The 57671-nt window shown below is 46.2% G+C and carries 51 protein-coding genes (2 of these 51 cut by a window edge); 17 read left to right on the forward strand and 34 right to left on the reverse strand.

The annotated features are described in order from the left end of the window. Positions 1-104: the 3' portion of a RidA family protein gene (locus FGT79_RS21675; RefSeq protein WP_138754933.1), read on the forward strand. It extends 283 nt beyond the left edge of the window; the window shows 104 of its 387 coding nt (coding positions 284-387); its start codon lies beyond the left edge, outside the window; it ends in the stop codon at positions 102-104. 529 nt (positions 105-633) lie between these two features. Here FGT79_RS21675 and FGT79_RS21680 read toward each other — a convergent pair. Further along, the gene (locus FGT79_RS21680; protein WP_138754934.1) at positions 634-822 is read right to left on the reverse strand and encodes a DUF4177 domain-containing protein; all 189 of its coding nucleotides are present in this window, start codon (positions 820-822) and stop codon (positions 634-636) included. A gap of 217 nt (positions 823-1039) precedes the next feature. Between FGT79_RS21680 and FGT79_RS21685 the strand changes: the two genes are divergently transcribed. Continuing rightward, positions 1040-1495, forward strand: a complete 456-nt coding sequence (locus FGT79_RS21685; protein WP_138754935.1) for a hypothetical protein — start codon at positions 1040-1042, stop codon at positions 1493-1495. On the opposite strand, the gene FGT79_RS32625 is transcribed toward FGT79_RS21685, so the two are convergent. The 4 genes from FGT79_RS32625 to FGT79_RS21705 all read right to left on the reverse strand — a co-directional run bounded on the left by FGT79_RS32625 (position 1492) and on the right by FGT79_RS21705 (position 3759). Then, positions 1492-1593 (reverse strand): DUF4275 family protein, encoded by a 102-nt coding sequence (locus tag FGT79_RS32625; protein ID WP_138754936.1) that lies wholly within the window; start codon positions 1591-1593, stop codon positions 1492-1494. The genes FGT79_RS21685 and FGT79_RS32625 overlap by 4 nt on opposite strands. A 10-nt stretch (positions 1594-1603) precedes the next feature. After that, the gene (locus FGT79_RS21695) at positions 1604-2380 is read right to left on the reverse strand and encodes a hypothetical protein (RefSeq protein ID WP_138754937.1); all 777 of its coding nucleotides are present in this window, start codon (positions 2378-2380) and stop codon (positions 1604-1606) included. Positions 2381-2481: 101 nt separating this feature from the next. After that, on the reverse strand, positions 2482-2712 hold the full coding sequence (locus tag FGT79_RS21700) for a hypothetical protein (RefSeq protein ID WP_138754938.1): 231 nt from the start codon (positions 2710-2712) through the stop codon (positions 2482-2484). Positions 2713-3393: 681 nt separating this feature from the next. Further along, positions 3394-3759 (reverse strand): c-type cytochrome, encoded by a 366-nt coding sequence (locus FGT79_RS21705; protein WP_138754939.1) that lies wholly within the window; start codon positions 3757-3759, stop codon positions 3394-3396. 179 nt (positions 3760-3938) lie between these two features. Between FGT79_RS21705 and tatC the strand changes: the two genes are divergently transcribed. Both tatC and FGT79_RS21715 read left to right on the forward strand, forming a co-directional pair. Then, positions 3939-4670 (forward strand): twin-arginine translocase subunit TatC, encoded by a 732-nt coding sequence (gene tatC / locus FGT79_RS21710; RefSeq protein WP_138754940.1) that lies wholly within the window; start codon positions 3939-3941, stop codon positions 4668-4670. 20 nt (positions 4671-4690) lie between these two features. Then, positions 4691-4894 (forward strand): twin-arginine translocase TatA/TatE family subunit, encoded by a 204-nt coding sequence (locus FGT79_RS21715; protein ID WP_138754941.1) that lies wholly within the window; start codon positions 4691-4693, stop codon positions 4892-4894. An 83-nt stretch (positions 4895-4977) separates the two neighbouring features. Here the strand turns inward: FGT79_RS21715 and FGT79_RS21720 are convergent, their stop codons facing one another. Both FGT79_RS21720 and FGT79_RS21725 read right to left on the reverse strand, forming a co-directional pair. After that, positions 4978-6693, reverse strand: a complete 1716-nt coding sequence (locus tag FGT79_RS21720) for a GMC family oxidoreductase (RefSeq protein WP_138754942.1) — start codon at positions 6691-6693, stop codon at positions 4978-4980. A 17-nt stretch (positions 6694-6710) separates the two neighbouring features. Further along, a complete protein-coding gene (locus FGT79_RS21725) occupies positions 6711-7490 on the reverse strand; it encodes a gluconate 2-dehydrogenase subunit 3 family protein (RefSeq protein ID WP_246096546.1) in 780 nt (259 codons plus the stop codon). A gap of 123 nt (positions 7491-7613) precedes the next feature. Here FGT79_RS21725 and FGT79_RS21730 point away from each other — a divergent pair, with 123 nt between their 5' ends. Then, complete coding sequence (locus FGT79_RS21730; RefSeq protein WP_138754944.1) at positions 7614-8315, forward strand: hypothetical protein; 702 nt, start codon at positions 7614-7616, stop codon at positions 8313-8315. A gap of 106 nt (positions 8316-8421) precedes the next feature. On the opposite strand, the gene FGT79_RS21735 is transcribed toward FGT79_RS21730, so the two are convergent. The 3 genes from FGT79_RS21735 to FGT79_RS21745 all read right to left on the reverse strand — a co-directional run bounded on the left by FGT79_RS21735 (position 8422) and on the right by FGT79_RS21745 (position 12160). Then, a complete protein-coding gene (locus FGT79_RS21735; protein WP_138754945.1) occupies positions 8422-10140 on the reverse strand; it encodes an ABC transporter ATP-binding protein in 1719 nt (572 codons plus the stop codon). A gap of 47 nt (positions 10141-10187) precedes the next feature. Continuing rightward, positions 10188-10679 (reverse strand): translation initiation factor IF-3, encoded by a 492-nt coding sequence (infC, locus tag FGT79_RS21740; RefSeq protein ID WP_138755063.1) that lies wholly within the window; start codon positions 10677-10679, stop codon positions 10188-10190. Positions 10680-10777: 98 nt separating this feature from the next. After that, positions 10778-12160, reverse strand: a complete 1383-nt coding sequence (locus FGT79_RS21745; RefSeq protein WP_138754946.1) for an MATE family efflux transporter — start codon at positions 12158-12160, stop codon at positions 10778-10780. Positions 12161-12321: 161 nt separating this feature from the next. Here FGT79_RS21745 and FGT79_RS21750 point away from each other — a divergent pair, with 161 nt between their 5' ends. Next, a complete protein-coding gene (locus tag FGT79_RS21750) occupies positions 12322-13206 on the forward strand; it encodes a helix-turn-helix transcriptional regulator (protein ID WP_138754947.1) in 885 nt (294 codons plus the stop codon). Positions 13207-13287: 81 nt separating this feature from the next. Here FGT79_RS21750 and FGT79_RS21755 read toward each other — a convergent pair whose 3' ends face one another. The 20 genes from FGT79_RS21755 to FGT79_RS21850 all read right to left on the reverse strand — a co-directional run bounded on the left by FGT79_RS21755 (position 13288) and on the right by FGT79_RS21850 (position 39715). Continuing rightward, positions 13288-14484 (reverse strand): acyltransferase family protein, encoded by a 1197-nt coding sequence (locus FGT79_RS21755; RefSeq protein ID WP_171056369.1) that lies wholly within the window; start codon positions 14482-14484, stop codon positions 13288-13290. Between the two features lie 115 nt (positions 14485-14599). Beyond that, on the reverse strand, positions 14600-15130 hold the full coding sequence (locus tag FGT79_RS21760; RefSeq protein ID WP_138754949.1) for a VanZ family protein: 531 nt from the start codon (positions 15128-15130) through the stop codon (positions 14600-14602). A gap of 154 nt (positions 15131-15284) precedes the next feature. Beyond that, complete coding sequence (locus FGT79_RS32630; protein ID WP_425465038.1) at positions 15285-15530, reverse strand: aspartyl-phosphate phosphatase Spo0E family protein; 246 nt, start codon at positions 15528-15530, stop codon at positions 15285-15287. A 481-nt stretch (positions 15531-16011) separates the two neighbouring features. Next, positions 16012-17694, reverse strand: coding sequence for an interleukin-like EMT inducer domain-containing protein (locus FGT79_RS21770; RefSeq protein WP_138754951.1), 1683 nt, complete (start codon positions 17692-17694; stop codon positions 16012-16014). Next, positions 17684-18622 carry an interleukin-like EMT inducer domain-containing protein gene (locus FGT79_RS21775; protein ID WP_138754952.1) on the reverse strand — a complete coding sequence of 313 codons (939 nt, stop codon included), beginning with the start codon at positions 18620-18622 and terminating at the stop codon, positions 17684-17686. The genes FGT79_RS21770 and FGT79_RS21775 overlap by 11 nt, the downstream gene beginning before the upstream one ends. Beyond that, positions 18619-21294: a sulfatase-like hydrolase/transferase gene (locus FGT79_RS21780; RefSeq protein WP_138754953.1), complete on the reverse strand. Its 2676-nt coding sequence runs from the start codon at positions 21292-21294 to the stop codon at positions 18619-18621. Before FGT79_RS21780 ends, FGT79_RS21775 begins: the two co-directional genes overlap by 4 nt. An 11-nt stretch (positions 21295-21305) precedes the next feature. Beyond that, positions 21306-24035: a glycosyltransferase gene (locus tag FGT79_RS21785; protein ID WP_138754954.1), complete on the reverse strand. Its 2730-nt coding sequence runs from the start codon at positions 24033-24035 to the stop codon at positions 21306-21308. A 25-nt stretch (positions 24036-24060) separates the two neighbouring features. Further along, positions 24061-24897 (reverse strand): hypothetical protein, encoded by an 837-nt coding sequence (locus tag FGT79_RS21790; RefSeq protein WP_138754955.1) that lies wholly within the window; start codon positions 24895-24897, stop codon positions 24061-24063. 18 nt (positions 24898-24915) lie between these two features. Further along, the gene (locus FGT79_RS21795; protein WP_138754956.1) at positions 24916-27855 is read right to left on the reverse strand and encodes a glycosyltransferase; all 2940 of its coding nucleotides are present in this window, start codon (positions 27853-27855) and stop codon (positions 24916-24918) included. A gap of 95 nt (positions 27856-27950) precedes the next feature. Then, a complete protein-coding gene (locus FGT79_RS21800) occupies positions 27951-28649 on the reverse strand; it encodes an S-layer homology domain-containing protein (RefSeq protein WP_246096557.1) in 699 nt (232 codons plus the stop codon). A gap of 449 nt (positions 28650-29098) precedes the next feature. After that, positions 29099-29884 carry a tyrosine-protein phosphatase gene (locus tag FGT79_RS21805; RefSeq protein WP_138754958.1) on the reverse strand — a complete coding sequence of 262 codons (786 nt, stop codon included), beginning with the start codon at positions 29882-29884 and terminating at the stop codon, positions 29099-29101. Between the two features lie 211 nt (positions 29885-30095). Continuing rightward, positions 30096-31073 carry a diaminopimelate dehydrogenase gene (locus tag FGT79_RS21810; protein ID WP_138754959.1) on the reverse strand — a complete coding sequence of 326 codons (978 nt, stop codon included), beginning with the start codon at positions 31071-31073 and terminating at the stop codon, positions 30096-30098. A 34-nt stretch (positions 31074-31107) separates the two neighbouring features. Beyond that, the gene (locus tag FGT79_RS21815; RefSeq protein ID WP_138754960.1) at positions 31108-32367 is read right to left on the reverse strand and encodes a Glu/Leu/Phe/Val family dehydrogenase; all 1260 of its coding nucleotides are present in this window, start codon (positions 32365-32367) and stop codon (positions 31108-31110) included. A 276-nt stretch (positions 32368-32643) separates the two neighbouring features. Then, positions 32644-33810, reverse strand: coding sequence for a mannitol-1-phosphate 5-dehydrogenase (locus FGT79_RS21820; protein ID WP_138754961.1), 1167 nt, complete (start codon positions 33808-33810; stop codon positions 32644-32646). A 90-nt stretch (positions 33811-33900) separates the two neighbouring features. Next, the gene (locus FGT79_RS21825; RefSeq protein WP_138754962.1) at positions 33901-34563 is read right to left on the reverse strand and encodes an HAD family hydrolase; all 663 of its coding nucleotides are present in this window, start codon (positions 34561-34563) and stop codon (positions 33901-33903) included. A 344-nt stretch (positions 34564-34907) separates the two neighbouring features. Beyond that, on the reverse strand, positions 34908-35846 hold the full coding sequence (locus FGT79_RS21830) for a DMT family transporter (protein ID WP_138754963.1): 939 nt from the start codon (positions 35844-35846) through the stop codon (positions 34908-34910). Between the two features lie 94 nt (positions 35847-35940). Then, entirely contained in the window at positions 35941-37014 is a 1074-nt protein-coding gene (locus FGT79_RS21835) for an ABC transporter substrate-binding protein (RefSeq protein ID WP_138754964.1), read from the reverse strand. Next, a complete protein-coding gene (locus FGT79_RS21840) occupies positions 37011-37814 on the reverse strand; it encodes an ABC transporter permease (RefSeq protein ID WP_138754965.1) in 804 nt (267 codons plus the stop codon). The genes FGT79_RS21835 and FGT79_RS21840 overlap by 4 nt, the downstream gene beginning before the upstream one ends. After that, complete coding sequence (locus FGT79_RS21845) at positions 37798-38616, reverse strand: ABC transporter permease (RefSeq protein ID WP_138754966.1); 819 nt, start codon at positions 38614-38616, stop codon at positions 37798-37800. Before FGT79_RS21845 ends, FGT79_RS21840 begins: the two co-directional genes overlap by 17 nt. Continuing rightward, positions 38606-39715 carry an ABC transporter ATP-binding protein gene (locus tag FGT79_RS21850; protein ID WP_138754967.1) on the reverse strand — a complete coding sequence of 370 codons (1110 nt, stop codon included), beginning with the start codon at positions 39713-39715 and terminating at the stop codon, positions 38606-38608. The genes FGT79_RS21845 and FGT79_RS21850 overlap by 11 nt, the downstream gene beginning before the upstream one ends. Before the next feature lie 202 nt (positions 39716-39917). Between FGT79_RS21850 and FGT79_RS21855 the strand changes: the two genes are divergently transcribed. From FGT79_RS21855 to FGT79_RS21880, 6 genes are all read left to right on the forward strand, one after another. Next, positions 39918-41354 carry a PTS mannitol transporter subunit IIBC gene (locus tag FGT79_RS21855; RefSeq protein WP_138754968.1) on the forward strand — a complete coding sequence of 479 codons (1437 nt, stop codon included), beginning with the start codon at positions 39918-39920 and terminating at the stop codon, positions 41352-41354. Positions 41355-41459: 105 nt separating this feature from the next. Further along, positions 41460-43490 carry a BglG family transcription antiterminator gene (locus FGT79_RS21860; RefSeq protein ID WP_281286004.1) on the forward strand — a complete coding sequence of 677 codons (2031 nt, stop codon included), beginning with the start codon at positions 41460-41462 and terminating at the stop codon, positions 43488-43490. A 2-nt stretch (positions 43491-43492) separates the two neighbouring features. After that, on the forward strand, positions 43493-43930 hold the full coding sequence (locus FGT79_RS21865) for a PTS mannitol transporter subunit IIA (protein WP_138754970.1): 438 nt from the start codon (positions 43493-43495) through the stop codon (positions 43928-43930). Further along, on the forward strand, positions 43927-45105 hold the full coding sequence (locus FGT79_RS21870; RefSeq protein ID WP_138754971.1) for a mannitol-1-phosphate 5-dehydrogenase: 1179 nt from the start codon (positions 43927-43929) through the stop codon (positions 45103-45105). The genes FGT79_RS21865 and FGT79_RS21870 overlap by 4 nt, the downstream gene beginning before the upstream one ends. Beyond that, positions 45102-46832, forward strand: a complete 1731-nt coding sequence (gene ptsP / locus FGT79_RS21875) for a phosphoenolpyruvate--protein phosphotransferase (protein ID WP_138754972.1) — start codon at positions 45102-45104, stop codon at positions 46830-46832. The genes FGT79_RS21870 and ptsP overlap by 4 nt, the downstream gene beginning before the upstream one ends. Continuing rightward, positions 46825-47085, forward strand: a complete 261-nt coding sequence (locus FGT79_RS21880) for an HPr family phosphocarrier protein (protein ID WP_138754973.1) — start codon at positions 46825-46827, stop codon at positions 47083-47085. The genes ptsP and FGT79_RS21880 overlap by 8 nt, the downstream gene beginning before the upstream one ends. Positions 47086-47358: 273 nt before the next feature. On the opposite strand, the gene FGT79_RS21885 is transcribed toward FGT79_RS21880, so the two are convergent. Further along, positions 47359-49602: a YhgE/Pip family protein gene (locus FGT79_RS21885; protein WP_138754974.1), complete on the reverse strand. Its 2244-nt coding sequence runs from the start codon at positions 49600-49602 to the stop codon at positions 47359-47361. A 76-nt stretch (positions 49603-49678) separates the two neighbouring features. Further along, positions 49679-50254, reverse strand: a complete 576-nt coding sequence (locus tag FGT79_RS21890) for a TetR/AcrR family transcriptional regulator (protein ID WP_138754975.1) — start codon at positions 50252-50254, stop codon at positions 49679-49681. Between the two features lie 359 nt (positions 50255-50613). Here FGT79_RS21890 and ytxJ point away from each other — a divergent pair, with 359 nt between their 5' ends. The 5 genes from ytxJ (at position 50614) to FGT79_RS21915 (ending at position 54703) form a co-directional block, all read left to right on the forward strand. Next, positions 50614-50952 (forward strand): bacillithiol system redox-active protein YtxJ, encoded by a 339-nt coding sequence (gene ytxJ, locus FGT79_RS21895; protein ID WP_138754976.1) that lies wholly within the window; start codon positions 50614-50616, stop codon positions 50950-50952. A gap of 90 nt (positions 50953-51042) precedes the next feature. Further along, positions 51043-51468: a GNAT family N-acetyltransferase gene (locus FGT79_RS21900; protein ID WP_138754977.1), complete on the forward strand. Its 426-nt coding sequence runs from the start codon at positions 51043-51045 to the stop codon at positions 51466-51468. 437 nt (positions 51469-51905) lie between these two features. After that, positions 51906-53153, forward strand: coding sequence for an S-layer homology domain-containing protein (locus tag FGT79_RS21905; protein ID WP_138754978.1), 1248 nt, complete (start codon positions 51906-51908; stop codon positions 53151-53153). Positions 53154-53309: 156 nt separating this feature from the next. After that, on the forward strand, positions 53310-53924 hold the full coding sequence (locus tag FGT79_RS21910) for a PH domain-containing protein (protein ID WP_138754979.1): 615 nt from the start codon (positions 53310-53312) through the stop codon (positions 53922-53924). A 110-nt stretch (positions 53925-54034) separates the two neighbouring features. Beyond that, a complete protein-coding gene (locus FGT79_RS21915; RefSeq protein ID WP_138754980.1) occupies positions 54035-54703 on the forward strand; it encodes a PDDEXK family nuclease in 669 nt (222 codons plus the stop codon). A gap of 529 nt (positions 54704-55232) precedes the next feature. Here FGT79_RS21915 and FGT79_RS21920 read toward each other — a convergent pair. Beyond that, a complete protein-coding gene (locus tag FGT79_RS21920; protein ID WP_138754981.1) occupies positions 55233-56474 on the reverse strand; it encodes a pyridoxal-phosphate-dependent aminotransferase family protein in 1242 nt (413 codons plus the stop codon). Next, positions 56474-57671 carry the 3' portion of an allantoate deiminase gene (gene allC, locus FGT79_RS21925; protein WP_138754982.1) on the reverse strand. Its footprint extends 89 nt past the window's final position, so only the last 1198 of its 1287 coding nucleotides appear in the window; its start codon lies off the right edge, out of view; the stop codon is at positions 56474-56476. Before allC ends, FGT79_RS21920 begins: the two co-directional genes overlap by 1 nt.

Below are 57671 nucleotides of genomic sequence, written 5' to 3' on the forward strand. Positions count from 1 at the left end.
TTACAGCTCCTTATCCAGCACGGATCACCGTATTCAGCGGACTTGGGCCGTATCTTATCGAAATCGAAGTTATGGCTTACGCACCTTCCAAGCGTGGAGAATAGTTGAACGGAATTGAGGAGAAAGCCTAGATAAAGGTAGGTTCAACCTCCAAAGAGAGAGCCTAAATGGGAGATAGGCCGAACCTCCACTTGTAACGGGCATGAGCGCAGCTTAGAGGCTGATAAACGAAAAGTTGGTTGGCTAATGGACAAAATGAATGCTTACAACCCTCTATCTGCTCATTTTATCGGCTAACCTTCTTCTAAGTAGCTATGATGTCCGTTAAAAGTACAAAATGCTCACTTTTACCGTCTAACCCTCCATTATGTCCGTTAGGGAACCTGTCCTTCCGACTAGCCAAACGAGCCAGCCTTTCACATATAAAGCTTGTACACCAGTCACAGAAATAACTCCTGCCAATGACAAGCTAATCTTAGATTTCAGACTAAGATCTCTTTATTAGCGGGAGCCATTCCTTCGATATCGGGATAGCTATATAAGTTCAACTCCTGTTTTTGGACTGGAATCCGCCGTGTGAATAGTTCTTCCGATCGCTGTTGTTTCTTTCTTTGAACTTATATAGCAAGCTTACTAAGCTTTCACTTCCCGCTCAAAAATAATTTCATAGTTGGCAGGCTTACCGTGACCGTTATAATGCGTCGGCAGCACCTGCACCAACCTCCAGCCCTCTGCCGCATGCTGGTCTATGGTATCCCGATGCGTGGCAGACGAGAAAAACCCGCCCAAATTCGTTTCTACGTACTTATATTCGTAGCTCACACTATTCACTCCCTCTCCGAAATGTAATCCTTCCGTTACGTATACTCCCTGCCGCTTCACTTCCTTGAGTGGTCTATTCCACTCTCAGCATTTCCTTACCACTTCCCTATATAAAAGATAAAAGTACTATAAAAGATAGAACTACTGCCCTCCCGAAGGCGTGCGTTATGATGGAAGAGCAAAAACCGTCAACACAGAATAGGGAGGACTGATCGTTGTGAAGCAAAAGCTGTTTTATATCTTAGTTGCTGTAACGAGCTACTTGGCAGGGGTGCTTGCCTATCTAAGTTGTCTAGGCAGTGTTTACAATGAATGGCTCGGCAACGATGCCAGCATGCTAGTTCACTGGACACTCCCCTCTTATCTCTTTCTAATTCTGCCCTTCTACACGATAACTTTCCGTTGGCGGAAGCCCGCCATCCTACTTCGCATCACTATGCTTGTTGGACTAAGCATGACAGCCTCTGTTTCTGTATGTTTCATGTCTGGCTTCGGCATATGGCGGATCAGAGATCTGTTCATACCTGAAGTTATGTTGTTCATGCTGTTATTCGCAAGCTCAGCTGCCGTTTTCACGATAGGTTCTCTGATCACGATCCGGAATAAAGAGTATTACCCCTTCATCCTTGCATCCACAATCATCTTCTTCATCCTCTATCGGATCATATTCTAACGGCAGAAATATGGTCCGCAGCAGCACTCATGGGTCTTCACATACGTCCACGCGAAGTGTTGATCCACAACGCAACCATTTTGCTCGTCTTCGAGCAATGATGCCGCTTCACTCTTTTATGTTATGACGATCATAGGGAGGGCTATCCCCTTCGCTGCTATAAAAAGTCATCGAATCACGCTCTACTTGATAAGAAAAATGCCGTGAGTTTATGATCTTCCCTTTCCTCCACGTTTCACTAAATGTAACGATGTAGCGGTTTTCATCCAGCGGGCCCGCACTGGTTTCCCTTACTACCCGGTAGCTGTCAATGGTTCCATGCCAGATTCCGATATGATCAGGAAAAACTTGAATGTCCGTCCCTCCCCCTTGAACAACAAATGCCACCGCCTCTTCCATTGTAAAAGACGGATCTGACGGAGCCTTTTCATAGAGCGCTGCCCAAGCTACCGCGTACAGTACCACAGGAAGCAACAGAATAAAAGCGACTCTCTTCTGTTTCAGCATCCTTGCTTCCAGCCACCAATCCAGCACTCCATATGCTAATGCGATAAGCATACCAATTAATAAGAATATCCAGCTTTTGATGACCACGCCCAATCCCATCCCCCAAAAAGCGTGTAGCCCTATTCCGAGCCAGACCTGCCTCGAAAACCATTTACAGCGAGCCCATTCGATTGCTAAAGATACCGCATTACCGTATATGAAAATAATAGCGCCTATATACATGTTGTAAAAATAGATATTATAGAAAATATCGTTCCAAACAAGATGCGAAGCTATCGAGTAGTCGCTCCGTGGCAAATCAGACAACGAAAAAAGAATAGAAGTCGAAGTCGTTACCACAAAGGTCGTCAGTAGTTTTCTTATCATTAAATCTGTCATGTCGCTTCCCACATTATCCCGCTCCATCCTTAGCCATTAATGGCTATGCATCCATCATAACGATGGCAGCGATTGAACAACAGTTCTAACTTTCATAGAACCTAATGCTTAGGCTCGCTGCGCTGCTTCTTTTGAGCCATTCGAATGAAGGAGCACAGATAAAGAAGGAGCACCACTCCAAACAGGCTCCAGATACTCGGAAATGCTGCAAGAGCCAAATAAATACCAAAAGGAAGTGACCATATAAGAGTAATCAACATAGGGAGCCTCCGCCATACGATAGCAGACACAAGCGCAAGATATGCCGGCAAAATCAGCATTAGCACGATCATAATATACGTCCCCGCATCCGGCTGCAATTAAGAATAAGGATTCTCGAGTAAAAACAGACTACCCATAACGATGCTGCCCACTGACGCACCTACACCTACCCATTCCACTTTCATGCGATTGCCCCTCTCTTCTATCGATCTGATATGCATATCCAAACATAAAAATTGTGCCAAAACTACAAATATGAATGCTAAATCGCACAAATTCTGTCATGTTTACTGCAGTAAGTTAAATGGAAGGGAATCGTATCGCTTAAAGATCTCCGTAGAACGGGTCTTCTTATCCTTCAGCCAAACGTAGCGATATGTAATGTGGTGATATTCGCAATGGTCGATTACCTTTATTTTCGCAAAATCCAGTGTTGTATTGCCATTCACAAGCACATGCACTATATGAATCCCGCCCAGCTTGTAATCAAGGATTGAGATAGAATACCTTTATACCTGCACCCATTCCGCCTCGCATTTCATTATGCATATAATTGTATTGATCATCGTTAATTTCATACTTATGATCACCCTCGGCTTCACTTGTAAGTACGAAAAAGGAGCAGCCGCAGCTGCTCCTCTCTCGAAATATAAGAATTTATACGTTTGTTCGCTTATAAAGGGCTTATATTTGACCGTCAAAGCGACTTCAGCGTCTTAAAGGAAGCCAAAGTCGTTTTTGCTTGTTCGTACTTATTTGTGTCCAGCCAGCCAATTGGCTAGTACAGCGATTTCTTCGTCCTTCAGCTGTCCTTTATAAGCAGGCATTCCGTTTCCGCCGTTGCTTATTTGAGCGGAGATCTGATCTACGGACAATTCTGCTCCGACATTCTGCAAGTTCGGGCCTACACCGCCGGCTAAGTCTACTGCATGGCAGCTCACACAGTTTTTCCCGTACAACGACTCCGCTTCAGCCGTGTTCACTGTAGTACTGCCATTGTTCTCTGCAGGCGTTTCGTCTTTTGCTCCATTATTCGTTTTATTACCGCCGCAAGCAGAAAGACTAATTAGCAGTATCAAAGCGATAAGGGTTAGAAAACTTTTGCTTCTATAGCTCATTATTTTTCCTCCTAGTATAGGGAGATTTATCATTAAGTTCCCCTAAATCCTGTGGCGTATGCAGAACAACCCAAACATTTTCATAAAAGGAAAGACCACGCATAACAGCAGGGCAAGTGGTTATCATAAAGAAATGTCATGGCAGATAAGAAAAAAAGGTTGTGCTGCGAGGTGATTCAGTGGATTTGCAAGGAGATCTGATTAACCATTTGACGGAGCTGCGAAAGCGGATAATTATCGTAATCGCTTGTTTTTTCGTTGCAATGAGCGGTGGTCTGTACGTTGCACCAACAATTCTACGTTACATTAAGTCTGGCTTGACAGCCAAATCCGTGGAATGGAATGTTTTCTCGTTCACGGACGGCCTGTTCATCTACTTGCGCTGCGCGTTCCTATTCGCGATTCTGTTCACGCTGCCTGTGCTGCTCTACCATACTTGGGCGTTCGTACGACCTGGATTGACGGAGACGGAAGCCAAAGGCACGCTCGCTTACGTACCCGTATCGTTTCTGCTGTTTCTAATCGGCGTATCATTCAGCTACTTTCTCGTGTTTCCGATGATGCTCGAATTCATGATTGAAATGAATCACAACGTAGGCGCTGTGGAGACGTATGGCATTGATCGCTACTTCTCCTTTCTATTCAGTGTCGTATTTCCGCTTGGCATCGCCTTCGAAATGCCGCTCGTGATCCTATTTCTAACTAAAATCGGGTTGCTTACACCGGAGCGGCTGAACGGTTCGCGCAAATACGCCTATGTCGGCCTGGCAGTCGTCGGAGCATCCATATCTCCGCCGGACTTTGTTTCCCACCTATCGGTAACTGTGCCGCTGCTTCTCCTTTTTGAGATCAGTGTACTTGTGACGAGGAGGTTTGCGAGGCGCGTTGCCACTGCCCCATCCCCTACTTGAATCTAAAAGGAGAAATTCAAATGTTAAACAATATTGGCGTTTCTGGGCTTGTCATTATTCTGCTGATCGCGCTTATCGTATTCGGGCCGGCTAAACTCCCGCTTCTCGGCCGGGCATTCGGCGACACACTGCGCGAATTCCGCAGCTCAACGCGCGGAATCGTAGACGATGAGCAAAGCCCGCCGCCTTCCGACAAGAAGGATGACCTACAGAAGCTGCTGTAAGCCATCCCCCATCAAGCCAAGAAGGCCGTTCCCTAAGCAATGGGAACGGCCTTCTTTCGTTTTGGAACAAAATGTGGCTCCACTCAAACCAGTAATCCGCCTTTTTCCCGATACTTAATAATCCCTTCAGCCGCTCGATAGGCCAGCGCACCAACTGTGTTCGTCGGATTGTAGCCTGCGTTCTGAGGGAATGAGCTCGCACCGACGACGAACACATTATCCGCATCCCACATTTGGCTATATGTATTAACCGCCGAGGTGTCTGGTTTCGTTCCCATAATGACGCCGCCTGTATTGTGTGTAGACTGATACGTCATAATCTCATACGGGCCCAGTTCCTTCAAATAGTCCACCTTATCCGCGCCCATCTCCTTCACAATCTTCGAGCATCGCTCAGATAGAAACTTCGCCAGCTCACGATCCTGATCCTCGAAGTCGAATGTGATGCGCAGCAGCGGATCGCCATAAACATCCTTATAGGTCGAATCCAAATCAAGAAAATGATGTTTAAACGACATGGAAGAGCCCTGTGCTCCTACTCCTATCGTTCGATTACTGTAATGCACTGACTTCGCCTTGAATTCCGAACCCCAGGCTGCTGTTCCGGATGGAATTGGATTGTTCTGTATCGGACGCGAGCCGGACTGGCCGATTGCAATTACGCCGCCATGAATGAAGTTCAGCTCAGAGTGATCAAAGTTGTCGCCATTAAAATCATCGATTGAAACTCCCAGCGCACCCGCACCTGCGAAGTTATTGAATTGCTTGTTATCGAAGAAACCGATGGCGCTGCCCTTCGCAACCTGGTACGCATAATTACGCCCAATAACACCCGTTCCCGAGACGGAATCGTAAGGCTTGCCCAGCTCAGACATTAACAGCAGCCGGACATTGTTGAACACATAGCTCGTTACGACGACGATATCTGCAGGCTGGATAATCTCTTCACCTGTCGTTACATCCGTATACATGACGCCGGTCGCTTTGCCGCCTTTATGTAAAATTCGCCTTACGTTGGAATGGGTCCTGATTTCGAACTTGCCTGTCTTATTGGCCACCGGAATAACCGTTACGACCGGATCAGCCTTAGCTCCGTATTCACAGCCAAAGCGTTCGCAATATCCGCAATACTGACAAGCGGCACGGGTAACGCCGTCGGGATTCGTATAATTCTCGGATAAGTTAGCGGAAGGCATCATATATGGGTTCAGCTTCAAACGCCCGGCTGCTTCGACAAACATTTGCATCGCAGGCGTTTTCTTCATAGGAGGGGTCGGGAAGGGACTGCTGCGTTTCCCGCCAAGCGGATTTACCTCCCCCGAAATGCCTGCCAACTTCTCGAACTTATCATAATACGGCTCGATTTCATCATACGTAATGCCCCAGTCCTGAATCGTCATCTCAGCCGGAATTTTGTTTTTGCCGTACTTCTCAATCGTCTTGCTGCGAATCTCGAAATCGTATGGCAGGAAGCGGTAGGTCTGTCCGTTCCAGTGAACACCCGCTCCGCCTAGCCCGTCGCCAATGAGAAAGGAGCCGTATTGCCGCATCGGAAGTGCACGGATTCTCTCTTTGCTGCGGAAGGTAATCGTCTCTTTCGACAAATCCTGCATTATTTCATAGCGCAAGCCATAACGAAGCTCATCATGCACCATGAAATAATCTTCGGTTTTGCGTTCCTTGCCTCTCTCAAGCCCTACGACATTTAAGCCCTTTTTCGTAAGCTCCGCGGCAACAATACCTCCCGCCCAGCCTACCCCTACGATGACAACATCCGTTTTCGGCAATGTTTTGGCCATAATATCCTCCCGATTCGCTAATGAGAAATCAAATGATCTTGCAGGCTGCTCGGCTCGAATTTCGTAAATTCTTTGTCAATAATTGTGAGATAGCTCATCTGGTTACCTGGATAATTGCGCATCCTCCAGCCGTTCATATCCATATTGCCCCCATATAGCGGATCGCTGTAGGCTCCCTCCAAGGTACTGCTCCGCAACAGCTTGAAGAAGCCGCTCGCAGAAATCGTCGTCAGCTTCACCTCGTCCGACTCGAAGCCTTTAAGCAATTCATCCTGCTGCTCGCCTGTTACTTCCACGAAGCTTTTCTCGAATTTCGTTATGCTGTAATTGTCCAGCTCGCGCAGCCCGATCTCGAAGATTTCCCTACGTTTGAGCCGGCCTTGATAGCCCTGCTCCTTCTCGCCCGTGAAGAAAGGAGGCGTCATGTAGTCTCTGCCGTTGAAGCCCCATTCACCAGCCAACTGATGATCGATAAAAAAGGCTACACCAAGCAGTTTCGCGCCAGGACCGCTTTCATCCTCAGGAAATATTCGCTCCGTGGCGCTTTCAACGATCCGAAATTGGTCTTGAGTCAAAAACATGAGCGCCCGATTATAGTTTTTCGGCGCCGTCGCCTGCTCCTCGTCCGTCTTTCCCGGTACCGTACCGGCAGTCGGCTTTCTTTTGATGAGGGAACCAAGCGCCCCTCCCACAACGATACCGCCTAGCGCATAACCGGTATTGACTAGAAACTTCCGCCGCGAATTGCCATCTACCGTACCTTTGCTTGGTTCTTTCCGTGTATCACTCCGATCCAATACTTGCGCCTCCTTAAGAAGATCATTTTTCTCTTTTATTATTTTCCAATAATCCATGAATATTCATGAGCTGGAAATGGTCATCCTAACTGCAAATAACGACTTATGGAGGATGATTCTTCGATGACCGCTCTCAGCAAATGGCATTTCCTGACCATCGCCGCCGCAGTTGCCGCTTCCCTTTCCGGCTGTGCCAGCGAACAACCGAACACCGCTCACCCCAATGCATTGTCGCAACAAGAAGCCCGCATGCTCCATGACTCTTCTATTATTCCGAGCGAGAGCGGACCAAAGCTGCATTCAACGAACGAGCATGGCAAAACGACAAACGGAATGGGCACGTCTGTATACAGCATGATCGGCAGTTCAAGTCTGCATGCGACTGGCTTCTCTGCTCATCTAGAGTCTCGGCTCAGTGGGATAGGTATCCCGGACGTGCGAGTCTTCGTCTTCGACGACACAGTCGTGCTCGCTACGGAGAAACTAACAGCCTCCGGGTCCAAATATGATGACGTTCAGCAGAAGGTGCTTAACCAGACTGAAGGACTGTCAGGCAAAGGTTACTCGCCAGATGACGGGCTCGGCGGTATGAGCGGAACAGACATAGGAAACTACGATAATCTATCTTTGGCTGCGAGTCATATCAAAACTTTCATGGGCGGAGATGTTAAGGTATTGACGGTGACGGGTGCGAGAGCAGTGAAAGCAATTGAGAAGATTCGGGGAGATGCTCTTGCCGAGAATATGTCTCCGGACAAGCTGGCCAGCGACATGCGCGAGCTGCTTAGGCTGGTGAAAGCGGATCGAAGCAACGCCAGGAAGTAGACGGTTTCTATGATGAAATAATAAACAAAACGGCTGCCGGAATGATATCCGCAGCCGTTTTGTTTATGGTGAATGCAGCTCGAAGGAAGCTTGCCCAGCCTCCTACTTACCTATTTCCGAACTGCGCATGGTGCAGACGGCTATAGATGCCGCCCGCCGAGACAAGCTCCTCATGGCGGCCCTGCTCGGTAATGCCCTGTTCTGTAACAACAACGATTCGATCGGCATTCTTGATCGTCGCAAGTCGATGTGCGATAACAAGCGTCGTACGTCCTACTGACAGCTCGGCAAGCGATTGCTGAATCGCGGCTTCCGTCTCTGTGTCGAGCGCTGATGTGGCTTCATCGAGAATGAGGATTGGCGGGTTCTTGAGGAACATTCGCGCAATCGCAAGGCGCTGCTTCTGTCCGCCAGACAGCTTCACTCCACGCTCCCCGACAACCGTATCCAGCCCATTCGGCTGAGCGTGGATAAATTCCTCAAGCTTCGCTCTGCGTGCAGCCTGCCAAATATCCTCGTCTGAAGCGCCCAGCTTGCCATAGGCAATATTCTCGCGGATCGTACCCGCAAACAAGAATACGTCCTGCTGAACAATTCCGATTTGCTTCCGCAGCGAATCCAGCTTCAAATCACGAATATCGTAGCCGTCAACGGAAATACTGCCTCCTTCGATCTCATAGAAGCGCGGCAGCAAGCTGCATAGCGTCGTTTTGCCCGCACCGGAAGGCCCGACAAAAGCAATCGTCTCCCCTGCGCGAATCGTGAGATCAATATTGCTCAGCACCTTTGCTTGTCCTTCATAACCAAACGTCACATTGCGATATTCGATATCCCCATTGAGTCGATTAACTTCCTTAGCATTCGGCTTATCTGCTACATCCGGCGCTGTCTCCAGCAATTGTACGTAACGCTTAAACCCGGCGATCCCCTTCGGATAGCTCTCTATGACAGCATTAATCTTCTCAATCGGTTTGAAGAAGATATTAGTCAGCAGCACGAAGCTGATGAATTCTCCATATTTCAGGTCCCCTTTAATAACGAACCATGTGCCTGCAATAAGCACGAATACCGATACAAGTCTCATCAGCATATACGTAATGGAAGAGTTCAGACCAATGATTTTGTAAGAGATAAGCTTGGCCTCACGGAAACGCAGATTGTTCACTTTAAACAGCTTCTTCTCATGACTTTCATTCGAGAAAGCTTGGACAACGCGAATACCGCCAACCGTGTCCTCTACGCGCGCGTTGAAATCAGCCATATCCGAGAACAGGCGATTCGCCGCTTTCGTCATCTTGCCATTGAACATGAGCACGAGCCAAATAATAATCGGCACAATGACAAAGGTTAGAATAGCCAGCTCCAGATTAATAAACGCCATAATACCGAAAGCACCCACTAGCGTCATCGCGGCAATGAACATATCCTCAGGTCCATGATGGGCAACCTCCCCAATTTCAAACAGATCATTCGTAAGCCGCGAGATCAGATGACCGGTCTTTGTATTGTCGAAGAAACGGAAAGACAGCTTCTGAACATGATCGAACAGCTTCTTCCTCATATCCGTTTCAATATTGATGCCGAGCATATGCCCCCAATAGGTAACGACATAAGATAATAGCGTGTTGATGACATATACAATGAGAAGAATCGCGCAGGCCGTAACAATCAAGCCCCAATTCTCATCTGGCAGCAGCGTATCTATGACATAGCTGACCGCTAGCGGGAAGCATAGCTCAAGCACAGCTAGCAATACCGCACAGCAGAAATCCAGCAGGAATAGCTTCTTGTATGGCTTATAATAGGCAAAAAATCGTAAAAGCATCGTAAACCCCTTTCTCCTCATCGAGAATAATTTTCAACAACATGCAGCTACAAAGGCAAAACCTGCACTGCAGCCTGCTTGCCGCTCACTTGAATGCCCGACTGCTTCTTCCCGTTCTCCGCGAGATCCTTTACCATACGCTCCAACAGCTCCTTAGCCTTGGGCCCTTCCTTGCTGCCTTGTAAGCGGACGACGAGCTGGACACCATTGCCAGAGCCGAGCAGCTTCGCCGCCTGCCGCAGCTTCGTATCATAATCATGCTCCTCGATATGCGGAGTTAAGCGAAGCTCCTTCACCTTGCTCGGTTGATCCTTCACCTTCTCGCCTCGCTTCTCCTGATCCGCTTGCTGCTTAGCCTGTCCCTTTGCTACAAGCTTACATGGCGGCGGGCTGCTCATCAGCGAGGTGCACACCAAGTCAACTTTCAGCTCCCGCGCCTTCGCGAGCGCCTCATCGCGCGTTACGATGCCAAGATCCTCGCCCCTCAGACCCGTCAATTTTACCTCTGAAGCACGTATTTTTTCATTCATGATGACCATAGCTGCCATACCGTATATCTCTCCTCCAACGTAAATATGGAAAAAAGCAGCTCTTACGCAAGAGCCGCCGTTTTCATTTCTTCTATTATACGCTTTTCTTAGGCTTTCAGCGCAGTTTGTTTACGAATAGCAACAGCTGCTTTCTCCTTCGACTCCGCCTTGTTAAGAAACTTCTTGCCTCTCCAGCGCAGCACGGCCAATATGCCGCGTACGTATTCATCAAGTATCATGCAGGCATAGATGCCGATAAGTCCAAATCCTAGATGGATGCCGACAAAATAGGATAGCGCCGTCGCGATCAGCCACATCGAGAAAATCGACGTCCACATAATATAACGAGTATCACCTACGGCATTAAGCGCATTGCTAACCGCCATATTGATCATTTTGCCCGGCTGCAGCAGCAGGTTCATCCCAAGCAGCGAGACCCCAAGCGCTACGATTTCCTTATTCTCCGTAAACAAGCCCAGCAATTGCTTCCCGAATAGGAAGATTAGGAAAGCATTGACTGTCACGACGCCGAGCCCGATCCACATCGCCCGGAAAGCAAGGCCGTAAGCCTCTTTCACTCTTCCTGCGCCGAATAGGTGGGCAATCTGGATTTGAACGGCAAGTGCAATCGAGTAGCCAAGCATGAAGCAGAACGATTCGAGCGTATTCATATAAGTTCGCGCCGCCAGCTCATTCGCGCCGAGTATCGCCAGGAAGGTGAAAATCAGCAGCTGCGTGAATACCCAGCAGGACATATTGACGCCGAGCGGCCACCCAATATGAAGGATGTTGCCGAACAGCTTGCGATTAAAGGTCTTAAGATCACGCAGGCTGATCGTCCGATCGAAGGAGCCGAGGAACATAATAAACAATACAATTGTAGCGAGTAAGCGGCAAAGCACGGTCGAGATCGCTACACCCATCAGGCCCCACTTAGGGAAACCAAACGCACCGAAGATGAACGCATAGTTAAAAAAGACATGCACCACATTCATCGCAATGGCCGTATACATTGGCCCCTTCGTATTGCCTGTATTCCGAATCGATGTGCTGAGCGCCGACATCAGAGCGATAAGCACCATCCCTCCGCCTACGATCGAGATATACGTTTTGGCGAGCGGAATCAAATGCTCCGGAAGCTGAAGCAAAGCTGCAATTTGCCCTGGAACTGCAATCAGGAGAACGCTCATAGCAAGTCCAATAACGGCACTCACGTTCACGGCCATAATCGCTATCGTACGTGCATCCTCGCTGTTGCGGGAGCCGATCTTCTGCGCAATCAGAATGCCTGCGCCGCTCGCCACCGTAATAAATAGCGTTGTAAGCGCCTGAAACAGCTGGTTCGAGAAGCCGACCACCGCAACTGCGTCGTCGCTGATGCGGCTAACCATCAGCGTATCTGCTGCTCCCAGTAGAAACTGTAGAAACAATTCGATGAATATGGGCCATGCCAGTATCCAGAGCGAAAATTTTTTGTCAGCTAAAGCCATTGTGTGTTCCCCCTGCACCGACTGCTTGCATGCAGCCGATTCCGTTGTGAATTGATCATTCGTCATTTCAAATTATAGATGCTATACTGAGCCTGATGTATCACGTTTACAACCGAAACTATAACGATTCCAACTTCGATAACGAGGGAGCAGACAAACCAATGCCCATTATTCATATGACGATCCCGCCGCTCCCGCATTATATCATCGGAGGATATACTGTCGCCCCTGCAGGCCGTAAGCATCCCAGCAGGCGCAACATTGAGGTGTTCGACCTGCTCGTTGTGACGCGAGGCTGCTTGTATATCGGAGAAGAGGAGCAGCATTACGAAGTAAGTAGCGGCCACGCGCTTATTCTGCGGCCTGATGCCTTCCATTACGCTACGCTCGCCTGCCAGGAACAGACCTCGTATTTCTGGGTTCATTTCCAGACAACCGGGCAATGGGGCATGTCGGACGAGGCAATGAGAGAGGAGAAGGTCGAGGGAACGAAAGACAGAATCCTTACATCAAGCTTTTATACGACACAAACCTTCACAAAGCAGCTCCCCCAATTCACGAAGCTGCTCCAGCCCACCAAGATGGAGAGCCTTCTGAGCCAGTTGGTGCAGCTTAATATGAATGATCATATCTCCAGCGTCAAATGGAAGCAGCAGCTTGCGTTCCAAGAGATCATCGAGCACCTGTCTGCTTCTATGGAAGCACAAGGCCCGACTCCCTCCGCCTTGTGCGCGGAGCAAGCCGCGTCCTATTTGCGCGAGCATTACCGCGATACGATTACCGCACAGGAGCTTGGGGAGAGCATTAACTTCCACCCCGTCTACATTGCCAGATGCATGCAGAAGGAATTCGGCTGTGCACCATTCGATTATTTGATGAGCTTCCGCATCGAACGATCCAAGCTGCTGCTGCTGCAAACCGATCTGCCAGTTGCGCGTATCGGGGAAGAGGTCGGTTTCAACAACGCCGCCTACTTCTCCTCCTGCTTCGCTAAGCACGAGAACATCTCGCCGCGCAAGTACCGTCAGCGCTTTTCACACGGCTAAGCGCATTCTCACATCCTTATGAAAAAGACTGCCGAGCTTCCCCGGCAGTCACCTTCCACCTATCACAGCTAACTATTGATTCTATGAAGAAGACATCACACCTTCTCCATGACCTGCCTTCCCAGCAATCTCGCCTGCTGCCGGCTTCTTGCCCCAGCCTGTAAGCCACTTCCCCAAACGAATAGAGGGAAGCTCTACCCAATAATAGCTCATTGCCCCTGCAGCGAACGAGGCTGCGAAAGCAATCATTACGATAAATGGCGTATCGAGCCTCCCATTCAATAGATGAACGAGCGATAGCAATACGATCATATGGTACAAATAGAGACTGTACGATATTTTGCCCAGAAACAAAAGCGGCTTGCGCCCAAGCTGATTCGACAGCCATATGGAGGACAGCGCTGCCACAATGAAGATAGAAGCGCCGATTGCTGTCATCCAGTCCCCTCGATGCGGCATGAACCAATCATGGAAGTCCTCGCCGTAGCCAATCCATTTGAATGAATAACAGCAGAGTGCGGCAACGAGCAGCAGCGACACTCCCCAGCCGTTCAAACGCATGAAAAAACCTCTTAGCGTTCCCTGATATTTGGCCAGCAGCGCGCCTACAATGAAGAAGGATGCATAATGCAGCGACACAACAAAGTTGGTCATATAACGAGTCTCGAAATTCTCGAGCAGCATTTCCGCTCCAAAAGAAAGAACAAGCGCAATCGGAAGACCAAGCCTCCAGCCGCCTTTGATAATGACAAACATAATGAAAGGGAATAATAATGAAATCCGCATCTCATGAACCAATGTCCATAGAATCGGATCATAACGCGTCGTATTGTAATTGCCAACAAAGAGCAAATGATGAGCAATAGAGGACCAGCTTGGCGGGTTCACCCATAAGTTATTATAGTAGCTCGTCAAATCTGTTAACTTGGAGACATAGACCACTTCCCGCAGTACGATGGCAATTAACAGCGCAATGACAAACGGAATGTATATGCGGCAGATCCTCTTAATCACATACTTTGTATACGTTTGCTGACGGTTGCTGAAAAACGGCAAGGAAAGCACAAAGCCGCTTAACAGAAAAAACATAATGACAGCCTCATGGCCGCCCCAAATTGCGTGCAATGGCGTGTACTTCAGTAGGTTCAGCGGATAATCAAGCAGGCCTAGCCCCGAGGTATTCTGCACGATTGGTGTAAACACCATTAAAAAATGGCCGATCATAACGGCTAATGCCGCCAAACCTCTAAGTGAATCTAATTGTTCATAGCGCTGCACGCTGCGACTCCCCCACATTTACCGAATCTTCATCTTAACAAAGACGATTATAAGGGATAGGGGTACGCTTTGTCCGCAACTATTTTTATAATGTCTATACTTTGGAAGGAGATTCTCACAGGCCCCTAGACCTTCCTGCTCTTCTCCAGAGCTTAATGACACCTGCTACGCATAAACAGCATATTAATCCCGCCAAACCGCCTGTAAAGTCAAGCATGACGTCTGTCGCATTGCCAGTTCTCTCGTTAGAACCCCGTTGATTCCACTCATCAAGTATAGGAATAGCTAAAGCTACTAAAAGAGTAAGAAGTATGGATATCCATATGCGTCCACGAGTCATCGCGCGTAAGAACATAAACATTATTGCCGAAAGCGTTGCGTACACGAACAAATGCGCACCTTTACGGAACAGAAACTCCAAAAACCGATACGGATCTACATGTGAATTGATAACACTCGTTTGGTAACGAATTGTCACATTCGGCAGCCATCTCATAAGCTGATGATAATTCAGATGCCCCCTCAAAAAGGGCTGTATATTTTGCTCAGTATACGATTGTGATGAGAAAACAAACAACATGACTAGCCAACCTGCCAATATAGTTCCCAAAAGCACAACTGGTGCCCATCTCATCGCTTTATCCAAATCGCTCGTACCCCTCTATGATACATGCTATTTTTATCTTAATAGAAAAGACATAGAAACAAAATGCATGGGTCGTGCTCAGACGGAGAAAGTAAAAAAGACTACCTATAAAAACAAGGTAACCTCCTCGTAGTTGCTAAAGCACTCTGCTTCCCTATCTTGACTGATGATGAGAATTCTCCACATAATCAATATATGCACAAACCTTCTCACTTCCACACTCTCTTCCATACCGCACACAATCATAGCAATTTAACATTCGGTCGAGCGCTTGGCTTGCTCCCAATACCTCATCAGATTGGTAGGATTGGCTCATTAACAGCTTATCCACCATCTCTTGCCGCAACATCTCAATTGTTTGTTCCAGCTCATTTCTTTGCTGAATATTAATTCTATTAATCCCTTCCTACTCCTCTCCGAGGAAACTCAGTAATGAAACCTGTTCAACATATACGAATAAGATTCATACACCTGATCTATTCGTTTCCATTATGCTTTTGCCCCGTGCAGATTACTAATTCACTAGCTAATTATTTATCAATCCAACGTTCGGATCTATTCTTTATACACAATTAGACTCGTTCATTCCGAATTAATTTGAATGAATTGTAGATCTTTACTCAAACACGTCATTAGTTGACCCGTATTGTATCTCCTGTATGTATCTGGATAGTTTGTACTGATAGTGTAATGTATATTTTAGTTCTACGGTAGGGGTATATTGGTTAAATGTAATAATTTTTTACAATTCATTAACAACTTTCATGACTATACTATTCAAAAACGAAAAAGACCAGCTAGCCTATCTCAAGGAAACGGCAGCTAATCTTCACAAATCAACCTATCATTCTGTTGCAATACACTCGTGTCTCTTTAACAAGTTATTTCAGTTCAACATCGAGTAAATCATTTATTTCCTCAATCGTGTGACATTGGAACAATTGCCTGCTAAGCGCTTTGAATTCACTTAAGTTAAGTTCATTGATTGTAATCTGTATTTCACGATCTGTTATACCGAACTTCTCATTCAGAAATTCATTCAGCATGATCTTTCTGGTTTCCAGTTCCTTTTCATAATATACATACTCTCTATCTACTTCATATTCAGATAATACATCTGTATAGAAACCATCATATTGACCCTCTATATACTCACTAACGGCATCCATTTCATTGACCGTATGAGCATATATAGAAGTACCTCGTTTTTTCATTGCAAATACAAGTGCTGGGCTATATCTTTCTTGAGACAACGCTAGAAAGTTTATATCCTTTTCCTTAACATATGAAATAACTTCACGATCTGTCGCATTCGTTTGATATAACGTATACATATACTGTGGGAAAGGAAAAATCTCATCAATGACGTCGTACATGGTTTCTGAATATAGTTGAGGTATCACGCGCATTAGAATCTGAAACCCAAACGGTGCAGCATTTGCCACCAAATTTTCAAACTGCTTTCTCACGATTTCATGATCCGAATACTTCGTATCGGTAATCAGATACGCATCCGGATGGGCGGTAAGAAATTCAAATAAGCCTTCTATCGTTAAAGGTGTGTATGCATTTAAAATTTTCAGATTCTGAAACTGTTCTTTCGTAGGTGGAAGAACATTCTCGAGTTCACTTGGGAGCTTCTGCTGTAATATATTATACATAGAAGGTTCCCAACTTTCGCGTGCAACTAACTCCCCGTCTGAAGTTAACGTTAAATCAGCTTCAAATATTCTATGTCCCCTATGAATATAACTCTGTTCAAAAACTTCCTTGCAGTTAGTAAAATTAATGCCCTGAATTCTTCCTCCGCCACGACTAATCACGCGATTTCTTTTCCGTTTCCTAGGAGGATCGGCTTGAAATAAGCTTCCTTCACCGAACAACGTTACAAATGTATCGAAATAGGTTGCACTCACATTCGAGTCTGATTGAAATACAACAACATTAAATCCGCGATGATTCAGACTCCGTTCCAGATTACCCAGTTTTATGCTACTATTGTTTGCTGCGAGCGCCCCACCACTTTTGGCAATGACGGCAATTTCGTCACAAGCCCCCTCCCAGTAAATATCATCGTTCGAACACTCTTCAAATAATACGTCATATTCGCCACCTTGATTTTTCTTTGCAACCCATAAATAGCTATACCTTAACTTTGTTTTGTTCATTTGAGAGATACCAAGCCGCTTTAAATCCAACTCAACATCTATACTAATTTGCTGACTTGCATCATCTTTGACTGAAATGATTACGTACGATTCTTCAATCACATTACTCAAAAAATCTACTATGGTCTTTCCTTTAACTGTCTTAACGCTATAACCATTATTTGAAAAATAAGGAATGTGGCTGCTCTCGTGAAAGTAAATGGATTGGTTGTTAAACTCCAATGCTATATCCTTGAACGATTTTATCCACACTCCATATTGACGAAACATGCTGGACACATAAGCCGCATAAACTTTCTCTACCTTATTTCGATCGTGTATACTTGGCATATCAGATTGAGGGATATAGACGCTTCCCTTATTCATCAGGGATAAATCAGCCATTTTATAATTCATTTTTCACCTCGATTGGGACTGCGCGATAAACGGTTCGATCATCATACATCGTAACAAATGTATCTACTCTATTAGCGGCTTCAACCCTTGAATCTACGACATCATACACGACCATATTCATACCGCGCAAATTCGAGGAATATTCTTTACCTTCTATTACAATGCTAGAATAATTGCCGCTGTCATACCCTTTGCTTATGATCTGGATATCCATTGGAAATTTGAAACCATTAATTGTATCATCTTTTTTATAATTTTTTAACAAGGGCTCATCTGACCATTCTTCAAAAAGACTTACGTAGACGTTGTCGTATTTTTTCCAAATGACATTAATATAACTATTTCGCAAGTGCTCCCTCGTTAATTCACGAATGCCAAAATCGCTGAGCCTTTCTTGCCACTTATGATTTAATGCCTGAGATCCATCATCCTTCACGGATAGAATGATAATCGAAAATGGACTTGCCTCATTAAACAAATCGATAAAGCTCTTGCTGTTTACTAGCTGAATATTGTAATTCCGATCCCATAATACAGGCATCATGCTGGGATCATCAAAATAAAGAGTCATAGGCTGATTCGTTTGGGCTTCGATATCTTTAATATCAATAATGGAAATATTGTTTTGTTTGCAGAGCTCTTCAATAATTGAAGCTCCCCCACCTTGGCCTGACCAAAGCGGATTGCTTAATATCCTTTGCATATTCTCTTCGTCCGAAGCTATGACTTCTTCCCATCTCGAAAAGGAATAGTTTACCTCAACAGGATCGTTTTCTGTTTCTTCCAATGCATCCTCAGAAATTCCTACCCATTCATCCATTTTTTCCACTGCTTTTAAGACAGGTAGAATATTCTTCATGCTTATCATTAAGAAAAACCAACAGCTCAATAAAATAGCTGCACCGGCTTGCAACCATAATACACTCACAGAATCACTCCCGGAATTGGAATTTCTTTGATAGCACGATACATGCCATTATCAATATATGTCGTTGAAAAAGTATCTGCAACAAATTGCTCTATTACGTTACCTTTTCGCATATCTATCACTGCAAAGTTGAGACCTCTTTCATTGGAACAACAAGGTACTTGATTAACAAATAGCTCAGCTTTGTTTCCTGATAAAGCGCCCTGGCTTCGTAACTTCACATCAACCGGAAGAGACACTCCATTTAGTATCGAATTTTTCTCCCAATGGTGATCAATTGAATGTTCTGAAGTCTTTTCGTATAACGACATAAACCCTTTATTTTTATAAATAAGATTCACATAGCTATGTCGATACTTCGTCCTATTCAATTTGTTAATTCCGTACTTGGACATCGTCTCCAGAAATGATTCGGTGAACTGGTGTGCTGCATCATCTTTTGCAACTGCTACGACTAGTACATGATCCGGCAGGCTCTGCAAATATGCTGGCAATGTAATTGGGTTGACTAACTCAATCTTATGTCCCTTTTTCCGTAAAACGTCGATATAAAATTTATCTTCAAAATATATCGGTTTATCATTTGCATCTAAATCCAGTATCGAGAAAAACCGAATGTTTTTCTTACGTTGGACACGATAATATTCCTCAAGCTTGCTGATACCGCTTAAATCATTAATGGCAACGTTCATATGCCCTTGATCTAAGGCTAGTGGAATCGGAAGTACGATCGAGTCATCATTTACTAGGCTTAATATCTGTTCAATATTGGTTGAGAATTGGGCTGAAACCACAATAGCCGTCTCTACATCATCAGCCTTTTCTTCAATGACTAATTTATCATTCGAGATTAAATATGCTGATCTACTAATTTGCTGTTTACTGAACTCATATGCTTTTTTATTTTCTCCGGATACAGGTAATACGATCGTCTCTTTATCTCTATCGAATATTGTGCTATTAACATATTCACCTGAATCAGAAGCATATAATAAAGTATGTGTTGTGGCAAAAGAACCGTTTGGAAATTGTACTAAAGGTATGATTCTATCTTTGTCAGCAGTAAAAAGGCTTGTACCCATTCCATAACTGATTTTGGGTAGTCCTAGCAAATGAAGAAGCGTCGGGCCTACATCCAATGTACTTCCAACAATATTTAAATCAGGTGACTCGATTGCCACATCATTATCTGTTGCAATAATAAAGGGTACCTGTGCCATTCGCATCCTGTTCGTTGATTTAAGCATATTGGATTGCTGAATGCCCAATTCATCATATAATGATGCTAGATGCTCCGGCGAAACTCCCTCATGGTCACCATAAAATGCGAAAACCGTATTTTCCATAAGTCCTTCTTGCTTTAAAGACTCATAAAAGAACTGCAATGCTCGATCGGTGTAGTTAACACTCTGATAATATAAAGAAAGAAATTCGGGCAAGTCCTTACTCAATTTCAACCCCCATAACCTCTCTTCCAATTTAAAAGGAAAATGAGAAGTTAAGCTGATCATAAATGAAAAAAATGGCTTTTTCATTTTTTTAATCTTTTCAACGGATTGTTCAAAGAAAGAAAAATCAGATAACCAAGAGGACGCTTTGTCTTGAAGCAAATAATCTTCTTCGGAGAAGAATCTTTCAAATCCGTGTGTATTCATCATCGTTCGTCGATTATAAAAATCGCCTTTGTAACCGTGGTAGGCCATAGACTCATAGCCATGTTTACGTAAAATTTTAGGTAAGCCATAAAATTTTTTATCATAATGCTTATAATTCACAACATCATTCTGCATAGCATACAAAGAATGCAGCGAAGCCAATTCCGCATCAGAGGTATGCCCTCTTGAGAATTGGCTGAAAATATCTGTGAAGGCTATATTTTCTCTAGCTAAGCGATTCATGAATGGGGTTACTTCCTGCCCCTCAACTTTATAATGCAGTAAAAATTGCTGAAAAGACTCCAATTGAATGAGAATCACATTCATGCCTTTGTATTTCCCAAACCAAGAATCTTCAATTAATCTATCCTCGTTTACTATTCCGTTGCTGGCATACTCTTTCTGAAAATCCTCTTGTATTTGTGCTTGCTCTAAACTTCTTCTTCTATCCATAATCCAAGTAAAGTAATAAGATACGAACATGCCAAACGTATGGATCGGCATTGATCCATTGGATAACCGGTTCATTTGCCTTATCGTTATCAATATCACCATGGCCAATACTACATTTAATGTCCACCACAATATAGATGGAGATGCCTTTTCACCATTTGTAACGATGAACGCAATTATCACTTCAGAAAAAGTGATGAGATAGTAAATGTCGCTCCATCTCACAAGCCTTCCAGCAGCTTGAAATAGCATAGACCCATTTGTCTTTGCTGTACCCTTCACAAATAAAAACTGCTTAACTTGAAAAGCAGCAACAATGTTCCCAAAATATCTAAAATGAATCATGTTAATAAAGTATGCAATCGTAACAAATAAAACCAAAATCATAGCAGGATAAATACTCCATCCTGCTATGATTTTAATAATAATTGACGTTAAACTCGAAACAATAATTTGTTCCAGCGATACCCATTTCAAGCCACGAACTTTATTTAGAGCCATATTCCATGTTAAATGCCATATAAATATGGCAAGGCATATCAGTAGCGCCGACAACAGTTTCAACCCTCTCCCTCTTAGTCAAAGCTCTTCTTCATAGGCTGAAAATATAATTCTGTCTCATTTGAAATCCACTGCAATCGCCCAAAGCTTGATTCGGAGCCTGCTACCTGCTCCCCTCTGACAAACACGGTTACTCCTTGTTTAAGATACTTAGCAATCTTCGGAATCCAATCCTCAATAGGAGTATCAGCCGTTACACATAACTCAATTTCAATCTGAGAACTTAGCTTACTCCCACTTCGACTATCATTTCCTTCTTTTTCAGTCAACATAGATAAAATATTTGATTTCCACTTGTCTTTCCAGTTTTTCTTATTGAATGCTTTAGAAACTTCATAAGCATTCTTAGCAAGTGTTTCGCTTAATTCTTTATTCTCTAAGCACTCAATAATGGCTTTTTGTAACGATTGGCTATCCGGATTGATAAGAAGGCCATTAAAGCGGTCTATAATAATATCGGTTAATCCACCAATTCTAGTAGCGATAATTGTATTTCCGGTTGCACATGCTTCTAAGCAAGATAGACTTGTACCTTCACTATATAAAGTCGGGATTAATACGATATCCGCTTCTTTATAAACAAGATGCATCTCGTCTGGATCGCGATGATAACAAAAGATACGATTCGGCCATTTTTCCATTGCTTTCTTGATAGCATTTACATCTTCTTCAAAGCCTTTTCCCACAAAATGAAATTCTGTTTCTGGAAATCTTTCTAATATCTCATCAACTACAGCAAGGGTAATGTACAAACCTCGAGCCTCATATAACCTTCTCGGATATACAATTCGTTTACGTCTATCTTCTTTTTTTAGGACTGGGAAAAACTCATCTGGATCAACATAGTTCGGTATACTAATCATCTGTTTACCTGTTTGATACGATACTGTTTGAAACCAATTAGATGTGTTCGTATCTACAGAAATCATTTTTTGTACCTGCTCAGCGCTTTTTATGAATCTTTCATTATGGACCCAGAATTGCGTGCCATCTTTATACTGGCTCCCGTAATTATCCCATGAGACACCGTGGCTTATCCCTATACTTGGATGCGCCACTTGTGGATAGGCTTGGAAGAAAGCAGAATAAATATTAAGTATCGCTGTACCTTCAACGGCATATAAATAACGGCGGTTAAAGGCATGCAAAGTCTCAACTGTAAACTCATTCATATTCAATCCGTCATGCCCTAAGCTATATATGTCAATATTTTTATATTTTCTATGCCAAGGAAAATTTCCATACTGATAAATATCTAGTTTCAATCCTAAATCCTTACATACCTCATAAAGATCTACCAGGTATCTTTCTGCCCCACCTGTATAATAGTTTTCTCCATTATAGTCCATAAAGGTTGCTGTAAACACGGCTACATTTCGCTCTATTATTCGATTTGCATATATATTTAAACACGATTTTTTTGATTGCAGCAACGTTTCAATTTCACTAGCCCTTGTTGCCCATTGGTTTTGGCTCGCAATCGTCTTCAAATTATTTTGAGCTTCTTTAGACATATTCCAAGAAGATGAAGTGAGTCTCATTGGAGCTTTGACATCTACGAATGTAATTCCTGGTCCGGCAAAAGGGATGACCTCTGCAATTGATGTTGTAATAATCGGTTTACCTATTGCGCAGTACTCAAAAAATTTCACTGGAGAAACTGAATTGGTTAATTGATTCACAATAAATGGAATGATTAAGGCATCAAAATGATTCGTATAATTTTTCAACTCTTTATATGGTTTTGGACCCAAAACATGAACATTATCCGAAAAGACGCATTTCGAAATACCGCAATGCCCGATTAAAACAATTTCGACGCCAGGACTTTCAGCTAACTCATTAACAAGCTTTGTATCAAACCAAGCTTCAATTGCTCCAAAGTAACCTATTATTCTTTTTCTTTTATTTAAAATTGATACCAAATCTTCTGGTATAATGTTCGTTTCATCCTGATTATCCCCATAGTCTTCTGGTCTTGCTGCATTAGGCAAATAGACAGCATCTTTTCTATCTATAACATACTCTTTAAGCATTTTGGCTGAATAAGTAACAATGGCGGCTTCATGCAGCACCTCATAATGCTTAGACAACATATTTCTATCATACAGTCCAAAAAAGTCAACACGATCAAGAACATCATACCAAATGGTCTTATGAGGAAGGTTTTCTATCCAAGCATTTTGCATCAAATACGAGTTCAGTACCATTACATGGGTAGTTTGTAATGCTTGCAGCAGATGCTCTTGTTTTGAGACAACAAAAAGCCCGTTTTCAATTTTTCTAAGACAAAACTCTGGTGAAGGATCACAAAAAAAGCATAAATAACCTTTTCGTGCGAACTCCATTAATAAATGCTGTGGACGTTGAATAGGCTCCCAATTCACAGCAATGGGATAAACAATTATCCCTAAGTAATCGCTCTCTTGCATTAATTCGACAATTTCTCTAGCCTCATTTGTTAGAGGAGATTCTACAATTTGTCTGTAGTACAGTAATTGACTCTTATATCGGGAAGCAAATAATAGATCCTTTTCTGCCAATTCCTTCTCAAAAAGCGAAATAGCATCTAAATTTTTCTTATTAATTTCCAGTTGGTAAATTTCTTCATTTTCTAAACGGATATTTTCGCTTTTCATATGGTCTATAGCTAGCAATTGATTTTCTGACAGCTCGTTAATTTGATGTAGCGCTGTTTCTATGGCATCAATCTCACGTTGTATAGCTGCTTTTGATTTTTTCATTGTAAGTAAATCACACCTCAATTCTTTAACTAAGTTTAGAGACCAAGCTATTTACGTTATTAATAGTAAGAAGCAAAGCATCTTTTCTTGCCAATGTATGTTTTTTTCTTTTAAAATCTGAGTAAGTGACCACTTCAGCTTGTTTTAATATCTCATAATGTTTTAGTCTTGCAGATGCATCAATGCCCCATAAGAAGTCTTCCTCTTCACAAATATCATACCAAATCCTTTTCGAGATCAATAAATCGTACCAAGCAGATTGTAGAACCCAAGTACATAGAACAATTGGGGTAATTTTATATTTATTAAGCCATTTGAGAAGCAAAGCTTCATCTTTAAACTCATAATATCCATTTACATTTTCTGCTAATCCATTTTCAAGTGACCCATTAAATGCTATGCATAAGAATCCTCTTTCAGACAATGATTGCAATAATTCACTCATCCGATTGCTTTTGAATTTTATGCCATCTGGCACAACAACGATATTAGTGCGATCTTTGTTTTTGAGCAAAAACGATTCAAAGCCGAAAAGACTTGAATCAACGTTTTCTGACGCTTGAATGTAGTATAACTGTCTATTGGAATACTCTTTCTCGTATTTAACTATTTGTTCTTGCCTTTTCACAATCTGTTTGTCACTTTCCAGCATATGCTCTAGATCATAATTTTTATTTTTAGTTTTCTCCAACTCTGCTCTACGATGTTTAATCTCAATTTCCATTTCCTTTACCGTTTCATTTAACTCCAGTAGCTGCGAAACCTTGCTTCTGTGTAATTCTCTTAATGCATCAAGCTGAAGTTCCTGATGACCTTGATCAAGAAGGGAAAGAACTTCTCTAGACATATGCAATTTATTCATGTCCCATCTCCTATTGGTTTATACAAAACTCAAATGAAGCCATTTCTTCTTTAATTTTAAATGCAGAGCTTCCCATCCACCGAAGGTACCAGTATCAATTTTGGACGAAAGACTTTCTTCGTGAATACGATAGTAATATAATGGCTCCTGCAAATGTACGATACGTCCGGTTAATGCTAGACGAACGGTGAAATCACGATCCTCGATTCCGAATATTGATTCATCGAATCCGCCTGTTCTTTTGTGTGAGGAAGTTCTCCACATCAAAGATGGACCACCGTTTTGCAAACCATTTAATCGATAATTAGGCAGCCTCTTTGTTTCAATTATCATTCCATTAGAATCCACATGATAATAATCTGAATAGACGGCACTTGCATTCGGGTAAGTAGATAAAGAGCCAATCATTCGCTCCAACCAACGCTGATGCACATAATTATCTGCAGAAGTCCAGCATCGATATTCACCTTTCGCTTTCGAGAAACCGTAGTTCAGAGCATGAGGAAGACCACGATTGGTTGCAGTCCGATAATAGCTGATTCGGCTATCAAACTTAAATCGATTAACAATACTAGCTATGTCTTCAGTAGAACCGTCATCTATAATGATTAATTCTAATTGCAAATGAGTTTGAGCAAGGATACTTCTAATGCTTTCAAACAAGTATTTTGAATCATTGTACACAGGCATGACAATACTTACTAATGGTGAGAATTCATTTGTGACCATGCCGCTCTCTCGGTGGCGAAGAAATAAAACCGCCCACTCTTGCATATTTAAGTAGCAAAATAGTGGATATAGCAATGATTGAGCAGTTGGGTTGTCCACATTAAAAATCTCTAAAACTTTACGCGAGATTTTCTCAATACCTTCTGATTTATACTCCTCGTATATCGCTTCAGCCAGCCTAAAAGCGCATGCTTCATTTAAATAGGCTGAATTCTGTAGAGAATGATTCCAAGAAACAAATGCCTGCTTCTTGTCTCCCAACTGCCACTGTAGTTCTGCAATTAAAGCTAACCAATGCGATTCTGTTGTTAACACTAATTTGGTATCAATGATTGGATTGTTCTGCAAGGTGCTGCTTAATAGTTCGCATACTTCTTTCTTCATCTCTTTAATTTGGATATTTACAGTCATTTTACCGTACAGGTATATGAAATCTAACTGATCAATCTCATCCAAATCAGCATCCAGAACCGTATAAATTTTATCTGTTGCTTCTTCTAAACTATCCATATTTATTAAAGAAAGAATCTGAAAAAATTGAAATGTTCTCCAATCCTTCGATTCTCTGTCCGGCTCCACGAGTGCTAGCACATCTTTATACCTCTGGCCGCCGAACGCTATCAACAGTTGCTGAATTGAACCTTGTTCCTTTAAGAGTTCAAGGTAAGCTTGTTTTTTGTCTTCCGCTACAATCAGTGGCATTTCAATCGTAATCACTGGCCTATTCACTACGTTTCCGCCTGTATTTTCATTCCTATACAACATGGAGTTGTATGACTTGGATTCCGAATTTCGAATACCGGCATCTAACAATTTGATACGCTTTTCTACAGCCTCATGTCCTATTCTTTCAGAATACGTTTTAACTAATATTTCTCCGTTAGCTAGCGCCGTTCTCACTATAATGTCGTCATTAATTTCAGTTGCTAGTCGCTCGTTTGCTTTCCATAACCACAATATATTTGAATGGCTTCCACTTTCAAAGCGAGCGATAGCTTCTTCTACATTTCCGCCTTGAACAACACGATCCACTCCGCCTTCTAACCACTGAACAACTTCTTTCGAATGTTCATTTAGCTTCGGCGACCAAATTCCAATTTCAACTTGAAACTTATGAAAGACAGACTGTATATGACGAAGCAGATCCTCTCGATCATATTCAAGTTGTGGATACGCTAGCAGTACTGAAATCTTCATTTCTTTTACCTCTTCCCTATACTCGACTTTGAAATCCCCCATTTTATACGAACAAACCCAATTATGTTGTGAAACGATATCCACTAAAGAGATACAATGATTAGGAAACGTATGATTAGGTCTTCGAATCAAACTCACCCATCTACCGTACCATTGAGCAGCCTCTTGCCATCTGTTCTGCGAAAAACATATTTCCGCAATAATACAATAAGGATCCGTATAAGAAGGCCATTCGTCTATACATTTCCGGGCGCTTGTTTCGGCTGCATTCTGATCTCCAAGCTGTAATAAACTCATTAATTTATAATAATGCGCTTGTGCTTTACTGTACGACTGTATCGATGTCAGCAATTCCAGCGCCGTTTCTGCATATTTTAAACTCTGACTATAATCCCCTGCGTTATAAAACTCTGCAGAAAGATAGCGATGAGTTAACCCGTCAGCATTATTGGATGCTAACTCCTTATAAAGCAACTCTAAATTCCTTTTTCTCTTCACTTGATGAAACTCTGATGAATAGCCGTAATGTTTGAAATACCCATCTACACATTGTAGAGTTTTCTTTGTATCCCCTTGCCTCACATTGATTAATCTTTCATGTATAGTCCCTTTATATTCATATAAAATGGGAGAAAAGAAACGATCAACATGCGTCATCGACATCATGCGAGGATGATTCTTTTCGTAATGATGACACTCGAAGGAAAGGACCGATTCTCTTACTGCATTCGTTTCAATCCATGTACGAAAATCAATTTCACCACTCCAATTAAACTCTTCATCCGAATCAATGAACATGATCCAATCAAAATTTATACTTTGTTTAATTAATACATTCCTTGCTTCTGCGAAACTATCATTCCAGTTATGAAATAAAACTCGAGCTCCAAGTTCTTTTGCAATTCGTACGCTACCATCCTTAGATCCTGTATCTAGAACAATGACTTGATCCACAAGAGAATTTACACTTTGAATAGCTTTATAGAGAGTAGCCTCATTATTTTTCACCAGAATACAACAAGCTATTTTCATATAAGCAATTCCTTCACTTTATAGATTAAAGGCCGTTATCTCGCTTTATAACAAAGCAAGATAATGGCCCTTTTCGTTTTTATATTGAATGTATATTAGACCGTTGGATCACTATTTGAAATTTTCTTTCCTTCTTCAAGCAGCGTGTTAATTGATTCTTTATATTGTTCAAACTTCTCTTCCTTAATGAAACCTGCTGTTAATACTGCTACATCTTTACGCTCAACCTGATTCTGAGGAGCAAATTTACCGTCGGTAACTGTAAGCAACTTAGCATCTATTGCAGCATGAACGTATGCTTTTGCCCAGTCGCTAATTTCATTTGAATCCGAAATAGGAAGGTCAGTCCCTTTACCTGTAATATTCGTTTGTGTAATACGTACCAAAATAGCTGCAAGCTCTTCTTTTTTAAGAATAGCATTTGGACGGAAAGCTCCGTTAGAGCCAATCATAATGCCAACTTTCTCCAAAGCATAAATATACTTCAATCCCCAGTTATCACTGCTTACATCTGAGAATTTGGAAGTAGGAATTTCCGGCGTCTCAAGATTAAGCGATCGAGCAATAATCGCAGCTACTTGCACGCGCGTCAATTTCCCTTCCAGGTTCAACTCCCCATTAGGTCCGCCTACCATAATCGATTTTTCCATAAGCTCTTTAATCGCTGCTTGTACGGCATCCGGAGCAATCGTTTCTTCAGCAGCAAATACCGCCACTGGCGCTGCTAGGGCATTTACCACCATAGCAGACGTAACAGCAAATTTTGTGATTTTCTTCGTTCTTTCTACATTCATTTTCACTCATCCTCCAAATATGTTTTTAAAAAAACTTTTATGTCACTCTACACTTTCAGAATCTAGTTAAGTTACGAATCAAAACAAACTCTCCCTATTCAATATTCATGTAGGAACTTGAGTTTCTGTCTTCGTTCATAATCAACCCATTCTATTCTTCTCATGCTTCAATTTATAGTAGCAAGAGATGAACTGTGTAAAGTCAGCTAATAGAGTTATCGGAAATACCATTGCGATTTTTTACAAAAAAAATATAAAATACTTTTAAAAAACATATGTAATTTAAGATCAAAAACATAAACGGGCACACTAAAATCAACTCACCATGCATTCCACACAATGAATTAATAGATAAATGCAATTTTATTTTACAAGATGTATAAGATATAGAAATAATTACAAGTAAGAAAAAAAAGAAAGACTTACTTCGTTTCTGTTATTTAAAAAACCTATTTTTTTTGAAAAAAAGAGGTTAGTCGCCATATGAAATCACTCGATGAACGAGCAACAGGAGACTGATTCATAAAAATAGAACCATTAAGCACAGCTTCTGCATTAAATTGGAAATACTGTACCCATTGTTCTCCCATCCGCCTCTCAATGGCGTCGTACGCTTCGCGCAGGCGAAATCCGCGGCGCACAATATGGTGGGCATCGGAAGAAACGATATGGATATGACCAGCCTTTAATAAGGACCAAGCTGACTGCTCGATTCGCTTACCGAAACCGCCAAGGAGAGAATGGCTAGTTACTTGTGCATATGCCCCAGCTTCAATTAACTCTGCCAATCGCTGCGGATGCTGCACGACCTCTGCATTTCTCTCAGGGTGTGCAATAATAGGCTTTAGGCGTAATATTGTGAGCTCATGTATGAGCTCGATCATCGACTTCGGTATTCGAGAGGCTGGCATCTCTATTAATACATAGTTAGAGCCGGCTAAGGGGAGTAATTCATTCCTAGACCACGCATCAAGCAGATCGTCATGGACACGTATTTCCTGTCCTGTCCGAATAGTAACAGGCACACCCGCAGCGATTAACTTTTCGTTAATCGTGTGGGTGTGCTCGGCTACGTCTTGTGCTGTGTTCATATAGGTCCCATTGGCGTGATGCGGGGTTGCAATAATGGTTGTGATTCCCTCTGAGACGGCTGCCCGGGCCATGTTCAAAGTATCATTCCAATCCGCTGCACCATCATCCAATCCGGGTAAAATATGCGTATGGATGTCTATCATGCTGATCTCACTTCCTAGAAGAGATTGATCAAAGCCACCTGATAGGCAGGTTTGTAACTATTCTATCATAGGAACGTCGATCTTTCAGCACTTCTCGCTATAATTCGACAGTATTACTTATCACTTTTTGATTGTATCCTACAATTCCCAAATGTGTAAGTAAAAAATTGTAAAAAACGAGGGTTTGTACAGAATTTGTTCAGAAGCTATACTACAGCAATTCTTTGCGAAGCATTGACGCGGATTTAGGTGAAAGGTAAGCAAATGGGATGTCGAACACGGTTTTGGCGCCGACTTGTCCTTCATGTGCAAGTTTGTAAGCAGCTCTCGCATAGGCAACTAGAACGCTTGCCGTGAATTCCGGATTGCTGTCGAGCTTCAATCCAAATTCAATAATCTGCGTGCTGTTCTCGCCAGTTCTGCCGCTGCGAAGCACTGTGCCGCCGTGTGGCATTGTGGAATGTTCGGCTTTCATCGTTGCTTCATCAATGAAGTGAACCTTTGTGTTGTAGTCGGAGAAGTAGTTCGGCATGTTGCGAATTTCTTGTGCAATTGCTTCTTGATCAGCACCGTCCTCGGCTACGATGTAACAATCGCGTACGTGCTTCTCTCGTGTAGTAAGCTCTGGATTCTCACCGCTGCGCACGCGGTTAACAGCTTCCTCGCTCGGGATCGTGTATTGCACGCCATTCTTGACGCCGCTCACACGACGGATCGCATCGGAATGGCCCTGGCTTACTCCCTTGCCCCAGAACGTATATTCCTTGCCCTCTGGCAGAATGGCTTCTGCAAGCAAGCGGTTGAGCGAGAACAAACCTGGGTCCCAGCCCGTTGAGATGACACTCACCTTGCCGCTCACCCTTGCCATTGCATCCACTTGTTCGAAATATTCAGGAATGCGTGCATGTGTATCGAAGCTGTCAACCGTATGGAACATACGAGCAAATTCCGGCCCTTGCTCTGGTAGATCTGTAGCCGATCCACCGCAAAGAATCATAACATCAATATCATCGGCGAAGCGCTCAGCCTCTTCAATGGAATAAGCTTTAATGGCTGACGGGATCGTCGAAGGATCTCTGCGCGTGAATATCGCGTCCAGCTTCATATCTTCATTCTGCCGGATTGCAAGTTCTACCCCGCGTCCCAAATTACCATAGCCTACGATGCCAATACGAATCTGTTCTGTCATGCTGCCCGCCACCTCATTTTAGTTAATATATTGCTTAGATCCAGCCTCTAGCTTCCATCGCTGCTGCGATCCGTTTAATCGATATCATATATGCTGCCGTACGAAGGTCCGTTTTATGTTCTCTTGCTAAGTCGCGAACAGCCACGTAGGAAAGAATCATGTTCGTTTCCAGCTTCTCAAGCACCTCTTGTTCGCTCCAGTAATAATTCATTAGGTTCTGCACCCATTCGAAATAAGAAACCGTTACGCCGCCTGCATTCGCCAGCACGTCTGGGATAACTGTAATACCGTGGCTTGCAAGAATGCGGTCTGCCTCAGGTGTTGTCGGACCATTAGCCGCTTCAGCTACGATTTTCGCTTTGATACGATCCGCATTCGCTGCAGTAATAACATTCTCCAGTGCTGCCGGTACGAGAATATCCACATCTAGCTCCAGCAATGTCTCATTCGAGATGGTGTACTCCTCGCCATATTCGCGAATAGACGAAGTATCCTTCAGTTCTGAAATCCGCTCGATATCAATGCCGTTCGGGTCATAAATACCGCCTTTGGAGTCACTTACTGCTACGATTTTGCATCCAGCTTCGCTGAGCAAACGTGCCGCAATGCGTCCTGCATTACCAAAACCTTGAATCGCAGCAGTCGCGTTCTGAACAGGAATGTGCATATCTTTCAGCGCTGCCAGAATCGTGTACACACAGCCTTGTGCAGTCGCTTCATTACGGCCTTTCGAGCCGCCAAGAATAAGTGGTTTGCCTGTAATAACGCCTGGTCTATTAACACCCTTCATCCTGCTGTAAGTATCCATCATCCAGCCCATGACTTGCGGGGTGGTATATACGTCCGGTGCCGGAATATCCTTGTCTGGTCCTACGAAGTCGGCAATGGATTCCATGAATGCACGGCTTATGCGCTCTAGTTCGCCTTTGCTAAGTGTTCGTGGGTCGCAAATAACGCCGCCCTTGCCGCCGCCGTATGGCAAGCCGACAACACCGCATTTGAAGCTCATCCACATCGAGAGCGCTTTTACTTCATCTAGCGTAACATCAGGATGAAAACGAATTCCGCCTTTTGTAGGACCGATAGCATCATTATGTTGAGCGCGATAGCCTTCGAACACGCGGATCGAGCCATCGTCCATGCGAACAGGGAAGCTAACTGAAAGCACACGCTTGGGCTGTTTTAGAATTTGGGTAACATGCTCCGGCAATTGTAGATGCGCAGCTGCTGCATCGATTTGCTGTTGAGCAATCTGATAAGGATTTAACGTTTCTTGTACCGTACTCACTGTCATTTCGGGTTCAGTCCTTCTTCGTAGAGTCCGACTCCCATTCCATGGGAAGGCCGCTTTTCTGATTTTACCTGTTTCTTTTGTATTTTAAAAGAAAAATTTAGCTGAATAGTACAAAAAATCTACGAATTTATCCATTGTCATGTTAGGTTTCATCAAGTGGTAGTTACCATGACATCTGACATGAATGAATGTACTACGCATAAAATCACGGACAAATAAATAGGGAAGGAAAGAGAAGTCTGCAAACTTCTCTTTCCTTCCCTATTCAATCCCGCTTCACTTTTCAGCGGCATACGTTTCTTTGAGCGTGCCGTAGCTGTCCACGATTTCCTGGTGAAAGGCATGCTTGTGAGGGATGCCCATATAAGATGTGATAACCTCATGAATGCCAGATCTTGCAATCGCAGCTTGCAAAGCAACCGCCTCTTCGTCCTTCTCATAATCGAATAAAAGTGCAGCAGCAATGGCGGATGTCAGGTGCGGTGCTGAGAGTCCAAGCTCATGTGCTTGCAGAGCTGGCCTTACGAGACGATCGTTCAAAGACAGCTTTCGCATAGGCGAGCGTCCTACGCGAATCACGCTGTCTGACAGACGAGGATTCGTAAATCGCAGCAGCATTTTCTGAATGTAGCGGTCATGCTTTTTCTTGTCCCAATGGTACTTGGAAGTCAGAATTGCACCCGTCTCATCCAGCACCTGGGACAGTTCAGAGCGTATACGAGAATCTCCCATCGCCTCTTGAATCGTCTTATAGCCCTCCAGATAGCCGTGATAAGCGGCCGTACAGTGACCGGTATTAACGGTGAATAACTTACGTTCAATGTAAGGTTGAAGTGCATCTACATATTTCACACCCTCGATCTCTCGGAAACCTTCCATCATAGCCGATCGATCGACAATCCACTCGAAGTAAGGCTCCACCGTCACCCTAAGCGGATCATCATGCTCCTGAACGGGAACGATCCGATCAACGGCCGTGTTCGGGAATGCAACACAGCGCTCCGCCTCCTCATGCAGCTCTGCTGGCAAATGCTCATACACTCGGCGCTGAAGAAGTGTACTTCCGGACAACGCGTTCTCACAAGCAATGATATGCAGCGGTCTAAGGTTCCGTCCTCTAAGGCGTATCGCAATTCCCGCAGCAATGGATTCGGCTATGTGCTTCAGCGCTGTAACGCCGACCGCTGTCGTGACCAAATCAGCAGCAGCAATAGCCGAAGCTACTGCAGCCCTATTCTTGCCGTTGATTGCGGTCACATTGTTCACCATTTCGGTATCCCGTTCCTCATTCGCTAGTGTAACCGCATATTGCTTATTCTGCTGAAGCAGTTGAATTTTTCTCTCGTTCCTCGCTACGAAGGTAACCTCATAGCCAGCTTGCGACAGAAGAAGACCGATAAAACCTCTACCAATATTACCTGCGCCAAAATGAACAGCCCTCATGGTCCGAACCTCCTTTAATGGTTGGATGGTATCGTCACAGTAATTAAAGTCTGAATATTCTGATTTATTCAATTACATCTCTATAACAAATTACAACGCTCCGGCTGCCATCAATTGAAAGTCGATATGGGAAAGTGATTCTGCATGATAGTACCGATCAGATTGATCAAATGGCAATGATTTCGTAATCGTATTAGGCACGATAATGCAGGACATTCCCGCTGCCAAAGCCGCCCTAGCCCCATTCGGCGAATCCTCAATCGCTACTGCCTCATTCGCCTCTACGCCAAGCGCAGTTAAGGTTTGCAAATAAAGCTCTGGATTCGGCTTAACCTGTGCTACGTCATCTGCTGTTCGAATGACTTCGAAATAATGCCCGAGCTCCAGCTGCTCCAAATATTTGTCGATCCATGCACGCGGCGAACTCGATGCAAGTCCAATCTTTATTCCAGCCTCCTGCGCGTCGTTCAAGTAATCCACTATACCGGTGCGAATCTGTTCAGCCTGCATAAGCGCAGTATGCTGGTCATGCACCGAATCACGAAAACTGTCTTTGTCAATCGGCAGCTTCAAGTCTGTCATCAAGTATTCATAAGGGTTAAAGGTGTGCAGGCTCGTGCCGATACAGCCTGAATACTGCTCCAAGGTAAGCTCTACACCGTGCTCCCTATACGCATCGCGGAACGCATGATACCATGCCGTTTCCGTATCAATAATCGTGCCGTCAAAGTCAAATATTATCGCCTTAATCATTCTTCCATCTCCTCCCGAATGCTCAAATGTTATATTCTCTAACAAAACCGTAACATTTTTCGAAAGAGGGAGTCAAGGCGGGAAACCTCCTAATCAGCCGTTTGAACCGTTGTCCATCCATGACGAAAAACAAGCGAAATCCCTTGTTATCACAAGGTTTATGGCATTTCCTGCAAACGCTTCGATTCCGCGCGAAAATAATTTTCTGAACATTCCAATAAATCGCTTACATCTCATGACCACTCTTTCTCTGTATAGTAAACAAAGCAAAAGGGGCATGCCATGGAATGTAACTTCCCTTCTGGCATACCCCTTACTCGTTAGCTGTCCACATCGCCGCGAATTCAAACGAGCTGGCTGCCCGCTTGCGCAGCAGGAACGACAGGCTCTACACGCTTTTTCCGCTCGATGCTGATCCATATTAGCCCCGCAGCCATACAACCTGCACCGCACAACTGAAGGAGCGCAACCTTCTCATCGAACATGAAGTAACCGGCGGCGACTGCTGCTGCTGGTACGGCATAGCGGAAGAAGTTCGAACGCGTCGCTCCAACCTTGAACATGCAAGCATTCCATAGCACGAAGGCAAGTACGGTGCAGATCAGCACATTATAACCGATGGACAGGTAATGGCCGGCATTCAGTGCAGACCAATTCGTCTCTCCCCATGAGCCAATCGTTAGTGGCAGCATGAATAATGAGCCGAATGCGATCGTCCACGTGCTGACGCGCAGAGCCGAATATTTCCTCATAAGCGACATAGAGCTGAGATTGAACAGTGGTCCGATAATGCTGACACCGAACGCCATCGCATTGCCGAGCATATTCTCCGAGGATAGACTGAAGCCCTCGTCTCCGCCTAGAATAACGAAGCATACGCCTACAATGGAGATCGCTCCGCCTACAATTAACCGCAGTGTAATCGTCTCCTTCATGAACAGCGGCGCGAACAAGGCGGCGAAGATTGGCCAAGGCGCTACGTTAAGAAGCGACGCGTTGGCAAGCGTCGTGTACTTGATCGAGTACATGACCATAATCTCCAGCAGTGTTATGCCGATGAGCCCGATAAGCGCAAGCCTAGGCACGATGCGCCAAGGAATACCTATGCTGCCCTCAGTCAGCTTCAGTATAAGAAAGAAGAAAGGGATCGCCAGACCAAATCTCAAAAACGAGAAAACGACCGGATTAAATGACTCCATTGCAAGCCGCGATATGCCGAAGTTTGCCCCCCATACGACAGCGATTAGAATCAGCCCGCCGTAGTTCAACCACTTGTTGTTCATGCTTCTTCGCTCCATCTATTCGCTATTATTTCTCTACTTGAAATCCTCACTCATCATAGCATGGGCTGAGGGAGAAAAACGCCCCTGCTTTTGCTCATTTCTTATGCATTTTAAACTCTAGAAACAACTCATTGTAATGGGCCAGCATTTTTTTGCCCAGATTATCGTATACCTCCAGCCTGCTCGTCAGCTCTTCACTCGGATAGAACCGCTCATCGCCAGAAATATCCTCCGGCAGCAGCGCCAGCGCCGCCTCATTCGGGGTCGAATAACCGACATACTCCGTATTCTGCGCCGCAACCTCGGGATCAAGCATAAAGTTGATGAATTGATGCGCTCCCTCGATGTTCCGCGCCGTCTTCGGGATAACCATGTTGTCGAACCAGAGGTTCGATCCTTCCTCCGGCACGATGTAATCGAGCTTCTCGTTCTCGCCCATAATTTCCGAGGCATCCCCGGACCATACAAGCCCAACTGCAGCTTCTTCATTCGCAAGCAGCATCTTAATCTCGTCGCCAACAATCGCCTTGACGTTAGGTGTCAGCAGCTTCAGCTTCGCTTTCGCCTCCTGCAGATGCGCCTCATCCTTATCATTGAGCGAATAATGAAGGCTGTTCAGCCCCATCCCCATCACCTCGCGGGCGCCGTCAAGCAGCAGGATTTGGTTGAGAAGCTGCTTATCCCACAGCTCGTCCCAGCTTTTGAAGGTGAGATTGCCTACAAGCTCAGGATTGTACACAATGCCAACTGTACCCCAGAAGTATGGAATCGAGTACGCATTCTGCGGATCGAAAGAGAGGTTCATAAAGCTCGGATCAATATACTTTAAGTTAGGCAGCTTGTCATGGTCGAGCTCCAGCAGCAAGCCATCCTCTTTCATTTTGCTAATGGCATATTCCGAAGGGATACTAACGTCGAACGTCGTCCCTCCTTGCTCGATCTTCGTCATCATCGCCTCATTGGAATCGAAGGTTTGGTAGATGACTTTAATGCCGGTCTCCTCCTCGAAGCGGTCTAGCAATTCAGGATCGACGTAGTCGCCCCAGTTGTAGATTGTAAGAGTGTTATCACCGCTATAGCCCGCGCTCTTATTCAAATACGCCGTCAAATAGATAAGCCCTAGCGATACGGCTAATACAACTGCAAACATACGCACAAGCTGTTTCATCCTCGTCCCTCCTTCTCGGCCGGCTTCGCATTCCGCTGATTAATAAAGTAATAACCAACGACCAGAATAATAGTGAAGAGGAAAATAAGCGTCGACAGTGCGTTGATGGATAACGATACGCCTTGGCGAGCCCTGGAATAGATTTCAACTGACAACGTCGAGAAGCCATTGCCCGTCACGAAGAACGTGACCGCAAAGTCATCCAGCGAGTAGGTCAGCGCCATGAAAAAACCCGCGAATATGCCTGGCTTAATAAATGGCAGCACAACCCGAGCAAGCACCTGCCATGAGCTTGCCCCAAGATCACGCGCCGCATCAATGAGTGTGGTGCTCATCTCCTGAAGCTTAGGCAGCACCATAATGACGACAATCGGCACGCTGAACGCAATGTGCGACAGCAGCACAGATACAAAGCCCAGCTTAATGCCGATCAACGTGAACAGAATGAGGAAAGAAGCGCCGATGATAACATCAGGGCTGACGATAAGCACATTGTTCAGCGTAAGCAGTGTCTGCTTCGGACGGTTGCTGCGTACATGATGAATGGCTATTGCCCCCATCACGCCGAGAATGGTCGAAATCGCAGCGGACAACAGCGCAATGACGAATGTATTCAGCACGATAATGAGCAAACGCGTATCCGCGAATACTTCCTTGTAATAATCGAGCGTGAAGCTCTCGAAATGACGCATCGAGCCGCCGCTATTAAAAGAATAGAACATTAAATAGAAGATAGGCGCATAAAGTACAGCAAATACGAGCACCAAGTAGATGTTCGACCATTTATTTTTTGCGCGCATGAGCCACACCTCGTTTCCTGTTGCCCATCAGCAGCATCATAGCCGCCATCGCCAGTATGAGAAAGACCGCGATTGTTGCACCCATGCCCCAGTCCTGCGTGACGAGAAAATGCTGCTCGATAGCTGTACCGAGCGTAATAACACGGTTGCCCGCAATGAGGCGTGTAATCATGAACAGTGACAAGGCAGGGATGAATACCGCCATACAGCCTGACTTCACACCGCTGATCGTCAGCGGGAGAATGACTCGCTTGAAGGTTGTCCACGCCGATGCGCCGAGATCACGCGCAGCGTACACAAGCGTAGGGTTCATTTCCTCCAGTGCATTGAAGATCGGCAGAATCATGAATGGGATGAAAATGTACACCGAAACGAACACGAAGCTGAAATCCGTGAACAAAATTTGCTGCTTGCCTATGCCGATTGCTTCTAGCAGACTATTGGTTAAGCCATAGGTGCCGAACAAACCGATAAAAGCGTATGCCTTGAGCAGCAGATTGATCCAGCTCGGCAATATAATGAGAAGCAGCCATAGCTGCTTATGCTTGGTCCGCGTGAGGAGATACGCGGCAGGATAAGCAACGAGCAGCGAGAATGCAGTAATGAGAAACGCGTACCAGAACGAGCTGAGCGTCATACGCATATACACCGGCGTGAAAAATTTCGCATAGTTGCTGAACGTAAAGTTGCCCTCTACATCAAATAACGAATAATACGCGACCAGCAAGATCGGCGCAACGACAAACAGCACAATCCATGCCATGTAGGGAACGAGATAGAAGCTGCGCGATTTATTGGACATCTGCGGCCTCGCTGTACGCTTCTAGACGTTTATCGAATTCCTCTTCCGTCTCGCCTAGACGCATGACGTGGATGGCTTCCGAATCAAAGGTCAACCCAATCTGCTCCTGCACAGTAGCCTTGCGCGTGGAGTGGACAAGCCATTCATTGCCCGCTTCATCATAGCAGCAAATCTCGTAATGAACGCCGCGGAACAGCTGCGAATCAATGCGAGCCTGCATCTTGCCGCTCTCTACTGCGGTAATCTCCAAGTCCTCAGGCCGGATGACGATTTCGACTGCCTCATTCGGCATAAGTCCTTGGTCCACACAAGCGAAGGAACGTCCAGCAAACTCCACTTCGAAGTCCCTCACCATTCTTCCTGGCACGATATTCGATTCTCCGATGAAATCTGCGACAAAGCGGTTGATCGGCTCATCATAAATATCTGTCGGCGTGCCCGATTGCTGAATCTTTCCTTCATTAAGGACAAAAATTTCGTCGGACATGGCCAGCGCTTCCTCTTGGTCATGCGTGACGAAGATGAACGTAATCCCTAGGCGACGCTGCAGCTCACGTAGCTCGTATTGCATCTCTGTTCTAAGCTTCAGGTCAAGCGCAGATAGCGGCTCGTCTAGTAGAATAATCTCCGGTTCATTCACAATCGCCCTGGCAATCGCCACGCGCTGCCGCTGGCCGCCGGACATCTCGGAAATTTCGCGAGATTCGTAGCCCTCCAGATTGACGAACTTAAGGGCATCTTTCACTTTGACCGTTATATCAGCCGACTTCATCCTCTTGATACGCAAGCCAAACGCCACATTCTCGAACACGTTAAGATGCGGAAACAATGCATAGTCCTGAAATACCGTATTCACCTGACGCTCGTTCGCAGGAACGCGGTTAATAACCTTGCCATTGAAATAAATCTGGCCCTCAGACGGCTCTATAAATCCAGCTATTAAACGCAAGATCGTTGTCTTGCCGCAGCCGGACGGGCCAAGCAGTGTATAAAACTTGCCACGTTCTATCGTAAAGCTGACATCCTTTAGAACGGCAGCAGCGCTATTGTCATAATGCTTTGTCACGTGCTCAAAGCGAATAATCGTCGGATCTTGCATGTCGCATTCACCCCTTGCTTAATTTAGAAGAAACAATAGTGATTATACAGCATCCCCGCAATTCAGCAAGTGGAATAGCAAAATGATGTCAACAATCATCATGACTTAACCTGCTTTTCAATTGATTGAACATGAAAGCGCTATACATTACGATTATTCCAGAATCAGATCGTACACATTATGATTAATTGGAGGTTGAAGCATGAATAATCAGGCATCTGCAAAACCGGACTCCGGCGGTTTCAAAGTTTCCGTTCAACGGTTTGGCCGTTTTCTAAGCGGCATGGTCATGCCCAATATTGGCGCTTTTATTGCTTGGGGACTGATAACGGCTTTATTCATACCTACTGGCTGGATTCCTAATGAAAGCTTAGCCACACTCGTCGGCCCTATGATCACCTATTTGCTGCCTATCCTTATTGGATATACAGGCGGTCAAATGATTCACGGCGTACGCGGCGGCGTCATTGGCGCCATCGTCACGCTCGGCGTCATCGCCGGTGCAGAAATCCCGATGTTCCTCGGTGCCATGATTGTAGGCCCAGCAGCTGCATGGGTATTGAAGAAATTCGATCAATCGATCGACGGCAAAATTCCACCAGGATTCGAAATGCTCATCAACAATTTCTCTTCCGGCATCATCGGCGGCGGGCTTGCGATACTTGCCTTCAAAGGCATCGGACCTGTCGTCGAAGCTGTAAGCAAAGTGCTCTCCTCTGGCGTTGAATGGCTAATTGACACCGGCTTGCTGCCGCTCGTGAACGTGTTAATTGAGCCAGCCAAAGTATTGTTTCTCAACAACGCGGTCAATCACGGTATTCTCGGCCCGCTGGCGCTAGACCAAGCGACACAGGCTGGCAAATCGATCATCTATATGCTTGAATCGAATCCCGGGCCCGGACTTGGCATTCTGCTCGCTTACTGGGTATTCGGCAAGGGCATGGTTAAGCACTCCGCGCCTGGAGCTGTCGTCATCCATTTCTTCGGTGGTATCCATGAAATTTATTTCCCTTACATTCTCATGAACCCGCGCCTCATTCTTGCAGCTATCGCCGGTGGTGTGGCCGGTACCTTCACCTTCTCCCTGCTCGGAGCTGGCCTGGTTGCCGCCCCTTCACCAGGCAGCATTATTGCCTACTTCTCGATGACGCCAAAAGGTGGCATGCTAGCTATGCTGGCCGGTGTTCTAGTCGCGACAATCGTGTCGTTCCTCGTATCCGCCCTGCTGCTCAAAACAAGCAAGCACAACGTTGGCGAAGACAACGACCTTGCGCAAGCGTCACAGAAGGTACAGCAAATGAAAGCGGCGTCCAAAGGGACGACTGCGACTCCATCCGCAGCGCAAACACAGCTCTCGCGGGATCAAGTTAACAAAATCGTCTTTTCATGCGATGCTGGTATGGGTTCGAGCGCCATGGGCGCTTCCATCCTCCGCAAAAAAATAACGACTGCCGGGCTGCCTATCATTGTCATCAACACCGCAATCAGCGACATTCCAGACGATGCCAACGTGGTCATCACACACAAAACGCTCACCGAGCGCGCTCGCCAGAAAGCGCCTAACGCTGAGCATATCTCCATCGATAACTTTCTCAAGAGTCCTGAATACGATTTGCTCGTACAAAGACTCAGTGAATAAACGGCATCACGAGCTGAACTTAACGCTGACAGAGCTCTGTCGGCGTTAAGTCCATTCTTCTGTTAAGGAGGATAGCCTATCAAAGCCTCAACTAGGCAACGACGTATTATTGAGCTGTTAATGGAACAGAAACAAGAGATTACAGCCGCTGACATCGCCGCAATCGTGGGTACTAGTACGCGGACGATCCACCGCGAGCTGAACGATATCGAGCCATTGCTGGCAGCAAACGGAATACTGCTGCACAAAACCGCAGGGCTCGGCATCCGCGCTGAAGCAAGCAAAGTAGCCTTCGAGCGGTTCAAGCATTCATTCGACCAAGCCGATTCCGCGGAATATTCAGCTGATGAACGTAAAATCCTTATTTTTTGCAGCTTGCTGGAACTCGATGAGCCCGTGAAGCTGTTCTCACTTGCGCATGAGCTGCGCGTTACGATGCCTACGGTCAGTCATGATCTTGATGAGCTTGAACCTATTATTGCACGGAAAAATCTTACGCTCGTAAGACGAAGAGGCTATGGTGTGGAGATCGTTGGCTCTGAAGCAGCTAAGCGCCACGCCATCAGCCTATTAGCCGTCAATCATCTGGACGACTCCGATTTGTTCGGCCAGTTCAAGGATGCAACCGTGACGAATCCGAGCACTGCGAAGCTGCTCGACATGATCGGGAAAGAACACTTTAAGAAGCTTGAGCTCGCACTGTGGGAGCTCAGCGACGATTGGTCGAACACCTTGTCCGAATCTGACTATACGAGACTGCTGATTAGGCTGTCTGTCGCGCTTACGCGCATGGAACGCGGCAGCCTGATTCCCGCACGTGGTTCCAGCTCAGGCGGCGAGGATAGCACCTTGCTGAGCAGACTATGCGACGTGCTGAACATTCAGCTTCCGCCACAAGAGCGAGCGTATCTATCTGAGCTGCTGGACAATGAAGCGCTGCCGGAGAGCAGCCTGCTGCTTCCGCAAGAAGACATCGCTGCGATCGAGAACGTGAAGCAGCTTGTCCATCACACGGAACACGAGCTGCGAATGTCTCTTGCTCATGACCGTTCCTTGGAGGATGGTCTCATCCAGCATATCAAGCCTGCATTCCAGCGCATCCAAGACGGCATCGCTATTCGTAATCCGATGCTTGCTCCAATTAAGAAGGAATACAGCCTTTTGTTTTCCATTGTGCGAAGCGGTGTACAGAAGATCTATACACCCCTGCAAATACCGGATGAAGAAATCGGCTATATCGTGATGCACTTCGGCGCTTCTCTGGAGAGGCTGAAGCCGTTCCCGAGGAAAATCAGAGCCGTGCTCGTTTGCACCAGTGGAATTGGCTCTTCCAAGCTGTTAGCTGTCAAAATCGGTAAGGAGCTTCCGCAAATCGAGCTGATCGGCCATTACTCATGGTTCGAAGCAAGGCGGCTTCCTTCTAATCGCTACGACCTGATCATTTCGACGGTTGATTTGCCGCTTGAGCCTGACCGCTACATCAAGCTCAGTCCCATGCTGCCGCCGGAGGAAGCGAGCAAGCTTCGAGCTTATATTGAAGACACCACTCTCAAAAAAGAAAAACCAGCCGCCGCCACCGATGCTGATGCTTCTGGACAATCTCCGATGGATCGGCTGCATATGCTGCAGCTTTATTCCGGAATCGTGCTGCGGCTGCTAGGCGGATTGAGCGTCCATGATCTGCTACTGCCGCAAGGGGAAGAGAAGCTGGAGCTTCAACTGCCCACCATGCTTGCCTTAACTGGCGACCCACATATCGCCAAGCATCTGGACCCGATCATGGATCAGTTGCTTGCCAGAGAACGGCAAGGCTCACTGGTTATGCCAGATTCGGAGCTTGCTCTGCTTCATACACGCAGCGACTGGATTGAAGCCCCGCTGCTAACCTTGTATCGCTATGACAGACCGCTGCGGCTTAGTGAGGGCGATACGTCACATGCCTCTCAACTGCTAATGATGCTTGCCCCCCTGAAGCTTGACGCCTACAGCTTGGAGCTGCTAAGCGAGATTAGTGCCATGCTGCTGATGCCTGAGCTAATTGTCTTACTCGCAGAAGGGGAAGAAGCAAGCATTAAACGACTGATCTCCAAAAAACTTGAAAGCTATATAAAAACAAAATTGGACTGGAGAGAGTAATCATGACCATGCTATCAACAGATAAAGTACAAATAAATGCAGCCGTAACAGACAAATACGAGGCGATTCGCCTTGTCGGTCAAATGCTGGTGGACGCAGGCCACGTGCCGACAGCCTATATTGGCAAAATGATCGAGCGCGAGGATTCACTCTCCACCTACATCGGAGGCGGGCTCGCAATGCCTCACGGCACGAATGAAGCGAAGGCGATCATTCAATCCACTGGGCTTGCCATCATTACCGTACCATCAGGCATCGATTTCGGCGGTGAGGAGCCTGCTCAATTGATCATCGGATTAGCTGCGGTCGGTGACGATCACCTGGATATTTTGACAAGCATAGCGATGCTTATATCCGAGGAAGAGAATATGGAGCGTATTCTGAATGCCTCTTCGGGAAAAGAGCTGATCGCGATCTTTGAGTCGGGGATGGAAACATGAGGGCTGTTCACTTTGGTGCAGGCAACATCGGAAGAGGATTTATTGGTTTGCTCCTGCACAATGCCGGCTACGAGATAAGCTTCGTGGACGTGAACGACAAGCTCGTATCAGAGCTGCAGGAGAGAGGGCAGTACACGGTCAAGCTCGCAAATGAGCAAGGCGATACGTATTTGGTAGACCATGTTACAGCCATTAACGGCAATGACATAGCGTTAGTGGCACAGCGGATTGCAGAGGCTGATATAGTGACAACTGCAGTCGGGGTATCCGTCCTCAAGCATATCGCTGGCGCAATCGCCAAAGGAATCGCGCTGCGTACATTGAATGGCAAGCCCGTCCTTCCCATCATTGCTTGCGAGAATGCGCTTGGCGGCAGCTCAATATTGAAGGAGCTTGTTTACGGGTATTTATCTCTGGATGCTCAGGCGTTTGCAGATCAGCATATCGCATTCCCTGACGCAGCCGTAGACCGCATCGTACCTCTGCAGCAGAACGAGGATAGGCTGCTGGTGACGGTCGAGCCCTTCTACGAATGGACCGTAGAGCGTTCACCGCTGCTTGAGTCGCAGACCGAAATTGCAGGCATTCACTACGTCGACAAGCTGGAGCCCTATATTGAACGAAAACTGTTCACGGTCAATACAGGCCACTGTGTCGCCGCGTATCACGGAAATCTGAGGGGGCACGCTACCATTCAGGAAGCGATGCAGGATCCCAACGTCGTAGCTGAGGTAAGGGGAGCCTTGCTAGAGTCGGGGTCAGCTCTCATTCAGACTTATTCATTCGATGAGAAGGCACATGCTGATTATGTAGAGCAAATATTGGAGCGATTCATCAATCCCCATCTCATAGATGAGATTGCCAGAATCGCCCGCTCGCCAATTCGCAAGCTTTCGCCTAATGACCGTCTAGTGAGACCTGCCTTATCCGCCTTTCAACTCGGTATCCCTGTTATTCATTTGACTGCCGCAATAGCGGCTGCCCTTTATTTCGACGACAAAGATGACCCAGAATCTGTAGATCTTCAAGCCTTCCTGAACGAAAACGGGCTTCATGCGACGCTAACGCATTACACCGGGCTTGCCGAGCAGCATCCGCTGCATATCGGGGCCGCCGAGCACTATCGCAGATTGGGGCAACTGGATCAAGCGACTGAGAAGGGAATGAAATCATGACGACACTGACAGGAATAGCAGCATCGCCAGGTATCGCAATTGCACGCGCATTTCTCCTATCGTCCGAACGCTTCATACCCGTGCGGCAGTCCGTTTCAGACAGTTCAACGGAAATTGCTCGCTTTCGCGAAGCTGTAGCGTCATCTCAGACGGAGATTGAGTCTCTTCGCATCTCCACGGAGGAGCGGCTTGGGGCAGACAAAGCCGAAATATTCGAGGGCCATCTGATGATTCTCGAGGACCCTGATCTAATCGATGCAATCGAGCTGAAAATCGATGAGGACACTATGAACGCCGAATTTGCCCTGTATGAAACCGCCCAAACCTTTATCGAGCTGCTGCAGTCGATGGACGACGAACTGCTGCGCGGACGCGCGGTCGATATCGAAGACGTATGCGGCCGCTTGATGAGCCATCTGCGCGGCATTCCTCATATGGACCTTGCGGGCATGTCGGAGGAGTGTATCATCGTAGCTCGCGACTTGACCCCATCGGACACCGCTCAGCTTAATTTGGATTATGTTCGTGGTTTCATTACGGAAGTGGGCAGCCGTACTTCCCATTCTGCGATTATGGCGCGCTCGCTTGAGATTCCAGCTATCGTAGGGGCGGGCATCGCCGTTCAACAGATAGCGGCACATACCATAGTTGTCGTGGATGCGAACCAAGGTATCCTGCACGTTAATCCGACGGATGAAGAACTAGAAGCTTATCGTGCATTGAAGCAAGCCGACGACAAGCGTAGAGCCGCACTCGGCAGACTGAAGGAGCTGCCCACCTTCTCCAAAGACGGCAAACAGGTAGAGCTCGCCGCCAACATTGGCAAGCTGGAGGACATTCAGCGGGCGATTGATAACGGAGCGGAAGGCATTGGACTATTCCGTACGGAATTTCTCTATATGGGTCGCAGCTCACTTCCAACGGAAGAAGAGCAGTTCACTAGCTACAAATACGCGCTGGAGAAAATGAATCCGAAGCCAGTCGTCATCCGTACGCTCGATATCGGCGGCGATAAGGAACTCCCCTATATGGAACTGCCAAAGGAGAGTAATCAATTCCTCGGACAACGTGCGCTGCGATTGTGTCTGGATAGACAGGAGCTCTTCCGTACACAGCTGCGAGCGCTGCTTCGTGCCAGCCGTTACGGCAACTTAAAAATTATGTTCCCTATGATCGCCGTGCTCGAAGAGCTGCTGGAGGCGAAACAACTGCTTGAAGAAGAGAAGCAGAGGCTTCTAGCTGAAGGAGTAGAGCTTGGCGAGCATATTGAGGTTGGCATGATGGTCGAGATCCCTGCCGCAGCAATTGCAGCTGACCTCTTTGCACCGGAGGTCGATTTCTTCAGCATCGGCACGAACGATCTCATTCAATATACGATGGCAGCAGACCGCATGAATGAAACGGTAGCTTATTTGTATCAACCGTGGCATCCCTCCCTGCTTCGCCTGATTCGCTTCGTGATTCAGGCCGCCGAGAAGGAAGGAAAGTGGGTAGGTATGTGCGGCGAAATGGCGGGCGATGAAACCGCAATTCCGTTGCTGCTTGGACTAGGTCTGCATGAATTCAGCATGAGCGCTGGCTCCATTCTGCCAGCACGCGAGCTAATTGGGCAGCTTGATCAGACCGCATGGTGTAGCCATGCCACCAACACTCTCAGCATGCGAAATTCGCAAGAAATTACACAATTCGTACAAGACATTATAAAAGGAGTGACTCATCATGGTTAGCAAAACCTTCACCATTCTCAACCCGACAGGCTTTCACGTGCGTCCGTCCAAAACCTTCGTCCAAACCGCAACAACGTTTCCCTGCAAGGTAAACGTGATCAACAAAGGCAAGAAGGTTAATGGCAAGAGCTCGCTAAGCATGCTCACGCTGGGCATCGCTGTGAACGAGGAAGTTACTCTTGAAATAGACGGCGAGCAAGAAGAGCAGGCGCTTGAGACGCTCGGCAAGCTGCTGACAGCAATCCACGAATAAACCATCTCTATACGACTAATAGGCTGTCCTTCTCGCGCACTGTGCTGAGCAGGGACAGCCTATTCTCATACGAGCTCACTCCTAATCGCATCTGGCTCCATTAGAATGCTTGCGTGCTTACAGAACACAAATTTGGATTACTTGGCTACTGCAAGAACATATGGATGCTTACAGCTTACGTTTTAGGCGTTGTATAATTTCCCAAACAACAAAAAGAGAGAACAGTATCTATAGCCGCTGTTCTCTCTCCTGAACCCTGTTATCCGTTAAACTTTATACAGGGGTTGCTGCCGTACCCGCCTGCCCCACACCTTCCGATTTCAGCTTGCGGTGGGACAATGTAAAGTACGTGTATGACAATGCCGCGAACAGAATGGCAATACCCGCTAGAGTCGCGACATCTCTAACCAGCGAGCTGTAATCGCCGCTTGATACGATATCCCTGAAGCCCGCTACCGCATAAGTCATCGGCAGGAACGGAGAAATCTTTTGAAGCCAGCCTGGTACAAGCTCGATGGGGAACGTCCCTGCGGAGCTCGTTAATTGGAAAATCAGCAGAATAACTGCAATGAACCGACCAGGATTACCCATCGAGGCAACCAAGAACTGAATAATCATCATGAATGTCAGGCTAGTCAGAATAGAATAGAAAACGAATAGGCCAACACTCTGCACCTCAAGCTTCAGTACGAACAGCAGTGCTGCATCAGCGATCAAGGCTTGGATAATGCCTATTAACGATAAAGTAAGCGCCTTGCTCCAAAACCAGCTCCAGCCGCTATCCGGACGAACTGCGGGATCCCGAACCGAATAAACAATCGTTAACAGCATCGCGCCAACGAATAAGCCTAGTGACAGGAAGTATGGGGCAAGCCCTGTACCATAATTGTCTACCTTCGTCAGCTTCTCCACATCAAGCTTAATTGGATCTGAGAACATATCGACCATGGCATCCGTCAAGTTGAGATCTCCCGTTTGACTAGCCGCTTCACCCAGCTTGCTGGACAGCTCCTGCGTACCGTCCTCCAGCTTCAGAAGTCCGGATGCAACCTGCTGCGCCCCGCTCTCTAATGCTGTAGATCCCTCTACGAATGGAGTGATAGTAGAAGATAGTCGTGACAGCCCCGCCGTGAGCGAAGAAGCACCATTATTGAGCTGTTTAGCGCCTGCGGCGAGCTTATCCGCACCGCTTCCCGCTTCCGCAAGCTTCGTTCCAAACTGCTGCATGCCGCTCGAGAACGTATCTGTACCTTCCATGATTCGCTCTGCGCCAACACCAAGCTGCTTCCCGCCTTCAGCCGCTTCCTGCGCTTTTTTGTTAAAAGCTCCGAATCCATCCGCTACCTTCACCAATCCAATATTGAGCTCGGTAGCTCCATCTCTCAAGTGTGCTTGCCCCTCTGAGGACTTCTCCAAGCCTGCCGCCAGCACGCGGCTAGCCTCGAGCAAGGAAGCAAAGCTCTCGCTCCCCGCAAGCTCCGGATTCGCCTGACCCAGCTGCGCCAGCCCGTTCGCCAGCTGCGCTGCACCAGCTTGCAGCTGCTCCTCGCCAGCAGCTGACTGCTTCATACCGTCCGCCAGCTGCCCCGCAGCCTGCTGCGCGTCCGCCGCACCCTCCGCAAGCTGTCCGCTCGCTCCGGCCAGCTGCGCCATGCCGTCGCTAAGCTTCGCCGCTCCGGCACCAAGTGAACCCACGCCCTCGCCAAGCGATTCCGCTCCAGCGCCCAGCTGCTGCTGCGCAGCCTGTAGCTGCGCCAGGCCGCTCGCAAGTCCTGCAGTGCCTGCACTAAGCTCCGCACTGCCCTTCCCAAGCGCCGCTCCGCCATCGTTCAGCTTCGCAACCCCCTCCTTAAGCGTTGTCGACCCGCTAACGAGCTTTGCAAGATTCTGCTCGATGAGCACCGCTCCATCCTTCGCCTTCGTCGTGCCGTCAGCGATTTCGCCGGAACCGTCGCTCGCTGCGCCAATGCCGTCCGCGAGCTCCTCAATCTGACCGAATACAGTGCGCGTATAAGCTGACGTCACTTCGCGGCCAAGCTCTGCCTTCATCGTGTCTACCGCCTTGCTGCCAATCTGAGAGGCTAGGAAGTTGTAGCTCTCATTCGCCAAATAAGTGAGCTCTGCAGGAGTCGGGTTATCTGACGTCAATGAGGTCGTGTTCTCCGAGAAATCGGCAGGAATCTCAATCGCCAGATAATAGCTGTGATCCTTCACGCCTGCCTCTGCTTCCTCCTTGCTCACAAAATGCCATTCGAACTTTTCATTTTCCTTTAGCTGTTCCTCGAAATCATCGCCAATATGCAGCATTTCATCGTTATAAGCAAAACCTTTATCTGCATTGACGATGGCAACAGGCATTTTGTCGAGATGCCCGTAAGGGTCCCAGAATGCTCCTAAAAACATCGAAGAATACATAAGCGGAATCATAAGCACGCCGATTACAGAAATGAGCAGCATTTTGTTGCCTTTAATGCCAGTGAGCTCCTTGCCAAACTGCTTTAGTCCTCTGAACTTCAACGCGTTCACTCTCCTCTTTACTAATTGACCATTATTGTCATTTAGTCATTTTTTACTGTAAAAAAAGGCATCCAGACTATGCCGGAGCCAAGCCTACTTGCATATAGAATCGCAACTGCTCCGCAACCTGTTGTTTATCCAGCGGTACATGCGTTTTTTTCCAATCTACCGTAAGTGCCATGTACAGCTTCAGCATTACAAATGCGGTCATCTCTGGGTTACACGGTTTAATCTCGCCTTTATCCATCGCGAGCTGCACCTGATGCTGAATGTAGCCGACTACCGCCTTCTCAATCTGCTGCATACCCTCCACCGCCATCGGGGTGCCGATCTCGCGTACCTCATGTGAAAGCTTCAACGCAAGCTCATGCTCCTCGCGGAACTCAAGCAGCTGCTCCAGTGCAGCATTCAAATTATCGAAAAACTTACGTTTCGGATCTACAACCTTCTCTGCTACCTGCTTCATTTCAATAATCAGCCGCTTCATAATTTCATGAAACAACTCTTCTTTGTTCGCAAAAAAAGTATAAATCGTTCCTTTGCCTACATTCGCAATCTTCGCAACCTGATCCATCGTCGTCGCTTTATAGCCGAACAACGCGAACGATTTCGCTGCCGCATCTACGATCTGCTGCCGTCGATCAATTGCCATTCCAACACCTCCGACCCGATGTCCCACTAAAATGACCAAAAAACCAAAACGGTCAATTTGACTGAAGCAATCATAACATGCGTCAATTCCGATTGCAATATACGTTTTAAAATCAGCTTAAGCTTCAGCTTCTTCCATTTCTTCGACCAATTAATCGTATGCTTTCTATGCCATCATTTTCTCGCCATAACGGATCTCACGCTTTCATCGCCTCCCATTTTACACCGCGTTTGATTCCATTTTGGATTCATCCAATTTTCATTCGCCCTATGATGACTTTACTCAGTAAAAAGAGCTATAATACATATAGAGTTGTAAGTAACTATCATCTGCATAGCAGAATATAAGGAGTGTTTCCTATGTCGTACAAAGAAATTACATCCATTGAAGAATGGAACAACGTTTACGAAGCTTCCGCCGCTCGCCCGCTCGTTGTATTCAAGCATAGTACAACATGCCCGGTTAGCGCGAATGCATATAGCGAATTCAAACAGTACCTAGACGGAAAACCAAGAGAAGACGTTGACTACGTGCTTGTGAAAGTAATCGAGTCCCGTCCTGTCTCCAACCAAATCGCCGAAGATACATCCGTGAAGCACGAATCGCCGCAAATTATTTATTTCGATAAGAAAGAAAAAGTATGGTCCGCTACCCACTGGTCCATTACCAAAGCACATATTACGGCAGTGCTTGACTAAGCCTAGCGACAAAGCAGCAACGCGGCTGTTCTTAAAGGTCAATTACCTTGAAGAGCAGCCTTTTTCTTATTGTTAGGAGGAGGCATTCAAATGGCAGAAATCGTTAAGCTGACCACCGACGAACAGATTGTCAGCGCATTTCCATTAATTATCCAGTTGCGCCCTCATTTGTCTGAACAAGTTTATCTGGCAAAGGTAAAACAAATGCAGGCTAATAACGGATACCATCTTGTTGCCATTATTGAAGATGGTGTAGCCAAATCTGCAGCAGGCTATCGGATTAGCGAATCGCTGGCATGGGGCAAATATTTTTATGTCGATGACTTGATCACAGACGAGAGCAGCCGCTCCAAAGGCTATGCTAAGCTGCTGTTTGATTGGCTAGAAGCAGAAGCAACAGCGAGTGGCTGCGAGCAATTCCATCTGGATTCCGGTGTTCAGCGACATGATGCTCACCGGTTCTATCTGAATAAGAGAATGGACATTGTTGCTTATCATTTTCAGAAGCCGCTTTAACGTTATTCCGATATAAATAAGCAAAAGAAGATGACCTCTGCACTTTAGTAGAAGTCATCTTTTTAATGTCTTAAGAGGCACTTTGGTTTACAAAAGTTAATATTCCCTATACGCTTTGAAGTCCATAACGCGAGCTTTATGGACCTCTGCATCATTCACATATCTTATATATTCCTCTGCGCTAGCTGAAATTCCGCATACTTCTACCACTTCTATTTGCTGAAAACAGCCTTCTAGAATTTCTGCTTGCATCATTTGATCCTCAACGATTAGAATACGTATTTTTTGACCTCATGCTTATGCTTCTTATTCATAGTAATTAGAACTATACAAACGAGACAAACTATGCCATTCAGCCCATTCTCAATAACGCATAAATGTGGTTATCTATAGAATGTCGGAATATATCGTTTTTTATAAATTAGGAGGATATTTTTATGAAGCGTTTCGCCATGATCGCAGTAACCATCACCATTTTTTGGACCGCTATTACAGGATCATTCACAAATAATCAAGCATCGGCAGCAGCCTCAGCGCCGGTATTCAAAGATATTAAAGGCCATTGGGCGGAGAAAACAATTGCCAATATGGTAAATCAAGGGATCTTGGACGGATATCCCGATGGGACCTTTCGACCACAGGAGCCTGTTAAGGTCGACCAATTTATCAAAATGCTCGTTCTTTCCTACACGGATCTTCATCAGAATGGCTCGAGAAGCTGGAACCTTTCGTTCCTCCAGTCGCTTAGCGAGGAAAACCAAGCGATCCTAAAGCAGGATTACCGCTATTTCGAATTCAAGCCAAGTCCGGTCGGCTATTGGGCCAAACAGTTTATTGATGTGGCCAGCGACCTCCATTTCCTGAACAAGTCCAGATATAATGACTTCCAAGCGGATATGACGCGCGAGAACGTAGCCGAGATCGTCTATTACACGCTGCAGGAAACGGAATTTTTGGAGGACGGCCAATTCGGCCAGAAAATGGCTCAAGCCTATGGCGACATCATGGGCGCAAGCGAGCGCGAGCAGAAATTTATTGCCGAGACACTTGTGAAAGGCATTATGCAGGGGTATCCGAACGGGTTCTTCGGTGTTGGGGACACGGTTACCCGTGCTGAATCACTCGTTATTTTGAACCGTCTCACCGACAAGTCGAAGCGCCTTGCCATTACCGTCTCACCCGAGAAGCTGGAACGAGTCGTTCCTACAATTGGCGGCGGTAAGAAGATTATCGTATTCCCCGACAAACGGATGTGGGATGCTTATGAAGCACTAATCACGGCTGGACAATTGCGCGGCACGAATCATGATCTATACGAAACGACGCTCCGATTATTCAAGGACCAAGCAGAGAAAGACAACGTACTGAACCGTTCATCAGGCTCATCAGCCGTCAATGAAGAAGCAGCTGTCTGGCTCGACCCCCAATACAATACGTATGGCATCACCATGAGGCTGCGTGAAGGTACGCTCGCTCGCAACAAAGAGGTCGTCGAGCAATTCGCCAACCAACTGTTCGGCTATAACGCATCCGTATTTAAGGAGCTTTTTAACGAAATTAGCAAAAAGGTCGAAGCTGGCGCCAAGGTTGCCTCTCAGCAAAAGCTGATCGGGACCGATAATGTGAATGTTCAAGTCGATGCAGCTGCCAAAACCGTTATTTTCTCTATCGCTACGAAAAGATAATCTAATTTTAATGAAACCTCCTCAGGCTGATGCCTTTGGAGGTTTTTTTGATAGTTGCACCTTCTGTAATTGCTACCAATGAACTAACATAAATGCCCATTTCTATTATATAATGAGTACGTATGACATTGATGCGAATACGAGAGGAATGGTACGATGTTTGGAAAATTAGCTGCGGATGCACTGGGATTAAGCGATATTGGAGCGATTATCAAGCCCGCGGATTTCAGCAAAGCTGATTCTGACGACTATGTGATGCACGAGGATAACGAGAAGATTTATTTCCTTATCAAATCAAAATCAGATGAATACTGCTTTACCAATATTGCGCTTATCCATTTGGACGGCACAAGTGCACTGAGCAAGAAACGTACGCTAAAGCGCTATGCCTTCAATGCTAACCAAATTTCACAGGTCACGCTTGAAACAGCGGGCACGGTCGATCTTGACGTCGAGATCAAGTTCACTATTGGCTCCGTACCGTTCTCCATAGACGTGAACAAGAAACACCTCGAGGAACTCAAAGACCTCTACAAAGCACTTATCAAAATTTCCGAGATAACGCGCGAGAACGAAATCTCGCTAGAATATGCAAGACGCAGCCTAGATCTCGCATCCACTACACTGCAGCAAATTCATAAGGGCGACTTCAACGTTGTCGAGCAATTCGACGGCTTGAACAAATCAGCTTTCAACTGGCTGGTCAACACTCATAAGCAATACCGCGTGAAGGATTTCGGTGCGATTTTCGAGCGCTACATTAATAACTAATTTATTTTTATTGTATTAATTGAATAATACCTAACAAGACGAAGAACGTCCGTTTGCCAAAAGGCATACGGGCGTTCTTTTTTGCACACATATAAGGAGGCGAACGGGAGATGGATACTTTTGAGAGTATGCATGCCGCTTTTATCGAAAAACATTTAACTAGCAGAAAGGGTGAACGACGGGCGCGCTTGGAACGCGGGCACGGCTTTGGAGAACGGCTGCTTTTGCAAAATGTGTGGTGGCCAGTATTTGGACATTTCGACCATCTACATCCCGAATATGAAGTGTATGATCGGAACCGGAAATCCTACTTTCTTGATTTCGCTTACTTGCCCCCTTTTGGGCAATTCGACTTGGAGTGTGACGGCTACCAAAGCCACATTAAAGAGATGGATCGAGACAAATTCAGCTATGCACTCAATCGCGATACATTTTTGACGGCATTGGGCTGGCGGATGCTCCACTTCTCGTTCGACGATATTAAGGATCGCCCAGAAATTTGTCAATCTTTGCTTCGACTAGCTGTCGGACCCTACCTTTTACGCGAGAAAACCTCATTAACTGCAACGAGGACGGAGAAGGATTTATTGCTGCTCGCCTGGAGTCTTGGCAGAGCTATTCGACCGATAGATGTCAGCGAAGCGTGGAAAGTGAATTTCCGTACATCGCGGAAGCTATTAACCGGATTAGCAGACAAAGGCTGGTTGCAGCCTATCTCGAAAGGAACCACGATACGTTATTATGAGCTGAATAAAGAGACGCTTGAGCTGCTCTTATAGGGTAAGGTCGACGCGGCAGCCACCGACTTCCGCTATCCTGCACTTTTGCAGGATACACCCCTTTTTCTAACCTCCATCCGGGGCTATGTTGTACTTTCGCAGGATAGGTGTCTGTTAATGTCTTTATTACTGGCTGTAAGCATCATTTTTGAGCTCTATCCTGCAAACGTGCAGGATAGAGCTCATTTTAGCGCCGTTTTAAGACAAGTTAATGCAAATGTGCAGGATAGCTCGGATGTGGTTGGGTTATGGTTAGAATGTGGTTGGATTTAGTAGTGATAATGCTAGCAGGGCGAGCAGCAGCATTGGTTGGGACCATGCGAGCGGGGGAAGCTGCGAGATAAGTCGGTGTGATACGAGTAATGTGAGCAAAACCATTAATTAATGTGAGGCGTCGGGTGCGAGATGTGATGCGGGCGAGGCACTATTAGGTGCGATCCTTGCCGTACCATTAGGTACGGTGCATGATGCGAGCATCACGAACCCCCGCCCACTTCGCGAAGAGTGAGCGGAGGGATTCAGCCTGCTATTAGCTAGGAAGCTGAATATCGTAAGCGTCCATCGCTGCTTGCAGCGCCTTGCCAGCTTCGAGCGTTTGGCCATGGCGCAGCAGTACGGCTTCAAGCGCGCCAAGCGTGAGCAGCACATTGCGTTTGCTGCAGCTGTAGCCCATCGTGCCGATGCGCCATATTTTACCCTTTAGAGGGCCGAAGGAGCTGGCGATTTCAATACCGTAATGCTCAAGCAGCATGGAGCGAACCGACTCCCCGTCGATACCTACAGGAATCTCGATACAGGTAACGACAGTCATTTTGCAGGAAGGATCACCATATAGACGAAGACCCATTGCCTCAAGACCTGCGACTAGCGCCCCTTCATGCTCACGATGCCGAGCAAAGCGCGTGTCCAATCCTTCTTCAAGTACAAGGCGCAAACCCTCGCGCAGCGCATACAGCATAGAGGTCGCTTCCGTATGATGATTCAGTCGAGCTGGACTCCAATAATCCTGCAGCTGGCTCAGATCCAAGTAGTTGCTCTGGATAGGACGCAGCAGCGGATCATCCTCGCCATCCGCGAGCAACAGCCCTCTCTCGATTTTTTTACGGCTTTGCAGCTTGGCCTCCGCCCTTTTATTGTACGTAATCGGAGCCATACCCGCCGGAACGGACAAGCATTTCTGAGTGCCACCGATTACAGCGTCGATCAACAGCCGATCCGTTGCTACCTCGATGCCGCCTATCGTCGCAACTGCGTCCACCACAAACAGCGCGTTCACTTCCCTGCACGCCTGCCCAATTCCCGTAAGCGGCTGCATACGCCCGGTTGAGGTTTCGCCATGAACAAGAGCAACTAGCTTCGGCTGATGCTCCTGAATCGCACCGATAATCTCCGCCTCCGTGAACACGGTGCCCCAGTCTGTTTCCAACGTTACCACTTCCGCACCGCAGCGCCTTGCGATTTCCGTCAGCAAATGTCCAAACCTGCCATAGATAGGCACAAGAACCTTGTCACTAGGCTCAATCAATCCAATAAGTACAGCTTCAATACCTGATCTCGACGTTCCGTCTACCGGAAATGCCCATTCATTCTCCGTCTTGAAGAGCTGTCGCAGCATCTCCATCGTCTCATTCATCAAAGCGGTAAATTCAGGATCAAACTGCCCCAGTATTGGGTATGACATCGCCCTCAACACGCGCGGATCAACCTCGACTGGACCTGGTGTCATTATCGTACGCGGCGATGGTGCGAGATCTTTATATACTCCTGCCATTATAGTTCTTCCTCCTCATACCCTAATCTGTAGAGCAGCTCCATAAGTACCATCACGCCGACCGCAAGCTTGCGCGGCTCCGTGTATTCTTCCGGAGAATGAGATATACCGTGCCTGCTTGGCACAAACAGCATCGCCGTCGGACAAATATGCTCGAACATCTGCGCATCATGACCCGCCCCGCTGACCATGCGCTTCGAGGTGATAGACAATCCATGACACACATCGTCCAATTGCTGCTTCAACCGTTCATTCATCGGCACGGGTTCCTCGCGGAACCATTCCGTGCCACTCAGCCCAAGCCGACGTCCATCCGCGATCGAAGCAAACTCCTTCATCACCCAGTTGCAGAAGCCGTCGAGCGCAGTCTCATCGGCATGGCGGGCATCCAGCGTGAATACGACCTTGCCGGGCACGACATTCGGCACATTTGGCTGCACCTGCAGGCTGCCAACCGTGGCTACAAGCGGCGAACCTAGTCGCATCGTCTCTAAGCGCAGCGCTTGAATCATCATACTGACACCCTCCAGCGCATCCCTGCGCATATGCATAGGCGTCGTTCCCGCGTGATTCGACTCGCCAACAACCTCGAACTTCAACCTTCGCTGGCCTGCAATCGTATCGACTACACCAACTGCAATTCCTTCCTTCTCCAGCACAGCACCTTGCTCAATATGAACCTCGATGAAGGCACCAATATCATGACGACGACTGTCTCTAGCTGTACCTTTCCCAAAACCGCAGCGATGCATCGCATCTACGAAATACACTTCATTGGCGTCCTGCAAATGCCCAATCTGTTCAAAATTCCGCTTGCCAACAACGTTGCCTGAGCCCCAATATGCCAACGGAAACCTGCTCCCCTCTTCCTCGCAGAGTGAAACAATCTCAAGTGTCCGTTTGGGCTTTCCATAATGCTTATGCAAATAATCCAATGCGAGCAGTCCTGCTGCAATGCCGTAAGCACCGTCATACATGCCCCCCTGCACAACCGTGTCGATATGCGAGCCTGTTATAATGGAAGGCGCATCAACATCCTCGCCTTGCATGATTCCGAATAAGTTACCTACATGATCGAATGAAGTCATCATGCCATAGCTCGCCATTTTGACCTCCAGCGCCTGCTGTGTTTCTAGCCACCCATCTGTATAGAGCAGCCGCGTAATGCCGCCTCTATCATCCGAACTGAACGCCGCC

Source organism: Paenibacillus sinopodophylli (assembly GCF_005930355.1).
GTDB lineage: Bacteria > Bacillota > Bacilli > Paenibacillales > Paenibacillaceae > Pristimantibacillus > Pristimantibacillus sinopodophylli.

Bases quoted from the DNA above. Each gene is read 5' to 3' on its own strand.
- FGT79_RS21850 (WP_138754967.1), bottom strand. From the start codon at position 39,715: ATGCAAGATCCGACGATTATTCGCTTTGAGCACGTGACAAAGCATTAT.
- FGT79_RS21800 (WP_246096557.1), bottom strand. From the start codon at position 28,649: ATGAATGTAGAAAGAACGAAGAAAATCACAAAATTTGCTGTTACGTCT.
- FGT79_RS21720 (WP_138754942.1), bottom strand. From the start codon at position 6,693: ATGGCCAAAACATTGCCGAAAACGGATGTTGTCATCGTAGGGGTAGGC.
- FGT79_RS21905 (WP_138754978.1), top strand. From the start codon at position 51,906: ATGAAGCGTTTCGCCATGATCGCAGTAACCATCACCATTTTTTGGACC.
- FGT79_RS21840 (WP_138754965.1), bottom strand. From the start codon at position 37,814: ATGCGCGCAAAAAATAAATGGTCGAACATCTACTTGGTGCTCGTATTT.
- FGT79_RS21845 (WP_138754966.1), bottom strand. From the start codon at position 38,616: ATGTCCAATAAATCGCGCAGCTTCTATCTCGTTCCCTACATGGCATGG.
- FGT79_RS21770 (WP_138754951.1), bottom strand. From the start codon at position 17,694: ATGAATTATAAAATGGCTGATTTATCCCTGATGAATAAGGGAAGCGTC.
- FGT79_RS21915 (WP_138754980.1), top strand. From the start codon at position 54,035: ATGGATACTTTTGAGAGTATGCATGCCGCTTTTATCGAAAAACATTTA.
- FGT79_RS21805 (WP_138754958.1), bottom strand. From the start codon at position 29,884: ATGATAGACATCCATACGCATATTTTACCCGGATTGGATGATGGTGCA.
- FGT79_RS21715 (WP_138754941.1), top strand. From the start codon at position 4,691: ATGTTAAACAATATTGGCGTTTCTGGGCTTGTCATTATTCTGCTGATC.
- FGT79_RS21920 (WP_138754981.1), bottom strand. From the start codon at position 56,474: ATGGCAGGAGTATATAAAGATCTCGCACCATCGCCGCGTACGATAATG.
- FGT79_RS21865 (WP_138754970.1), top strand. From the start codon at position 43,493: ATGACCATGCTATCAACAGATAAAGTACAAATAAATGCAGCCGTAACA.
- FGT79_RS21825 (WP_138754962.1), bottom strand. From the start codon at position 34,563: ATGATTAAGGCGATAATATTTGACTTTGACGGCACGATTATTGATACG.
- ytxJ (WP_138754976.1), top strand. From the start codon at position 50,614: ATGTCGTACAAAGAAATTACATCCATTGAAGAATGGAACAACGTTTAC.
- FGT79_RS21750 (WP_138754947.1), top strand. From the start codon at position 12,322: ATGCCCATTATTCATATGACGATCCCGCCGCTCCCGCATTATATCATC.
- infC (WP_138755063.1), bottom strand. From the start codon at position 10,679: ATGGTCATCATGAATGAAAAAATACGTGCTTCAGAGGTAAAATTGACG.
- ptsP (WP_138754972.1), top strand. From the start codon at position 45,102: ATGACGACACTGACAGGAATAGCAGCATCGCCAGGTATCGCAATTGCA.
- FGT79_RS21835 (WP_138754964.1), bottom strand. From the start codon at position 37,014: ATGAAACAGCTTGTGCGTATGTTTGCAGTTGTATTAGCCGTATCGCTA.
- FGT79_RS21880 (WP_138754973.1), top strand. From the start codon at position 46,825: ATGGTTAGCAAAACCTTCACCATTCTCAACCCGACAGGCTTTCACGTG.
- FGT79_RS21830 (WP_138754963.1), bottom strand. From the start codon at position 35,846: ATGAACAACAAGTGGTTGAACTACGGCGGGCTGATTCTAATCGCTGTC.
- FGT79_RS21785 (WP_138754954.1), bottom strand. From the start codon at position 24,035: ATGAAAAAATCAAAAGCAGCTATACAACGTGAGATTGATGCCATAGAA.
- FGT79_RS21855 (WP_138754968.1), top strand. From the start codon at position 39,918: ATGAATAATCAGGCATCTGCAAAACCGGACTCCGGCGGTTTCAAAGTT.
- FGT79_RS21890 (WP_138754975.1), bottom strand. From the start codon at position 50,254: ATGGCAATTGATCGACGGCAGCAGATCGTAGATGCGGCAGCGAAATCG.
- FGT79_RS21705 (WP_138754939.1), bottom strand. From the start codon at position 3,759: ATGAGCTATAGAAGCAAAAGTTTTCTAACCCTTATCGCTTTGATACTG.
- FGT79_RS21695 (WP_138754937.1), bottom strand. From the start codon at position 2,380: ATGACAGATTTAATGATAAGAAAACTACTGACGACCTTTGTGGTAACG.
- FGT79_RS21910 (WP_138754979.1), top strand. From the start codon at position 53,310: ATGTTTGGAAAATTAGCTGCGGATGCACTGGGATTAAGCGATATTGGA.
- FGT79_RS21820 (WP_138754961.1), bottom strand. From the start codon at position 33,810: ATGAGGGCTGTTCATTTTGGCGCAGGTAATATTGGTAGAGGTTTTATC.
- FGT79_RS21810 (WP_138754959.1), bottom strand. From the start codon at position 31,073: ATGACAGAACAGATTCGTATTGGCATCGTAGGCTATGGTAATTTGGGA.
- FGT79_RS21790 (WP_138754955.1), bottom strand. From the start codon at position 24,897: ATGAATAAATTGCATATGTCTAGAGAAGTTCTTTCCCTTCTTGATCAA.
- FGT79_RS21815 (WP_138754960.1), bottom strand. From the start codon at position 32,367: ATGACAGTGAGTACGGTACAAGAAACGTTAAATCCTTATCAGATTGCT.
- FGT79_RS21795 (WP_138754956.1), bottom strand. From the start codon at position 27,855: ATGAAAATAGCTTGTTGTATTCTGGTGAAAAATAATGAGGCTACTCTC.
- FGT79_RS21730 (WP_138754944.1), top strand. From the start codon at position 7,614: ATGACCGCTCTCAGCAAATGGCATTTCCTGACCATCGCCGCCGCAGTT.
- FGT79_RS21735 (WP_138754945.1), bottom strand. From the start codon at position 10,140: ATGCTTTTACGATTTTTTGCCTATTATAAGCCATACAAGAAGCTATTC.
- FGT79_RS21870 (WP_138754971.1), top strand. From the start codon at position 43,927: ATGAGGGCTGTTCACTTTGGTGCAGGCAACATCGGAAGAGGATTTATT.
- FGT79_RS21900 (WP_138754977.1), top strand. From the start codon at position 51,043: ATGGCAGAAATCGTTAAGCTGACCACCGACGAACAGATTGTCAGCGCA.
- FGT79_RS21745 (WP_138754946.1), bottom strand. From the start codon at position 12,160: ATGGCTTTAGCTGACAAAAAATTTTCGCTCTGGATACTGGCATGGCCC.
- FGT79_RS21700 (WP_138754938.1), bottom strand. From the start codon at position 2,712: ATGATCGTGCTAATGCTGATTTTGCCGGCATATCTTGCGCTTGTGTCT.